This is a genomic window from Streptomyces hydrogenans (genome assembly GCF_014656075.1).
Lineage (GTDB): Bacteria > Actinomycetota > Actinomycetes > Streptomycetales > Streptomycetaceae > Streptomyces > Streptomyces hydrogenans.
Genome location: NZ_BNBS01000063.1, coordinates 2,863 through 48,675, shown reverse-complemented (window position 1 = coordinate 48,675; position 45,813 = coordinate 2,863). Strand labels below are relative to the sequence as shown.

Genomic DNA, 45,813 nt, shown 5'->3' with positions numbered 1-45,813 from the left:
GTGACGGTGGTCTGCCTGCCGCAGGGCGGCTGCGCGGGGACGGTGCGGCGGGGCACGGCGCCGGTGCGGCTGCTGCACCGCGCGGGGGTGCGGCTCGGGGCGGGCAGCGACGCGCTGCGGGACGCGGCGAACCCGGTGGGCCGCGGGGACCCGCTGGAGGCGGCCTTCCTGCTGGCCTCGCTGGAGGGCCTGGATCCGGCGGAGGCGTACGGGGCGGTGAGCGCCCGGGCGCGGGAGGCGATGGGCCTGCCGGAGGTGCGGGTGGAGGCGGGCTTCCCGGCGGAGCTGCTGGCGGTGCGGGGCGCGGGGCTCGCGGGCGTGCTGTCGCTGGCGTACAGCCGGATCGTGGTGCACCGGGGGCGGGTGGTGGCGCGGACGAGCGCGGTGCGGGAGTACTGCGACTCGGCGGCGGCGCTGGACCTGCCGCGCCAGGCCGGCCGGCCGGACCCGGGAGGCCCGGCGGCCCGCTGAGTCGTACGGTCGGGGTATGCGCATCGTCATCGCTGGAGGACACGGTCGGATCGCCCTGCGCCTGGAGCGGCTGCTCTCGGCGGGCGGACACGAGGCGGTCGGGCTGATCCGCCGCCCGGAGCAGGCGGAGGACCTGCGTGCGGCGGGCGCGGAGCCCGTCGTGCTGGATCTGGAGGCGGCGTCCGTGGAGGAGGTCGCGGAGGTCCTGCGGGGCGCGGACGCGGCCGTCTTCGCGGCGGGCGCGGGCCCGGACAGCGGGGCCGCCCGCAAGGACACGGTGGACCGCGGGGCGGCGGTCCTGTTCGCGGACGCGGCGGAACGGGCGGGGGTGCGCCGCTTCCTCGTCGTGTCCTCGATGGGCGCGGACTCGCGGCACGCGGGCGACGAGGTCTTCGACGTCTACCTGCGGGCGAAGGGCGCCGCGGACGACGCGGTCCGGTCCCGTCCGGGCCTGGAGTGGACGATCCTGCGCCCCGGCATGCTCACCGACGACGCCGGCACGGGCCTGGTCCGCCTGGAGGCCCGCACGGGCCGCGGCCCGGTCCCCCGGGACGACGTGGCGGCGGTCCTCGCCGAGCTGGTGGACTCCCCCGGCACGGCCGGCCTGACCCTGGAACTGGTCGGCGGCGGGACCCCGGTGATGGTCGCGGTGAAGGACGTGGCCGGCAACTGACCCCCGGACACGCAGAAGGCCCCCGGTGCAAGCACCGGGGGCCTTCATCACGTGGCGACGCCAGGATTCGAACCTGGGTAGGCTAAGCCGACGGATTTACAGTCCGCTCCCATTGGCCACTCGGGCACATCGCCATGGGTTGTCGCCTCGGTTCCCCGCTTTTCGGCGGTGTTCCCTGGCAACGACGTAAACAATACCTGATCCCGGGGGGTGGTTCGCCACCCGGTTGATCAGCGGTTCGGGCGCCGGGTCACCCCCTAGGCTTTGGGGGTACCCCACAGCATCCGAGCAAGGAGCCACGAGTCATGGCCGACTCCAGTTTCGACATCGTCTCCAAGGTCGAGCGGCAGGAGGTCGACAACGCCCTCAACCAGGCCGTGAAGGAGATCTCCCAGCGCTACGACTTCAAGGGAACCAACGCCTCGATCTCCTGGTCGGGCGAGAAGATCCTGATGCAGGCGAACGGCGAGGAGCGCGTGATGGCGATCCTCGACATCTTCCAGACCAAGCTGATCAAGCGGGGCATCTCGCTCAAGTCGCTGGACGTCGAGGGCGAGCCGCAGCTGTCCGGCAAGGAGTACAAGCTCTTCGCGTCGGTCACCGAGGGCATCTCGCAGGAGAACGCGAAGAAGGTCGCGAAGACGATCCGCGACGAGGGCCCGAAGGGCGTCAAGGCGCAGGTGCAGGGCGACGAGCTGCGGGTCAGCTCGAAGAGCCGTGACGACCTGCAGGCGGTGCAGGCGCTGCTCAAGGGCAAGGACTTCGACTTCGCGATCCAGTTCGTGAACTACCGCTGACCCTGCCGGGTCCGCGCAGGGTCGTGTCCGAAAGCCGCCGGTCCCCGGGCGGCGGGGCTCGCACACTGGAGTCATGGACGACATCACCGTGTACGCGTACGCCGACGGCCCCCTGGGCGAGATGCTGCTGACCGGGCGGCTCTCCGCGGGGGGCCGCGCCGTGCTGCGGTCGCTCTCGCTGCCGGAGCAGAAGGGGGCCGTCGTGGTCGGCGACGGGTGGGTGCGCGACCAGGGGGCCTTCGACGGGGTGGTCCGGCAGCTGGCGGAGTACTTCGGCGGGCGGCGGGAGCGGTTCGACGTGGAGCTGGACGCGGGCGCCGGGACGGAGTTCCAGCGGCGGGTCTGGGCGGCCCTGGAGGAGATCCCGTACGGGACGACCGTCAGCTACGGCGAGATCGGGCGGCGGGTCGGGACCGGCGGGGCCGGGGTGCGGGCGGTGGGGACGGCGATCGGGCGCAATCCGCTGCTCGTGGTGCGGCCCTGTCACCGGGTGATCGGCGCGGACGGGAGCCTGCGCGGGTACGCGGCCGGGCCGGCGCGCAAGCGGTCGCTGCTCGGCCTGGAGGGAGCCCTCGCGTGACCGAGGGGCTGTTCCCGCGCGAGCGGGCCGTGGTGGCGCCCGGCGCGGTGCACGTGCCGGGGTGGCTGACGGCCGCCCGGCAGCGGGAACTGGTGGCGGCCTGCCGGGAGTTCGGGCGCGGACCGCTGACGTACCGGCAGACCGTGCTGCCCGGCGGGGGCGTGATGTCGGTGCGGTCGCTGTGTCTGGGACGGCAGTGGGTGCCGTACCGCTATCTCGACTCCGTCGCCGTCGGACTGCCGGACTGGCTCGCCGCGTTGGGCCGGGAGGCGGTGGCCGAGGCGTACGGGGCGGACGGCGGCTTCGCGCCCGACACGGCGCTGGTGAACTTCTACGGGGACGGCGCCCGGATGGGCATGCACCAGGACAGGGAGGAGCGGTCCGGGGCGCCCGTGGTGTCGCTGAGCCTCGGCGACCGCTGCGTCTTCCGGCTGGGCAACTCCGCGGGGCGGGGGCGGCCCTGGACCGACGTGGAGCTCGCCTCCGGGGACCTGTTCGTCTTCGGCGGGGAGTCGCGGTGGGTGTACCACGGGGTGCCGAGGGTGTTTGCTGGGACCGCCGATCCGTCGCTCGGCCTGACCGGGCGGCTCAACATCACTCTGCGGGAGACAGGTCGCTCGTGACTGCCCGGTTGCGTCGTTCCCTCGGCGTCTTCGACGCCGTCGTCATCGGGTTGGGCGCCATGGTCGGCGCCGGGATCTTCGTGGCCCTCGGGCCGGCCACCGGTGCTGCCGGGACCTCGGCGGGGCTGCTGACGGCGCTGGGGATCGCCGCTGTGGTGGCGTACTGCAACGCGATGGCCTCGGCCCGGCTCGCCGCCCTGTACCCGGAGTCCGGCGGCACCTACGTGTACGGTCGCGAACGCCTGGGTCCCTTCTGGGGGTACCTGGCGGGGTGGGCCTTCACGGTGGGCAAGACGGCCTCCTGCGCGGCGATGGCGCTGACCGTCGGCACCTATCTGTGGCCGGAGCGGGCGCACGCGGTGGCGGTGGCCGCCGTGGTGGCCCTGACTGCCGTGAACTACCGGGGCGTACAGAAGTCCGCGCTGCTGGCGCGGGTGATCGTGGCGGGGGTCCTGGCGGTGCTCGCGGCCGTCGTCGCCGCCTCCTTCGCGGGTGCCCCCGGGGGACGGTCCGTGCTCGCCGGGGAGGTGTCCCCCGGCGGGGTGCTCCAGGCCGCGGGTTTGCTCTTCTTCGCGTTCGCGGGGTACGCGCGGATCGCCACGCTCGGCGAGGAGGTGCGCGATCCGGCGCGGACGATCCCCCGGGCGGTGCCGCTCGCGCTGGGCCTCGCGCTCGGGGTGTACGCGCTGGTCGCGGTGGCGGTCCTCGTCACGCTGGGGCCGCTCGCGCTCGCCCACTCCCCCGCGCCGCTCGCGGACGCCGTGCGGGCGGCGGACGCCTCCTGGCTGGTGCCGGTGGTGACCGTCGGCGCGGCGGTCGCGGCGCTGGGCTCGCTGCTCTCGCTGATCCTCGGGGTGTCCCGTACGACGCTGGCGATGGCCCGGGACGGGTACCTGCCCGGGGCCCTGGCCGTCGTGCACCCGCGGTTCGGGGTGCCGCACCGGGCCGAGCTGGCGGTGGGCGCGGTGGTGGCCGTGGCGGCGGCGACGGCGGACGTGCGGGGCGCGATCGGCTTCTCGTCCTTCGGCGTCCTCGCCTACTACGGGATCGCGAACGCCTCGGCGTGGACGCTGGGCCCGCGTCACCGGGCCCTGGCGGTGCTCGGGCTGGCCGGATGCGCGACGCTCGCGGCGGCGCTGCCGCTGGGATCGGTGCTGGCCGGCGCGGGGGTGCTGGCGGCGGGCGTGGTGGCGTACGCGGTCAGTCGAGGACGACCCGGACGCCCGCGGCCCTGAGGCCGTCGACCCATTCGCGGAAGGTGGCGGGGCGCGGGACGGCGAGGAGCGGGGTGACGCCGAGGCAGGCGCGGGCGACGGCGGCGTGGTGCCAGACCAGGGTGCAGCCGGACAGCTCCTCGCCGAGGGCGTGCGGGGTGGCGGAGGGGTAGGCCAGGCCGGGGCCGTGGACGGCCTCGGTGAGGGCGCAGACGAGGGCGTCCTCGTCGGTGATCCCCCGGCCGTCGAGGGTGTACGTGGTGCCGGGGACGGGTTCCGGCAGGTCGTACGAGCGGAGGGCCGCCTCGCGGCGCCACACCGTGCGGGCGGCGCCGGTGAAGCGGCGCCAGGTGCCGGGTTCGGCGGGTGTCCGGTGGTCGTGGAAGAGGTCCCAGACCTCGCGGGTCCGCGGCGGGACGAGGCCGGAGCGGGGGAAGGCGACGGTGAGGTCCAGCAGGCCGTGGTGGTCCCGGGCGGTGTCCCAGCCGGTGACGCGGCCGGCCGCGCCCTCGTGCTGGAGGTTCCCGCTGCGGCGGAGGACCTGGTAGCGGACCTCGTCGAAGCCCTCGGCGCCGGCGGCGAGGGCGTCGCGGAGGGTGCCGCGCGGGGAGCAGCCGAGGAAGGTGACCTCGGTGCGGGGCGGGTCCGTGCCGGGGAGCGGGATGAGGTGGGCGCAGGGGACGGCGTCGGTGGCGCCGTGGTGGCGGCGCGGTGGCCCCGCCGCCTCGATCGTGACGACGTCGCCGCGGGCGCCGAGGACGCGGACGGCCTCGAAGCGCCAGGTTCCGTCGGGGGTCTCGACGTCGAGGGTGCCGAGCGGGGCGGTGCCCTCGACGATGGCCTGGGTGACGGCCCGGGCCAGCCCCCCGCGCGGTTCGCAGCCGCGGAGTTCGTGCCGGGCGCGGGGGCGGGGGGCGGGGTCGCCGTAGAGGCCGTCGACGTCGTGGCAGAGGGCCAGGACGTGACGGCCGGAGAGCAGGGCGTAGCGCGGGTTCTGCACGGCGGTGGTCAGAAGCCCTGGCGGCCGTACGTCTGCGAGGAGTACGTCTGGCCGCCGTAGGCCTGGTCGGTGGGGACGATGTCCTTGCCGAGGGGGAGCAGCGAGACGGGGATGAGCTTGAAGTTCGCGAGGCCGAGCGGGATGCCGATGATCGTGATGCAGAGGGCGACGCCGGTGACGATGTGGCCGATGGCGAGCCACCAGCCCGCGAGGATCAGCCAGAGGACGTTGCCGACGCAGGAGGCGGCGCCGGCGCCGGGCTTGTCGACGACGGTGCGGCCGAAGGGCCAGAGGGCGTAGAGGCCGATGCGGAAGGCGGCCAGGCCGAAGGGGATGCCGATGATCGTGATGCAGAGCAGCACTCCGGCGAGGAGGTAGCCGAGGAACAGCCAGAAGCCGGAGAGCACGAGCCATATGACGTTGAGAACGGTCTTCACGGGCGGCGACCTGCCATCTCTTCGAGCCGGGCGATCCGCTCGGCCATGGGCGGGTGGGTCGAGAACATCTTGGAGAGTCCCTTACCCGGGCGGAAGGGGTTCGCGATCATCATGTGGCTCGCGGTCTCGATCCGCGGCTCGGGGGGCAGTGGGAGCTGCTTGGTGCCGGCTTCGAGTTTCCTGAGGGCGCTCGCGAGGGCGAGCGGGTCGCCGGTGAGCTGGGCTCCGGAGGCGTCGGCCTCGTACTCGCGGGAGCGGGAGATGGCGAGCTGGATGATGGAGGCGGCGATCGGGCCGAGGATCAGGACCATCAGGTAGCCGAGGAGGCCGGGGCCGTCGTCGTCGCTGGAGCGGCCGACGGGGATGAGCCAGGCGAAGTTGACCAGGAACATCACGACGGAGGCGAGCGCGCCGGCGACCGAGGAGATGAGGATGTCCCGGTTGTAGACGTGGCTGAGTTCGTGGCCGATGACGCCGCGGAGCTCGCGCTCGTCGAGGATCGCGAGGATGCCCTCGGTGCAGCAGACGGCCGCGTTGCGCGGGTTGCGGCCGGTGGCGAAGGCGTTGGGCGCCTGGGTCGGCGAGATGTAGAGGCGCGGCATCGGCTGGCGGGCCTGGGTGGAGAGCTCCCGGACCATCCGGTACAGGGCGGGGGCCTCGAATTCGCTGACGGGTCGGGCCCGCATGGCCCGCAGGGCGAGCTTGTCGCTGTTCCAGTACGCGTACGCGTTGGTGCCGATCGCGACGACGAGTCCGACGATCAGGCCCGTACGGCCGAAGAAGCTGCCGATGACGATGATGAGGGCGGAGAGCCCTCCGAGGAGTACGGCGGTCCTCAGCCCGTTGTGCCGGCGGTGCACGGTACGCCCTCCAAGTGGTGCGGCAGGGGAACCCTTTGCTTGGTGGTCCACGCGTCCCAGTGGACCCTCACGTACTGGTCAACGCCAGGCGAGAGGCTGCGGTTCCCCCGGCCGCACCGGGAGCGTGTTGAGCCGTTCGGGTGATTCCCGGCCGGGTCAGCGGGCGGCGGGGACGGAGAGCTTCTCCAGGTCGGCGGCGATCGGCTCGACCTCGCTGGTGCAGTGGGCGCAGCGGGAGGCGATGGCCGGGATCTCGGTGAAGCAGCGGGGGCAGTCGCGCTTCTCGGCCTTGGGGTCGGCGGCCTCCTCCTTCGCGAACCGCGCCTGGACCTTGGCGAGCGGGGCGACGATCAGGAAGTAGAGGACGGCGGCGGTGATGAGGAACGCGATGGTGGCGGAGATCGCCAGGCCGTAGGGGAAGACGGTCTTGCCGACGTGGAACTGCGCGTCGTTGAAGTTGCCCACGGAGCCGGTGGCGAGCCCGATGAGCGGGGTGATGAACGCCTTGCTGAAACCGGTGACGACGGCGGTGAACGCGGTGCCGACGGCCAGTCCGATGGCCATCGAGATGACGTTCCCGCGAAGTATGAAGTCCTTGAATCCGTTCAGCACGGGGTGTTGCTCCTAGGTCACGTGGGGGGGTCAGAACAGTGCGGTCGTCGCGAAGCGGAGGGCGAACTGCGGGTAGCCCGACAGGACGGCTCCGGCCGCGGCGGTCAGCACGATCGCCAGGGTGACGGGCGCGGGGGCCCGGCGCGGCTCGGTGGCGATCGCGTCCTGGGGCGTGCGGAACAGCAGGGCCGTCCACCGCAGGTAGTACGCGAGGCCGATGACGACGTTGACGCCCATGACCACGGCCAGCCAGCCGAGGCCCGCGTCGACGGCCGACGAGAACACGGTCACCTTGGCGAAGAGGCCGATGATACCCGGGGGCAAACCGGCCAGATTCAGGAGGAAGAAGGCGAGCGCGAGGGCGGCGGCGGGGCTGGCGGCGTAGAGCCCGGCGTGGTCGGCGATCCGCTTGCCCGGGTGGGTGCGGGCGACGAGGGCGACGACCGCGAAGGCGCCGAGGTTCACGACGGCGTACATGAGGGCGTACGCGACGGTGGCGCCGACCTGCTCGTCGCTGGAGTACGCGGCGGCTCCTATCGGCACCAGGAGGTAGCCGGCCTGGGCGACGGAGGACCAGGCGAGCAGCCGGACCGCGCTGCCGGGGCGGGCGGGGTCCTGGCGGAGGGCGGCGACGTTGCCCGCGGTCATGGTGAGGGCGGCGAGGACGGCGAGGGCGGGGCCCCAGACGTCGGCGTACGGGGGGAAGGCGACGACCGTCACCAGGATGAGGCCGGTGAAGCCGACGGCCTTGCCGACGACCGACAGGTAGGCGGCGACGGGCAGCGGCGCGCCGGTGTAGGTGTCGGGGACCCAGAAGTGGAAGGGGACGGCGGCGAGCTTGAAGGCGAAGCCGACGAGGGTGAGGGCCACGCCGGCCTCGGCGAGGGTCTGGAGCTGGCGGGGGACCTCGTCGAGCCGGGCGGCGATCTCCGTGAGGTGGAGGGTGCCGGTGGCGGCGTAGACGAAGCTCACGCCGAGGAGGGTGACGGCGGTGGCGGTCACCGAGGAGAGGAAGAACTTGAGGGCGGCCTCGCTGGAGCGGCGGTCGCCGCGCTTGAGGCCGACGAGCGCGAAGGCGGGCAGCGAGGCGACCTCCAGGGCGACCACCAGGGTGGCGAGGTCGCGGGAGGCGGGCAGCAGGGCGGCTCCGGCGGCGGAGGACAGCAGCAGGAACCAGTACTCGCCGGCCGGGAGCTTCTCGCGGGTGGCGGGCAGCGAGAGCAGGGCGGTGAGCAGGGCGCCGCCGAGCACGAGGAGCTGGATGACCAGGGTGAAGTGGTCGGCGGTGTAGCTGCACGCGGCGGTCTGGGCGGCGCTGTCGGTCTGGGCGGCGGGGGTGAGGCAGAAGGTGGCGCGGTCGCCGGCGCGCAGCGGCAGGAGCAGGACGAGGGCGGCGGCGAGGCCGGCGACCGAGACCCAGCCGAGGAACTGCTTGCGCGCGGCGGGCACGAACAGGTCGGCGACGAGGACGCCGAGGGCGACCAGGGCGGTGAGGGTCGGGGGCGCGATCGTCGCCCAGTCGACGGACTGGACGAGCGAGGTGGTGGCCGACATCACTGGGTGCCTCCCGCGAGGAGCTGCTGGACGGCCGGGTCGGTGAGGCCGAGGAGGACCGCGGGCCAGAGTCCGGCGAGGACGGTGAGGGCGACGAGCGGGGTCCAGGCGGCCAGCTCGTACGGCTGGACGTCGGCGAGCTCCGGTTCGCCGGCCGGGCGGGGGCCGCCCATGCAGACGCGGCGGACCACCATCAGCAGGTACGCGGCGGTCAGCAGGGTGCCGAGGCCGCCGAGGGCCATGAAGACGAGGTACGCGGCCCGGTTCAGCCCCTCGGCCGGGTCGAAGGCGGCGAAGAGGGCGAGCATCTCGCCCCAGAAGCCGGCCAGCCCGGGCAGGCCGAGGGAGGCGACGGCGGCGAAGGCGAGGAGGGCGCCGAGGCGGGGGGCGCGGCCGTAGAGGGCGGCGCCGGTGGCCCCGGCGAGGGTGTCGAGGTCGGCGGTGCCGTAGCGGTCCTTCAGGGCGCCGACGAGGAAGAAGAGCAGGCCGGTGATGAGGCCGTGGGCGATGTTGGCGAAGAGCGCGCCGTTGACGCCGGTGGGGGTCAGGGTGGCGATGCCGAGGAGGACGAAGCCCATGTGGCCGACGGAGGAGTACGCGATCAGCCGCTTGAGGTCGCCCTTGGCGCCGGGCCGCGCGAGCGCGAGGCAGGCCAGCGAGCCGTAGACGATGCCGGCGGCGGCGAAGGCGGCCAGGTAGGGGGCGAGGGTGTGCATGCCCTCGGGGGCGATGGGCAGCGCGATGCGGACGAAGCCGTACGTGCCCATCTTGAGGAGGACGCCGGCGAGGAGGACCGAGCCGACCGTGGGGGCGGCGGTGTGGGCGTCCGGCAGCCAGGAGTGCAGGGGCCACATCGGGGTCTTCACGGCGAGCCCGAGGCCGATCGCGAGGACGGCGGTGACCTGCACCGACGTGGTCAGTCCGCGGCCGTTGTCGGTGGCGAGCGCGACCATGTCGAAGGTGCCGGCCTTTATCCCGATGAGGAGCAGGCCGAGCAGCATGACCACGGAGCCGAGCAGCGTGTAGAGGATGAACTTCCCGGCGGCGGCCCGGCGGCCCCCGCCGCCCCAGCGGGCGATGAGGAAGTACATCGGGACCAGGACCATCTCGAAGGCGAGGAAGAAGAGGACCAGGTCGAGGACGGCGAAGGTGGCGAGGGTGCCGGCCTCCAGGACGAGCAGCAGCGCGACGAACGCCTTGGGGGACGGGCCCTGCGGCATCTTGAAGTAGGAGTACAGCGCGCAGAGGAAGGTCAGCAGCGCGGTCAGCACCAGGAGGGGCAGGGAGATGCCGTCGACGCCGAGGTGGATCCGCACGTCGAGCGCCTTGATCCAGCTGATGTCGGTGGTGGCCTGCATCCGCGACGGGTGGTCGTGGTCGAAGCCCGCGGCGAGGGCGATCGCCGCGAGGAGGATCACGCCGGTGACGGTGACGCCGTGGCGGAGGACCGCCTGGTCGGGCGACTTCCCCTTCAGTCCGGGCGGGGCGGGCAGGAGCGCGGCGGCGGCGCCGAGGAGCGGCGCCACGACGACGAACGCGAGGAGGAACTGCATCACGGATTCGCTGATATCGATCACGGCTCACGCTCCGGCGAAGGCGTTGGCGAGGGCGACGGCGGCGATCGCCAGGACGACGGAGCCGGCGAGCAGGGCGCTGAGGTAGGTCTGCACGTTGCCGGTCTGGGCGCGGCGGACGAGCCACCCGAGGCCCTTGGCGGTGCCGGCGGCGCCGCGCACGTAGGTGTCGACGACCTCGCGGTCCAGGAAGCGGACCAGGGAGGCGGCGCCGAGCACGGGGCGGACGAACGCCTTGGCGTAGAGGGCGTCCAGGCGGAAGCCGTCGGCGGCGGGGCCGTGCAGCGGGCCGAGGAGGGCGCGGCCGGGGTCGGCCGGGTCCTCGGCGGGGTGCGGCAGGTGCAGCGCCTCGGCCTCCACCAGGCCCGCTTCGGCGTCGGGGTGGGCGACGTGCGGGGGCGTCACGGCGGGTACGGCCCGGGCGGCGAGCGTGCGCCAGACGGCGTAGGTGACGGCGCCGCCGGCGACGGCGAGGCCGGTGCCGAGGACGGCGGTGGTGAGCGTCGGGGTGAGGGCCTCGCCGTCGAACCAGTCGTCCAGGTAGGCGGCGCCGAGGCCGAAGCCGAGCGACGGGATCGCGAGGACCCACAGGACGGAGGTCATGGCGATCGGCTGGCGACCGTGGTCGGGTGCCTGCGGGCCGCGGCCGCGGAAGGCGCGCAGCCAGAGGCGGAGCGCGTACGCGGCGGTGAGGAGGGCGGTCAGCAGGCCCGCGACGAGGACGGTCCAGCCGGCCCCGGCGGGGATGCCGGTCCGCTCGCCGAGCGCGGTGTGCTCGGCGGCGACCAGGACGGCCTCCTTGGAGAAGAAGCCGGCGAAGGGCGGGATCGCGGCGAGCGCGAGGAGGGCGACGGTCATCGTCCAGTACGCGTCGGGGATCCGCTTCGCCAGGCCGCCCGTCCGGGACATGGCGGTGAGCGAGTTGGTGCCGGCGGCGTGGATGACCGCGCCGGCGGCGAGGAAGAGCAGCGCCTTGAAGGCGGCGTGCGACAGCAGGTGGAAGACGGCGGCGCCCCGGTCGCCGACGGCGAGCGCGCCCGCCATGTAGCCGAGCTGGCCGATGGTCGAGTAGGCGAGGACCCGCTTGATGTCGTCCTGGGCGAGCGCGGCGAGCGCCGAGCCGACCATGGTGATCGCGGCCATCACGGCGAGCACGGTCATCGCGGCGGCGGAGGCGGCGAAGACCGGCAGCAGCCGGGCGACGAAGTAGATGCCGGCGGCGACCATGGTGGCCGCGTGGATGAGCGCCGATACCGGCGTCGGGCCGGCCATGGCGTCGGGGAGCCAGGTGTGCAGCGGGAACTGCGCGGACTTCCCGGCGACGCCGGCGAGGAGCAGCAGCGCCACCAGGGTGGGGTGGTCGAGGCCGCCGCTCGCGACGGTGGAGAGGATGCCGTCGATGCGGAAGGTGCCGGCGTCGGTGGCGAGCGCGAAGAGCCCGAAGAGGAAGGGGACGTCGCCGAGCTTGGTGACGAGGAACGCCTTCAGGGAGGCGGAGCGCGCCTCGGGGGTCTCCCAGTAGTGCCCGACGAGGAAGTACGAGCAGATGCCCATGATCTCCCAGCCGACCAGGAGCACCATCAGGTCGCCGGAGTAGACGACGAGGAGCATCGCGGCGGTGAAGAGGGAGACGAGCGCCGCGTACGAGGCGTAGCGGGGGTCCTCGCGGAGGTAGCCGGTCGAGTAGATCTGCACGCAGCTCGCGACCACGCCGACGAGGACGGCGACGAGGGCGGCGAAGCCGTCGATGTGGAGGCCCAGGGTGATCGGGACGGAGCCGGTGGGCGTGAGCTGGGTGCTCGCCTCGATCACCGTGTTCCCGCCCTGCCGGACGGCGACGAGGACGGCGAGGACGGCGGCGGCGAGCGTCGGGAGGACGGCGAGCGGCCGGACGAAGCCGGGCGCGGCGCGGCCGACGGCGAGACCGGCGGCGGCGCCGAGGAAGGGCAGGACGGGGACGAGGACGGCGAGGGTCGTGGTGGTCACGCGGCGGCCTCGGCCTTCTCGTCGGTGCTTTCCGGGGTCGCGCCGGACTCGGCGGGCTCCGCCGTGTCGCGGAGGCGGTCGACGTCGGAGGTGCCGCGGTTGCGGTACACCATCAGGACGATCGCGAGGCCGATGCCGATCTCGGCGGCCGCGATGGCGATGGTGAAGAGGGTGAGGGCCTGGCCGGCGTGGAGGGCGTCGCGGAGCCAGACGTCGAAGGCGACCAGGTTGAGGTTGACGGCGTTGAGCATCAGCTCGACCGACATCAGGACCAGGATCGCGTTGCGGCGGGCGAGGACGCCGTACAGGCCGACGCAGAAGAGGAGCGCGGCGAGGACGGCGGGGTAGGCGAGGTGCATCAGTCCCGCTCTCCTTCCGGCTTCTTGCGGGACAGGACGATGGCGCCGACCAGGGCGGCGAGCAGCAGCACGGAGAGCGCCTCGAAGGGCAGCACCCAGTGCCGGAAGAGCGTCTCGCCGGTCACGTCGGTGGAGCCCTGCGCGGGCCCGTCCAGCTCGATCCAGGTCTTGCGGAAGGCGTCCCAGACCACCCAGACGAGCGCCGCGGCGGCGGCCGCGGCGACGGCGAGGGCGACCGGCCGGTTGCCGGAGTCGGCGTCCGGGGAGCGGCCGATCGGTGCCTTGGTGAGCATCAGTCCGAAGAGGAGCAGGACGACGACCGAGCCGACGTAGATCAGGACCTGGACCCAGGCGATGAACTCGGCGGTCAGCAGGAGGTACTCGACGGCGAGGCCGCCGAGCGCGACCACGAGCCAGAGCGCGGCGTGCACGAGCTGCTTCGTGGTGACGGAGACGACGGCGGCGCCGAGGGTGACGAGGCCGACCAGGAGGAAGGCGATCTCGACGCCGGTGGGCGAGAGGAAGCCGGGGTGGGTCGGCGGGGCGGCGAGGATCACTGCGGGCCCTCCTGCTGCTGGGCCGCGGCCTCGGCGGCGGCCTGGGCGGCGGCGGCCTTCTCGGCGGCCTTGTGGGCGGCGGCGATCTCCTTGGGCTCCTCGGCCCTCGGGTCGAGCGCGGGCGGCTCGGGGACGGTCCACATCCACTCGCGGAGCTTGTCCCGCTCGTGGGTGAGCTCCAGGATGTCGGTCTCGGCGTACTCGAACTCCGGCGACCAGAAGAGGGCGTCGAAGGGGCACACCTCGATGCAGATCCCGCAGTACATGCAGAGGGAGAAGTCGATGGCGAAGCGGTCGAGGACGTTCCGGCTGCGCTCGCGGCCGCCGGGGGCGGCGGCCGGGACCGTCTCCTTGTGGGAGTCGATGTAGATGCACCAGTCGGGGCACTCGCGGGCGCACAGCATGCAGACCGTGCAGTTCTCCTCGAACAGCGCGATCACCCCGCGCGAGCGGGGCGGCAGCTCGGGCTGCGCGTCCGGGTACTGCGCGGTCACCGACCTGCGGGTCATCGTGCGGAGGGTGACGGCGAGGCCCTTGGCGAGGCCGGAGCCGGGGATCTTCGGGGACATTTAGCTGATCGCCACCTTCACGATGCCGGTGAGCGCGATCTGCGCGAGGGCGAGCGGGACGAGGGTCGTCCAGGCGAGCTTCTGGAGCTGGTCCTCGCGCAGGCGCGGGTAGCTCACCCGCAGCCAGATGACGACGAAGGCCAGGACGGCGGTCTTGAGCAGGGTCCACAGCCAGCCGAGGCCGTCGTCGCCCCAGGGGCCGTGCCAGCCGCCGAGGAAGAGGACGGTGGTGAGGCCGCAGAGGACGACGATGCCGGCGTACTCGGCGAGCAGGAAGAGCGCGAAGCGGAGGCCGGTGTACTCGGTGTACGCGCCGAAGATGATCTCCGAGTCGGCGACCGGCATGTCGAACGGCGGGCGCTGGAGCTCGGCGAGGCCCGCGACGAAGAAGACGAGCGCGCCGACGATCTGCCACGGCACCCACCACCACTCGAAGGCGTCGAGGACGCCGGTGAGGGAGACGGTGCCGGCGGCCATCGCGACGGACGCGGCGGCGAGCAGCATCGGCAGCTCGTACGCGAGCAGCTGGGCGGCCGTGCGCAGGCCGCCGAGCAGGGAGAACTTGTTGGCGGACGCCCAGCCGGCCATCAGGCTGCCGAGCACGCCGACGCCCATGACGGCGAGCGCGAAGAAGATGCCGGCGTCGACGACCGCGCCGACGGAGCCCGGTGCGACCGGGATCGCGACGAGGACGAGCAGGTACGGGAGGAGGGCGACGGCCGGCGCGAGCTGGAAGACCCGCCGGTCGGCGTCCTTCGGGACGACGTCCTCCTTCTGCGCGAACTTCACCCCGTCCGCGACGAGCTGGGCCCAGCCGTGGAAGCCACCGGCGTACATGGGTCCGAGGCGGCCCTGCATGTGGGCCATGACCTTGTGCTCGGTCTGCCCGACGACGAGCGGCAGCACGAGGAACGCGACGAAGACCAGCAGCAGCCGGACGGCGACGTCGAGTGCGTCGTTCACGCGGGATCGCCTCCGGCGGGGTCGGGGTGGGTGTCGTTGCGGTCGGCTTCGGCAGGGGGCTTGCCGTCGGCTTCGGTGGCGGGCTCGCCGTCGGCTTCGGCGGAAGGCTCGCCGTCGGTGGCGGGCCGGCCGTCATCGGCGGCCGTGCTTTCGCCTGCGGCGGGCTTCGGCTCGGGGGCGGGCTCGCCTGCGGCGGGCTTCGCCTCCGGGGCCGGCTCGCCTGCCGCGGACTTTGCGTCCGGTGCGGGCTCGTCCTTCGGTGCGGGCTCGCCTGGCGCGGGCTTCGTGTCGGGGGCGGGCTCGTCCTTCGGGGCGGGCTCGCCTGCCGCGGGCTCGTCCTTCGGTGGCTCGTCGAAGGCGGGGCGGGCGTGGTGCCAGGGGGCGTCGGAGCTGCGGGTGCGCGGGGGCGGCGAGGCGGCGGCCGGGGTGTCCCCGGTCGGCTCGGCCCCCTCCGGCGTCGCCGGCCGCTCCGGCTGCTGGCTCGCCGAGCCCTGGCTCGCGCTGCGCGTGCGGCGCGGGGCGGCCGGGGCCGCCTGGCTCGCCGAGCCCTCCGACGCGGAGCGCGTACGGCGGGGGGCCGGGGCGGCACCCGCGTCGGGTGCGGCCGGGGACTCCGGGGGCGGCTGGGTCGCCGAGCCGTCCGAGGCGGAGCGCGTGCGGCGGGTCGGGGGTTCCGTGGTCGGCTGGTTCGCCGAGCCCTCCGTGGTGGTGCGGGTGCGGCGGGGGCGGTCGGCGGCGGCGCCTCGGGCGGGGCGTTCGGGGGCCGGGGGGAGCTGGCCCTTGAGGGGGCCCCACTCGTTGGGGTCGGGGACGCCGGGCGGGAGCATCTGGCGGCGCTTGGGGCCGCCGTCGTGGGACTCGCCCGGCTCCTTCGCGCCCGGCCACGCCTTCGCCACGCGGGCGGCGAGGACGAAGTCCTTGCGGAGGGGGTGGCCCTCGAAGTTCTCGGGGAGGAGGAGGGGCGTGAGGTTCGGGTGGCCCTCGAAGACCACGCCGAACATCTCGTGGGTCTCGCGCTCGTGCCAGGCCGCGCCCGCGTAGACGCCGATCGCCGTGGGCAGCGACGGGGCGTCGTGCGGGACGGTGGTGCGGAGCAGGAGGCGGCGGGGGGCGCCGTCGCCGACGGCGACGACGTGGGCGCAGACCCGGAAGCCGGTGCCCGGCTCGTCCACCGCGCTCAGCCAGTCGAAGTAGGTGCAGCCCAGCTCGTCCCGGGCGGTCCGCAGCGCGTCGAGCCAGTCCGTGACGGGGACGTCGACGGTCAGCAGGTCGTACGCCCGCTCCGCCGCCGACTCGTCGCCGAACAGGTCCGTCACGGCTTCGGGAAGGGAGTCGTAGCGGTTCATCGGTCGTCGCCTCCCGGCGGCGGGGTGACCAGCGGGCTGGTGAGCTGGGACACCGAGGCCGGTGCCGTCGCGCCGTACCGCTCGGCGAGGTTCTCGCGGGCGATCTTCTCCTGGAGCTTGAGGATGCCCTGGAGGAGCGCCTCGGGGCGGGGCGGGCAGCCGGGGACGTACACGTCGACGGGGATGATCTGGTCGACGCCCTTGGTGACCGAGTACGAGTCCCAGTAGGGGCCGCCGCAGTTCGAGCAGGCGCCGAAGGAGATCACGTACTTCGGCTCGGGCATCTGCTCGTAGAGCCGCTTCACCGCCGGGGCCATCTTGTCCGTCACCGTGCCGGAGACGATCATCAGGTCGGCCTGGCGCGGGCCGGGCGCGAAGGGGATCACGCCGAGCCGGATGAAGTCGTGCCGGGCCATGGACGCGGCGATGAACTCGATCGCGCAGCAGGCGAGGCCGAAGTTGAAGACCCAGAGGCTGTAGCGGCGGCCCCAGTTCAGGACCACCTTCATGGGCTCGGGGGCGAGCCGGGAGAGCGTGCCCAGCTTGGGCGCGGGCAGGGGCACGGCGCTCCCCGCGGGTGTTACGTCCATGCCAGGACGCCCTTCTTGTACGCGTAGAGCAGTCCGACGGCCAGGAAGCCGAGGAAGACGAACATCTCGACGAGGGTGGTGGCGCCGTAGCCGGGCGCGGCGAAGACCGTCGCCCACGGGAAGAGGAAGATCGAGTCGACGGCGAAGATGACGTAGAGGAAGGCGTAGACGTAGTAGCGGACCTGGGTGTGGGCCCAGCCCTCCCCCACGGGGTCGACGCCGCACTCGTAGGTGAGGAGTTTCTCCGGGGTCGGCACGACGGGCCGCAGCAGCCGGCCGGCGCCGAAGGCGACCGCGACGAAGAGCACGCCGATCACGGCGAGCAGCCCGACGACGGAGTACGTATCGAAATAGTCCGCCGCGACTACGGTCGGTTCCCGCACGTCGGCCGCCCCTCTCGGTCCCTCGGCATTTTCACCGACGCGAGTCTAGGCCCTGCTAAAAGGAGCGTAAGCAGGTGCGGGTGGGGTTATCCCCCCGGGCCGACACCCACTCCCCCCATGGCCCCGGGCGGGCGGGGGACGGCAGGCTGGGGGCATGACCGCTGATCACCCGAGCACTCCCTCCCCGGCCGACACCGCGTCCGCCGCGTCCGCCGCGCCCGGGCGCGCCCCCGGCCGCGCGCCCGCCCGGCAGCGGACCGCGTACGGGAAGGAGACCTGGAAGGAGATCTCCTTCCTCCTCCTCAACCTGCCCGCCTCCCTCGTGGGCTTCGTCTACTCCGTCACCACGGTGCTCGTCGGGATCGCCCTGTCGGTCACCGTGATCGGCCTGCCGCTGCTCGCGGCCGGGCTGGCGGGGGCGCGCGGGATCGGGCGCTCGGCGCGGGCGCGGGCGATGCGGCTGCTCGACGCGGACGAGGCGGAGCCGGCGCCGCTGCCCCGCGCCGCCGTGACGCTGCCGTGGCTGTGGGCGCGGCTGAAGGACCCGGTGGCGTGGCGGAGCCAGCTGTACGGGCTGATCCGGCTGCCGTGGGGGGTCTTCACCTTCTCCGTGACGCTGGTGTCGCTGGTGGCGCTGTGGCCGGTGCTGCCGTTCCTCGCGCGGGGGCTGGCGGCGGCGGACCGGGGCATGGTGCGGGGGCTGCTCTCGCCCTCGGACGAGCTGGAGCGGCGGATCGCCGAGCTGGAGTCGGACCGGGGCGTGGTCGTGGACACGGCGGCGGCGGACCTGCGGCGGATCGAGCGGGACCTGCACGACGGGGCGCAGGCGCGGCTGGTGGCGCTGGCGATGGGGCTCGGGCTGGCCAAGGAGAAGCTGCACGAGGACCCGGAGGCGGCTGCGGAGATGGTCGCGGAGGCGCACGGCGAGGTGAAGCTGGCCCTCCAGGAGCTGCGGGACCTGGCGCGGGGCATCCACCCGGCGGTGCTGACCGACCGGGGGCTGGGGGCGGCGCTGTCGTCGCTGGCGGGGCGGTGCACGGTGCCGGCGACGGTGGCGGTGGAGCTGCCGCAGCGGCCGGCGGAGGCGATCGAGGGGATCGCGTACTTCACGGTCTCGGAGCTGCTGCAGAACGTGTCGAAGCACGCCCGGGCGCGGTCGGCCTCGGTGGAGGTGTGGCGGGCGGACGACCGGCTGCTGCTCCAGGTACGCGACGACGGGCGGGGCGGTGCGCGCTTCGACGGCGGCACCGGCCTGGCCGGGCTGGCGGAACGTCTCGGCGCGGTGGACGGCCTGCTGGTCGTGGACTCCCCCGAGGGCGGCCCGACGGTGATCACGGCGGAGCTGCCGTGGCGGGCCCGGCAGGGCTGAGACGCCCGGTACGGGGGCGGGGCCGCGGGGGCGGGCCTCCGAGTGCGGGCCTCCCGGGGCGGACCCTCGGGCCGGCCCCCCGGAGGCAAGGTCTCCGAGCCGGACCCCCGAGGCCGGACCTCCCAGGCCCGGCATCCGAGGCCGACCTCCGAGGTCGGCTCCCCAAGCGATCTCCGAGGCCGGGCCTCCCGGCCCGGTAGGGATAACCCCCCTCGGGAGACGCCGACCCGCCTCATGGTGGCGAGGGGGTCCCGGACGGAACCCTGGAGTCGTACCCGGGAAAACCCCCAGAGAGCCAGAGAGAAGGACGTCCGATGGATTCGCCCCTCGTCCCCGCCGCGCTTCGGGCCCCCTTCCAGGCACGGACCTGGAAGGCATTCCTCTTCACGCTGGTGGGTCTGCCGCTGAGCGTGCTGTGGTTCTCGCTGGCGGTCTCGCTGACCTCGGCGGGGGTGGGGCTGCTGATCACCTTCCTCGGGATCCCGGTGCTGGCCGCCTCGCTGGCCGTCTGCCGGGGGCTGGGCGCGGTGGAGCGGGCCCGGGTGCGGGGGCTGCTCGGGGCGGACGTGGCGGCGCCGGAGCCGGTGCGGGGCCGGACGGGCGGGGCGTTCTCGTGGATGGCGGCGATGCTGCGGTCCGGGGCCTCGTGGCGGCACCTGCTGTACGCGCTGGTGCACTTCCCGTGGGCGGTGTTCTCGTTCTCCGTGTCGCTGGTCTTCTTCACGTGGGGCTGGGCCCTGTTCACCTACCCGGTGTGGCGGTGGGTCTTCCCCGCCTACCTGGGCCAGGACGGGATCCAGCTGTACGGCGACGAGACCCACGCCCTGTACCTGGACTCGCCCTTCGAGGTGGGCGTGGCCTGCCTGGTCGGGCTGCTGTTCGTGCTGGCGTGGCCGCCGGTGGTGCGCGGGCTGACGGCGGTGGACCGCGTGCTGGTGGCGGGACTGCTGGGCCCGGGGCGGCTGGCGGAGCGGGTGACCGAGCTGGAGTCGGACCGGGGCGCGGTCGTGGACACGGCGGCGGCGGACCTGCGGCGGATCGAGCGGGACCTGCACGACGGGCCGCAGGCGCGGCTGGCGTCGCTGGCGATGGACCTGGGGCTGGCGCGGGAGACCCTGGCCAGCGACCCGAAGGCGGCGGCGGTGCTGGTGGACGAGGCGCACGGCGAGGTGAAGCTGGCGCTGAAGGAGCTGCGGGACCTGGCGCGGGGCATCCATCCGGCGGTGCTGACCGACCGGGGCCTGGACGCGGCGCTGTCGTCGGTGGCGGCCCGCTGCGCGGTGCCGGTGGCGGTGACGGTGGACCTGCCGGGCCGGCCGGTGGCGGCGATCGAGGGCCTGGCCTACTTCACGGTCACGGAGCTGCTCCAGAACGTGACGCGGCACGCGCGGGCCCGGCGGGCCTCGGTGGACGTGTGGCGTTCGGAGGAGCGGCTGATGCTCCAGGTGCGGGACGACGGCGTGGGCGGCGCGGACCCGGCGCGCGGGCAGGGTCTGGCCGGGCTCGCGGAGCGGCTGCGGTCGGTGGACGGCGTGCTGGCGGTGGACTCGCCGGCGGGCGGGCCGACGACGGTGACGGCCGAGCTGCCCTGGCGGGCCTGAGGCGTCCCGTGTCCCCGGCGGGGGCTTTCCTGCGATGCTGATCACGCGGCGCCGACCGGGCCGCGTGATCGGCACGACAGGGACATGGGGGCGGCGGACGTGGGCGTGGCAGAGGTGGCGGACCGGGTGCGGGTGGTGATCGCCGAGGACTCGGTGCTGTTGCGCGAGGGGCTGACGCGGCTGCTCACGGACCGTGGGCACGAGGTCGTCGCGGGTGTCGGCGACGGCGAGGCGCTGGTGAAGACGGTGGCGGAGCTCGCGGAGGCGGGGGCGCTGCCGGACGTGGTGGTGGCCGACGTGCGGATGCCGCCGACCCACACGGACGAGGGGGTGCGGGCGGCGGTGCGGCTGCGCGCGGAGTATCCGGACCTCGGGGTGCTGGTGCTGTCGCAGTACGTGGAGGAGCAGTACGCCACCGAGCTGCTGGCCGGGTCGACGCGGGGCGTGGGCTATCTGCTGAAGGACCGGGTCGCGGAGGTGCGCGAGTTCACCGAGGCGGTGGTGCGGGTGGCCGGGGGCGGTACGGCCCTGGACCCGGAGGTGGTCCAGCAGCTGCTCGGCCGGAGCCGGCAGCAGGACGTGCTGGCCCATCTGACGCCGCGCGAGCGGGAGGTCCTCGGTCTGATGGCCGAGGGGCGGACGAATTCGGCCATCGCGAAGCAGCTGGTGGTGAGCGACGGCGCGGTGGAGAAGCACATCGGCAACATCTTCCTGAAGCTGGGCCTGTCACCGAGCGAGGGCGACCACCGCCGGGTGCTCGCGGTGCTGACGTACCTCAGGTCCTGAGCCGTTTTCCCCGTACGGAAGCCTTGATCTTCTGACACTCTGTCAGATACGGGCCCGGACGCCTGGACGGCACCTGGACCGGCCCTGGACGCCCCGGGAGGAGCCTGGGGTGGTCCTAGGACGGAAGAACGAGGCGGAATACGGCGTTCCGGAGCAATCCGGGTAGGCGCAGAACAGGACAATGCACAACGAAAGGGCGTCTCAAACAGAGGCCCATCATGCGAGAAGTCCCGGGAAGGCCCACCCCACCGTCGTAGGGTGGGCCGAGAGTCCCGCTTGCCGCTAGGGAGGTCCAGTAAGTGACCAGCCAGGTCAGTAGCGAGGCCGGCGAGGCCCTGCTCGGGGAGCAGCGCAGCGCCCCGGCGGAGGCCCGGAACGGCGCCGAGAAGGAAGTCCGACGGCTGGACCGGGTGATCATCCGGTTCGCGGGGGACTCCGGTGACGGCATGCAGCTCACGGGTGACCGTTTCACCTCGGAGACGGCGTCCTTCGGGAACGACCTGTCCACGCTGCCGAACTTCCCGGCCGAGATCCGCGCCCCCGCAGGGACCCTGCCCGGCGTCTCGTCCTTCCAGCTCCACTTCGCCGACCACGACATCCTGACCCCCGGCGACGCGCCGAACGTGCTGGTCGCGATGAACCCGGCCGCCCTCAAGGCGAACATCGCGGACGTGCCGCGCGGCGGCGAGATCATCGTGAACACCGACGAGTTCGCCAAGCGGGCCATGGCCAAGGTCGGGTACGCGCAGAGTCCGCTGGAGGACGGCTCGCTGGACGGCTACCGCGTCCACCCGGTGCCGCTGACGACGCTGACCATCGAGGCGCTCAAGGAGTTCGGCCTGTCCAGGAAGGAGGCCGAGCGCAGCAAGAACATGTTCGCGCTCGGACTGCTGTCCTGGATGTACCACCGGCCGACCGAGGGCACGGAAGCCTTCCTGCGGTCCAAGTTCGCGAAGAAGCCGCAGATCGCCGAGGCGAACGTGGCCGCCTTCCGGGCCGGCTGGAACTTCGGCGAGACCACCGAGGACTTCGCCGTCTCCTACGAGGTCGCCCCCGCGACCCGCGCCTTCCCCACCGGCACCTACCGCAACATCTCCGGGAACCTGGCCCTCTCCTACGGCCTCATCGCCGCGGCGAAGCAGGCGGAGCTGCCGCTCTACCTGGGCTCGTACCCGATCACCCCGGCCTCGGACATCCTGCACGAGCTCAGCCGGCACAAGAACTTCGGCGTCCGGACCTTCCAGGCGGAGGACGAGATCGCCGGCATCGGCGCCGCGCTCGGCGCCGCCTTCGGCGGCTCGCTGGCCGTGACGACCACCTCCGGCCCCGGCGTGGCCCTCAAGTCCGAGACCATCGGCCTCGCGGTCTCCCTGGAACTGCCGCTCCTGATCGTCGACATCCAGCGCGGCGGCCCGTCCACCGGCCTGCCGACCAAGACCGAGCAGGCCGACCTCCTCCAGGCCATGTACGGGCGCAACGGCGAGGCGCCGGTCCCCGTCGTCGCCCCGAAGACCCCGGCCGACTGCTTCGACGCGGCCCTGGAGGCCGCCCGGATCGCGCTCGCCTACCGCACCCCCGTCTTCCTGCTCTCCGACGGCTACCTCGCCAACGGCTCCGAGCCCTGGCGGATCCCCGAGGTCGCGGACCTGCCCGACCTGCGCACCCCCTTCGCGACCGGCCCGAACCACACCCAGGCCGACGGCACCGAGGTCTTCTGGCCCTACAAGCGCGACCCGGAGACCCTGGCCCGCCCCTGGGCCGTCCCCGGCACGCCCGGCCTGGAGCACCGCATCGGCGGCATCGAGAAGCAGGACGGCACGGGCAACATCTCCTACGACCCCGCCAACCACGAGTTCATGGTCCGCACCCGGCAGGCCAAGATCGACGGCATCGACGTCCCCGACATCGAGACGGACGACCCGGACGGCGCCCGGACCCTGGTCCTCGGCTGGGGCTCCACCTACGGCCCCATCACCGCCGCCGTACGCCGCATCCGCCGCGAGGGCGGCCACATCGCGCAGGCCCACCTGCGCCACCTCAACCCCTTCCCGAAGAACCTCGGCGAGGTCCTGAAGCGGTACGAGAAGGTCGTGATCCCCGAGATGAACCTCGGCCAGCTCGCCACCCTCGTCCGGGCCGAGTTCCTCGTCGACGCCCGCAGCCACACCCAGGTCAACGGCATGCCGTTCAAGGCCGAGCAGCTCGCCGCCGCCCTCAAGGAGGCCATCGATGCCTGAGACCTCTGAGCCCCTGCTCCACCTGGTGCCCAAGGCCCAGGCCCAGCAGACCATGAAGGACTTCAAGTCCGACCAGGAGGTCCGCTGGTGCCCCGGCTGCGGCGACTACGCCGTCCTCGCCGCCGTCCAGGGCTTCATGCCCGAGCTGGGCCTGGCGAAGGAGAACATCGTCTTCGTCTCCGGCATCGGCTGCTCGTCCCGCTTCCCGTACTACATGAACACCTACGGGATGCACTCCATCCACGGCCGCGCCCCGGCCATCGCCACCGGCCTGGCGACCTCCCGCCGCGACCTGTCCGTCTGGGTCGTCACCGGCGACGGCGACGCGCTCTCCATCGGCGGCAACCACCTGATCCACGCGCTGCGCCGCAACGTGAACCTCAAGATCCTGCTCTTCAACAACCGGATCTACGGCCTCACCAAGGGCCAGTACTCCCCCACCTCCGAGGTCGGCAAGATCACCAAGTCGACCCCGATGGGCTCCCTCGACGCACCCTTCAACCCGGTCTCCCTCGCGATCGGCGCCGAGGCCACCTTCGTCGCCCGCACGGTCGACTCCGACCGCAAGCACCTCACCGAGGTGCTGCGCCAGGCCGCCGACCACAACGGCACCGCGCTGGTGGAGATCTACCAGAACTGCAACATCTTCAACGACGGCGCCTTCGAGGTCCTCAAGGACAAGGACCAGGCCCAGGAGGCCGTCATCCGCCTCGAACACGGGCAGCCGATCCGCTTTGGCGCCGACCTCGGCAAGGGCGTCGTCCGCGACCCCGCCACCGGCGACCTGGAGGTCGTCGAGGTCACCCCGGAGAACGAGTCCCGGATCCTCGTCCACGACGCGCACGCCGCCTCCCCGACGACCGCCTTCGCCCTCTCCCGCCTCGCCGACCCCGACACCCTCCACCGGACCCCCATCGGCGTCCTCCGCTCGGTCGAACGCCCGGTCTACGACACCCTGATGGCCGACCAGCTCGACCGCGCCGTCGCCCAGCAGGGCGAGGGCGACCTGGCCGGCCTCCTCTCGGGCAACGACACCTGGACGGTGGTGGGCTGACCGGCCACCGGACCTGACGGAACGCCGAGGGGCGCGGCCGCGGTGGTCGTGCCCCTCAGGGCTTCCGGGAGGCCTCGCGGCGCTCCTTCTCCTTCCGGTTGACCTCCAGGGAGCGTCCGAGGCAGCGCGGGACGCCCTTCTCGACCCGGTACGCGAACACCTCGTCGATGAAGCGGTAGCTGCGCGCGGAGCCGAAGGCGTAGCTCTTCACGGCCCCGGTGTACGCACGCTCCGCGAAGCGGTGGGCGACCCCGTCGCGCTGGACGGCGAGCCCGTCCTCCAGCAGGTCCCCGACGGCCCCGGCGAAGGCGTGGACGGTGTCGTACGCCTCGACCGCGTACCGCTCGACGGGGCTCGCGGCGGGCACTCCCCAGCGCTTCCGGTAGGCGGCGGCGAAGGCCCTGGCGGTCGGGATCACGTCCGGGTCGGCGTAGCTGGTGCCGAAGTACCAGCCCTCGGCCGCGGAGCCGGCGGTGGCGAGGAACTCCCGCTCCAGGACGGGTTCGATCCCGCCGCACAGACCGTCGAAGCCCTCCCGGGCGAGCGCCCGGGCGCAGAGCCCGGCTCGGCGCGGCGACGCCCCCGCGTAGAGGACGGCGCCGACGCCGTCGGCGACGAGGGGCCGGACGGCGGCGGCGAAGTCCTCGCTGTCCGTGGCGACCGGTCGGCGGACGACGGTGGCGTACGCGGCGAGGGTGCTCTCGGCGTCGTTGCTCATGTGCCAGGAGAACCGGCCGGCGGCCCGGTCCTCGACGACCGCGAACCGCTTGATGTCGCGGGCGAGGGCCGCGGTCGAGAAGGCGAGCTGGAGCGTGGTGCCCACCGGCCGGGCCTCGAAGTAGCAGCCGGTCAGCAGGGTCTGGGAGAGCTGCCCCTGGTCGAGGCCGGTGGCGACGGCCGTGTAGAGGAGCCCGGTGCGCTGGTGGACCGGGACGGCGGCGAGGACCACCTCCTGGGTCGTGGGGCCGAGGACGGCGACGACGGAGCGGTCGGCGCCGAGCGCTTCGGCGGCGGCGACGGCCCGGCGCGGGTCGCCCGCGTCGTCGCGGACCCGCACGGCGAGGTCGAAGGGGCGGTCGGGGCGGGCGTTGAACTGCTCGACGGCGAGCCGGGCGCCCCGTTCCTGGGCGCGGCCGTCGGCCTTGCGGGGCCCGCTGAGGTCGGTCTGGACGCCGATCGTGTACGTGGCGAGGGCCCGGGTACCGGTGCCGGGGCCGGTGCCGGTGGGGCGGGTGGCGAGCCAGGCGGTGAGGCCGCCGGCGCCGGCGACGAGGGCGGCCGAGCCGCCGATGATCAGACGCCGCCGGGAGGGCCCGCGCGGAGGGTCGGCGGACACCAGGGCCGTCGGCTCGGGAACGGGCAGGTCGAGGACGCGGGCGGAGCGTTCGGCGATGAGGGAGGGCAGGCCGGGCGGCAGGAGTTCCCCGGCCTGGCCCCCGGTGCCGCCGAGCGCGTCGCGCACGGCCCCGGCGGTGGGCCGGGCGGCCGGGTCCTTGGCGAGACAGGAAGCCACCAGGGGCCTCAAGGAGGCGGGGACGGAGTCGAGTTCCGGCTCCTCGTGCACGGTGCGGTAGACCACGGCGGCGACCGTGCCCGTGCCGAAGGGGCGTTCGCCGGTGAGGACGTAGGAGAGGACGCAGCCCAGGGCGAACACGTCGGCGGGCGGGCCCACTTCGCCCGCCCCGGCGGCGCGGGCCTGTTCGGGGGCGAGGAAGCCGGGCGTGCCGATCATGGCGTCGGTGGCGGTGAGCGCGGTGGCACCGGCGGTGCGGGCGATGCCGAAGTCGATGAGCCGGGGCCCGTCGAGGGCGAGGAGGACGTTGGCGGGCTTGACGTCCCGGTGGACGAGCCCGGCCGCGTGGAGGTCGGCGAGGGCGTCGGCGAGCCGGGCGCCGAAGGCCCGGACGGCCGGTTCGGGCAGGGGGCCGGACAGGGCGACGGCCTCGGCGAGCGAGGGGCCGGGGACGTACTCGGTGGCGAGCCAGGGTTCGCGGGCCTCCGGGTCGGCGCCGAGGACGCGGACCACCCACCGGCCGGTGATCCGTTCCGCGGTGCGGGCCTCGCGGCGGAAGCGCTCGCGGAAGGCGGGGTCGGCGGCGTGCTCGGCGCGGATCAGCTTGACCGCGGCGAGCCCGCCGCCGGGGGTGCGGGCGAGGTAGACGACGCCCATGCCGCCGGAGCCGAGCCGGCCGAGCAGGCGGTGGCCGGCGATCGTGGAGGGGTCGGACCGGTGGAGCGGGCGCACGGATCAGCCGCCCGCCCGCTTCGTCGGGGTCGCGGGCGCGGCGCCGAGGGACTGGTACCGCCCGTCCTTCACCCGGTAGAGGAAGGTGCCGACGCCGTTGAGGTTGCCGTCCTTGTCGAAGGAGTAGCCGCCCATGACGCCCTGGTGGACGTCCTTGCGCAGGAGGGGCGCGAGCGTCGTGCGGTCGGGTCGCTTCCCGCCCTTCTCGTACGCCTGCTCCACGTGCTTCGCGAGGAGCAGCGTGACGTCGTACGCCTCGCCCGCGTACCAGCGGGGCGCGGTGCCGTAGCGGGCGCGGTGGGCGGCGGTGAAGGCGGCGGCCTCCTTGCGGGTGGTGGGGTCGGCGACCGGGGCGCCGAGGGTCCAGCCCTCGGCGGAACGGCCCGCGTCGCGGAGGAAGCGGTCGCCGAAGACGTGCTGGCCTGCGAGGCGGGGGCCGGTGAAGCCGAGGGCGTCGAGGGCCTTGGCGGCGCGGATGGCGGAGGGCAGGAGTCCGGCGTGGACGTAGGCGTCGATGCCGGCGTCCACCATCTCGCCGACGACCCGCTCCAGGCCCTTGGCTCCGGCGGGGATCACCCGGGGGCGGGGCGGGATCCCGCCCTGTTTGAAGCCGAAGTCGGTACCGACGACGAACTGCCAGGAGTACGGGTCGTCGGTGCGTTCCTGGAGGAGGCCGGGGCGCTTCGGGTGGTGGACGGCCTGCGCGTGGTAGGCGAGGTGCATGCCGTTGAAGGCGTGGATGGGGCAGGCGCGGACGACGCTGCGGCCCTGGTTCTGGGCGGGGTTGATGAGGAGGTTGAGTCCGGCGGAGACGGTGACGACCGGGAGCCGGGCCTCGTCGTAGGCGGGCAGTGACTCCTGGCCGGTGTAGTCGTGGCTGGGGCCGATGATGCCGAGGACGTCGGGGTCGGAGGTGAGGGCGCGGGCGGCGGCGAGCGCGCGGGTGGTGTCGCCCCGGTCGTCGGAGACCTTGACGTCGAGCGTGAACGGCTTGTCCTCGCGGGAGTTGAACGCCTCGACGGCGAGCCGGACGCCGGCCTCCTGGGCCTGTCCGATCTCCTTGCCGGGGCCGCTGAGGTCGGCCTGGACGCCGATGGTCCACCTGCGGGCCTTCGGCGGGGGCGTGCCCTTGGCGTCCGGGCGGTCGTCGCGGAGGGCCAGCCAGGTGCCCGCGCCTCCGGCGGCGAGGACGGCGGCGGAGGAGGCGAGGAGGAAGCGGCGGCGGCTGCGGGAGGGGGTTCCGGGCGGGGCCGTACCGGCCGCGGTGGCGTCGATGTCCGGGAGGGCGAGCATCCGGGCGGAGCGCTCGGCGATGGTGTGGACGACGGGGGCGGGCAGCCAGTCGGAGGCGGTGCCGGGGGTGTCGACGACGAGCCGCCCGGCGAGTTCCACGGCGGTGGGCCGGTCGGCCGGGTCCTTGGCGAGGCAGTCGCGCAGCAGGGGCAGCAGCCCGGGCGGTACGCCGTCGAGGTCGGGCTCGTCGTGCACGGTGCGGTACATGAGGGCGTCGACGGCGCCGGTGCCGAAGGGCGGGCGGCCGGTGGCGGCGTAGGCGAGGAGGCAGCCGAAGGCGAAGACGTCGGAGGCGGGTCCGATGTCTCCGGTACGGGCCTCCGCCTGCTCGGGCGCGAGGAAGCCTGGGGTGCCGACGACCAGGTCGGTGCCGGTGAGGGCGGTCTCGCCTGCGGGGTCGGCGGCGCGGGCGATGCCGAAGTCGATGAGCCGGGGGCCGTCGACGGCGAGGAGGACGTTGCCGGGCTTGACGTCCCGGTGGACGAGCCCGGCGGCGTGCACGGCGGCGAGTGCCCGGGCGACGGCTCCGCCGAGGACGCGGAGGCTGCGGCCGGGCAGCGGCCCGTGCGCGACGACCGCCTCGCCGAGGGAGGGTCCGGGGACGAAGGCGGTGGCGAGCCAGGGCTCGGGCGCGTCGGGGTCGGCGCCGAGCACCGGGACGGCCCAGGGCGACACGACCCGCCGGGCCGCCTCGACCTCGCGCCGGAACCGGGCCCGGAAGTCCGCCCGCTCGGCCCGGTCGGCCAGCGTGACCTTGACGGCCGCCAGCTCTCCCGCGTCCGTGCGCCCCAGGTACACGACCCCCATCCCGCCGGCCCCGAGCCGCCCGAGCAGCCGGTACCCGGCGATGCCGGACGGGTCGGCGGGGAGCAAGGGCGCGAGGTCCCCGGGACCGGACGCCGCCGGGGCCGGGACCGGCGCGGGCGGGGCGGGCGCCGGGGGCGGCACCGCCGGAGCCGCGTCCTGGGCGCCGGCCGGGGTGTCGGTGGGACCTGCGGAGCGGCCGTGGTCCGGGGTGTCGGGCGTGCCCGGGGCGTCCGGGGTGTCGTCCGGGGCGGTCACTGTTCTGCCTCCAGCGCTGTCTCGGCACGGGTGAGCATGGCCACCGAGGCCTGGGCCATCGCCGTGCCCAGTTCCTGCTCGTCGTGGCCGGGGGCGCCCTTGGCGGAGACGGCGATGGTGACCTGCCCGAGCCGGGACTGGGACCAGCCGTAGTACTGCTCGCCGGGCACGCCTTCCTTGAGGTATTTCCCGCGCTCGTTGACGGTGTCGTCGGCGGTGTAGTTGTCGCCGACGCCGTAGGCGTTGCCGAGGGACATCAGGCCGGAGATCCGCTCGCCGTCGCGGAGGAGCTGGTCGGGGCAGCGCAGCGCCTCCTCCAGCGTCTCGGCCATCTCCCAGTCGGCAGCGTCCTCCGTGCGGTGGACGGTGACGGTGGAGGAGACGCGGACGGTGCCCTTGCCGCCGGCGCCGGGGAGCTCCATGTAGGCGGTGACGCTGTGGAGGACGGTGGAGGGCACGGCGCCGGTCTCCCAAGCGCAGCCTTCGGCGAGGACCGGCCAGTAGCCCTCGGCGCTGAGGTACGGCGTCCGAGCGACGTAGCCGGGCCCCCAGGAGTCCGGTCCGCCGGACAGGATCGTGCGCGCGAGGCGGGCCGCTTCGGCGGCGTTCTTCGGGGCGCGGGCCGGATCGGGGACGAAGTCGAGAGCGGTGGGTGTGGCGCCGGGGACGGGGGCGACCCGGGGCGCGGAGGTGCTGGGCGCCGGGGCGGCGCCTGAACTCGCGCGCGTCGGCGCCCCCGTGCTCGTCGCGGGCTCTCCCCCGCCCCCTCCCGAGCACCCCACCAGCAGCAGTCCGCCCGTCAGGGCGGCGCAGCAGGCATGCGTCAGCCGTACGTAGGACACGATTCCCCCATCCCCCGCTCACACGATTCCCCCAGGGGTCACGATCGTATGCGCGGAGGGGGCAACTCCGTGGCGCTACAAGGTCATTGCCCGCGGGCTTCGTCGTAGCGGGCGCGGGCGGCCTCGACGGCGGGGACGCGTTCGTCGGTCCAGAGGGCGAGGGCCTTGACGCGGTGGGCGGCGTCCTCGCCGAGGGGGGTGAGGGTGTAGTCGACGCGGGGCGGGATGACGGGCTTGGCGTCGCGGTGGACGAAGCCGTCGCGTTCCAGTGTCTGGAGCGTCTGGGTGAGCATCTTCTCGCTGACGCCGCCGACGCGTCGCCGCAGTTCGCCGAAGCGGTACGAGCGTTCCAGGAGGGCGATCAGGACGAGTACGCCCCAGCGGCTGGTGACGTGCTCCAGGACGAGCCGGGACGGGCACATGGTGCCGTCGACGTCGGCGAACAGGGGCTGGATCTCGGGCGCTGGGTTGCTTACCTCCATGCCAGTACCTTACTTCAAAGTGGGTACTTTCCTCTGGTTAGTGCCCGTCGTACGGTGAGTGTGCACCCCGAAAGCCACCGCACCCCCGAAGGAACCCCCCATGAGCATCGTCGTCACCGGAGCCACCGGACAGCTCGGCCGTCTCGTCGTCGACGCCCTCCTCGCGGACCCGTCCGTCCCCGCCGGGTCCGTCGCCGCCGTCGTGCGGAACAAGGAGAAGGCCGCGGACCTCGCGGACCGGGGCGTCGAGCTGCGGATCGCCGACTACAGCCGGCCGGAGACGCTGGCCGGGGCCTTCGAGGCGGGCGACCGGGTGCTGCTGATCTCCGGCAGCGAGGTGGGGCAGCGGGTCCCGCAGCACGCCGCCGTGATCGACGCGGCCAAGGCGGCGGGCGTGGCCCAGCTGGCGTACACCGGCGTCCTGGGCGGGCCCGACGCCGACTTCGACCTGGCGGCGGAGCACAAGGAGACCGAGGCGCTGATCCTGGCCTCCGGCCTGCCGTACACCTTCCTCCGGAACGGCTGGTACAGCGAGAACTACACGGCGAACCTCGCCCCGGTCCTCGCGCACGGCGCCGTCGTCGCCAACGCGGGCGAGGGCCGGATCGCCTCCGCCACCCGCGCCGACTACGCGGCCGCCGCGGCGGCGGTGCTGACCGGTCCGGCCGCGGAGCACCTGGGCAGGGCGTACGAGCTGAGCGGCGACGAGGCGTGGTCGCTCGCGGAGTACGCGGCGGAGATCGGCGCCCGCAGCGGGCGGGAGATCGCGTACACGAACGTGCCGGCCGAGGCGCACCTGGAGATCCTGACGGGCGCGGGGGTGCCGGAGTTCTTCGCGGCGATCCTCGTCGACGTCGACCGGGCGATCGAGCGGGGCGCGCTGGCGGTCCGGACCGGCGACCTGGCGCGGCTGATCGGCCGCCCGACCACCCCGATCGGCACGACGGTCGCGGAGGCGCTGGCCGCGGCCTCCTGACCCCCTCCAAGGTCATGACCGTATAGCGGTACACACATGACAGCCTGCCCTGTGCGGCGCTACCTTCGTCGGAACAGCGCGCGCAGGGCGGGAGGCTTTCATGGGCGGCCGAAGAGGCACGGTCACAGGGACCGGCACGACGGGCACGGGAACGGGCGCGGGGACCGAGAACCGCGCCGGTCTGCTGTACGGCATCGTCGCGTACGCGATCTGGGGCCTGGTCCCGCTCTACTGGCCGCTCCTGAAGCCGGCGAGCGCGGGCGAGATCCTGGCCCACCGGATGGTGTGGTCCTTCGTCTTCGTCGGCCTCGCCCTGCTGGCGCTGCGGCGCTGGGGCTGGGTGAAGGAGCTGCTGGCCCACCCGCGCAAGCTGGCCCTGCTGACGCTCGCGGCGACCGTCATCACGGTGAACTGGGGCCTCTACATCTGGTCGGTCAACAACGGCCACGTCGTCGAGGCGTCCCTCGGGTACTTCATCAACCCGCTGATGACGATCGCGCTCGGCGTCCTCGTCCTGAAGGAACGGCTCCGCCCGGCCCAGTGGGCGGCGGTCGGCATCGGCTTCGCGGCGGTGCTGGTCCTGGCGGTGGGCTACGGCCGCCCGCCGTGGATCTCCCTCACGCTCGCCGTCTCCTTCGCCGTCTACGGCCTGGTGAAGAAGCAGGTGAACCTCGGCGGCCTGGAGTCGCTGGCGGCGGAGACGGCCGTCCTCTTCCTGCCCGCCCTGGGCTATCTGGTCCTCCTCGGCTCGCGGTCCGAACTCGCCTTCGGCACGGAGGGCGCGGGCCACATGGCGCTGCTCGCCTCGACCGGCATCGTCACGGCGATCCCGCTGGTCTGCTTCGGCGCGGCGGCGATCCGGGTGCCGCTCTCCACCCTGGGGCTCCTGCAGTACCTCGCCCCGACCTTCCAGTTCCTGCTGGGCGTCGCGTACTTCCACGAGGCGATGCCGCCGGAGCGCTGGGCCGGCTTCTCCCTGGTCTGGCTCGCCCTGACGCTGCTCACCTGGGACGCCCTGCGCACCGCCCGCCGCAGCCGCGCGGAGGTCGCCCGGGCGGCGAGGGAGGCCGCCGAGCGCCTCGCGGACCAGCCCGACGACCTCCCGGCGGCGGCTCCGGCCGTGACTCCCGTTCCGACCGCGGCCCCCGCCGCGACGGCGGCACCGGCCTCGACCCCGACCCAGGCCCAGGGCGACGTCCGCGCCTAGCCGTTCCGCCGCAGCACGCCGAAGGCCCCGCCCGATCCCGGGCGGGGCCTTCGGCGTGCTCAGGAGGTCGCGCGGGCGCGGTGGGCGCGGGCCTTGTGGCGGTTGCCGCAGCGGGTCATGGAGCACCAGCGGCGGGCGCCGGGGCGGGAGGTGTCGACGAAGAGGAGGGCGCAGTCGTCGGCGGCGCAGACGCGGACGCGGTCGGCGTGCGGGCCGGTGAAGAGGTCGACGGCGTCGCGGGCGACGGTGGCCAGGAGGGCCGTGGCGGTGGCCCCGGCGCCCCACGCGCGCGTGCCGTCGGGCGCGAGCAGGGTGACGAGGGGCGGGGCGGCGGCGGCCTCGTTGAGGACGGCCAGGTCGGCGGGGGCGTACGGCGCCCGTTCCGCGCGGGCGAGGGCGAGGCGCCAGAGGGCGTCCCGGACGGCGCGGAAGCGGGCCGGCGCGTCGTCGGCGACCACGAGGTCCGCGTCGAGGCCGGCGGGCAGGCGGCACTCCCGTACCCAGGCCAGCAGCCCGTCCGGGTGGTCCAGCGACTCGTAGCGGCTCGCGACCGGCCCGGGCCCGCCGGTGAGGAGGAGCTCCAGGCAGAGCGCGCCCGCGTCGAAGCGGAAGCGCTGCCCGTCGCGGGGGACGAGGGTCATTCCAGGGGATCCGGCGGTTCCGGTGGCGGACTCGTTCACGTAACCAGTATAAGTGGTTACATGAACGCACTGCATTGGAAGCTCGTCATCGACGCCGCCGACCCGCACGCCCAGGCCACGTTCTGGGCGGCCGCCCTCGGGTACGCGGAGGAGGACCACAGCGGGCTCGTGGGGAAGCTGCTCGCCGCCGGTGCCGTGCCGGCCGAGGCGACCGTGACCGTGCGCGCGGGGAAGCCGGACGAGCGGCTGGGGTGGCACGACCTGGCCGCCGTGCGGCACCCGGACGACCCGGTGTCGGAGGAGAACGGCGCGGGGCTGGGGCGGCGGATCCTCTTCCAGCGGGTGCCCGAGGCGAAGACCGTGAAGAACCGCCTCCACCTCGACGTGCACGCCCCGTCCGGCACCCGGGACGCCGAGGTGGAGCGGCTGGAGGAGCTGGGCGCGTCCGTGCTGCGGCGGGTCGCCGAGCAGGGCGGCGCGTGGGTGGTGATGACCGACCCCGAGGGGAACGAGTTCTGCGTGCAGTGATCCGTGCGTACGCACGTCCTCGCGTACGTACGCACGCACGCCCTCCCGGGCCGGCGCTCGGCGGGCGGGCGCCGGTCCGGGAGGGACGGGGACGGCCGGGTCACGGACGTCAGGGGCGCCGCACCTCGAAGAGGAAGCAGCCGTACTCGACCGCCCGCACGTGCACCAGGGCGACGTCCGGGTCGGCGAAGGCGTCGGCGAACGCCTCCTCCAGGCCGGGGAGTTCGACGAGGCGGCCGCCGAGGATGCGGCCGTCCGCGCCGTACCGGCGGACCGTCCGCAGCACCCCCGCCCGCTCGAAGGGGTACGCCTCCGAGGGCTGCCGCTCCTGCGGCCCCCCGCACTCCTCCGCGTGCACGAAGACCGGCCCCACCTCGTCGTACGCCCCCGGCGCCGCGCCCGTGTCCGCCGCCCAGCGCCGCAGCGGGGCGTACGCGACGAGACCGACGCGCTCGCCCGGGACGGCCCGGCGCAGGCAGCAGCGCAGCGGCTCGCCGCCCTCCTCGGCGGTGTACGGGGCGAAGGGGCGTCCGGCGTCATCGGCGGAGCGCAGCGCGGTGAGGGCGGCGGGCTCGACGGCCCGCGGCGTGAAGGTGTCCATGGGTCCAGCGTCGGCCGGGACGGGCCGGACCGCTGGCGACATTCGGACGCGGCGCTCGGCCCGTCCGGCGCGCGCCGGAGGCAGGCCGGCGGCACCGGGCCGACGCGCCGGGGTCAGGCCGGCGGCACCGGGTCGACGCGCCGCCGCAGGAGGCAGAACGCGTTGCCCTCCGGGTCGGCGAGGACGTGCCAGTTCTCCTCGCCGGTCTGCCCGACGTCCGCCGGGCGGGCGCCGAGGGCGAGGAGCCGGGCCAGCTCGGCGTCCTGGTCGCGGTCGGTCGGGCTGACGTCGATGTGGAGCGGGAGCTTGCCGGGCCGGGGGTCGTCGCTCGGGCTGAGGACCAGCGTCGGCTGCGGTCCGCCGAAGCCGGTGCCGGGCGGTCCGATCTCGATGCTCCCGTCGTCCTCCCGGTCGAGTTCCACGTACCCGAGGACCTCGCACCAGAAGGCGGCGAGCCGTTCGGGATCGGCGCAGTCGAGGACCAGTTCACTGATGCGGCATGCCATGCGGGCCAGCGTACGGGCCCCTCCGTCGGACCCGGGCCCTACCGTGCGACACGAACGGGCGTACGGACGTCCGGAGTCGTGGAGGGGTGGAACCGTGGGTGGCGACTGCTGGTGGCAGACCGGACCGTACGACAGCGACCTGCCGGCCGCCTTCCGGCGGGCGCAGGAGGCGGAACTGGCCGAGGACGACCGGGGGTTCACCGGCCGGACGGTCGGAGAGCTGTGGAAGAGCTCCGACTGGGCCGAGTTCATCTTCACCGGCGGCACCGCGACCGTCCTGGACCAGATCCACACGGTGGCCGCCACGGAGCCCGAAGAGGGCCCGTACATGCGCCCGCTGACGGAGGACGAGGTCCGCGCCTGGTGCCCCCGCGGCAGGCCCACCGCCGCCGAGTGGGAGGCCGCCCTCCGCGCCGACCTCGACCTCTTCCCCCGCCGCGGCCTCGGCCGCTGCACGGTCCTGTACGAGAACGACGCGCCCTCGGAGATCGGCTACTGGGGCGTGACCGCCGACTGAGCCGCCGGCGGGCAGGCGTCCGCCAGGGCGCGGGCGAACGCGCGCGGGCGGGTGAACATCGGCCAGTGGCCGGAGTCGAGGTCCGTGTACGTGACGTGCCGGGCGCGGGCGAGTTCGGGGCTGTCCCCCGCGGCGATCCACTCCTTGGCCCGGGCGGGCGTGAACTCGGGGCAGACGAGGGCGACGGGCACGCCGAAGCGGCGCTCGTCGGTCAGCCGGACCACGCCCTTGGCGACCCCCTCGGGGACGGGGACGGCGCGGGCCGCGAACCGCTCGCGGGCCGGCCCGTCCAGGTCGGCCGCGTCCGGGCCCTCGAAGGGCTCCCAGCCGGGGAAGGCCACGACGCCGTCCGCCACGGGGAAGAAGTCGGCGTACGCCTTCCCGTCCTCGCCGGGGAAGCCGCCGACCAGCGCGACCCCGGCCACTCCCCCCGGCCGCGCGTCGGCCGCCAGCCAGGCCAGGCTCGCCGCCGCCGAGTGCCCCACCACCAGCGGCTTCCCCTCCGCCGCGTCGACCGCCGCGAGCACCGCCCGCACCTGGTCCTCCAGCGTCGCGGACGCGTCCCCGTCACCCTGCCCGGGAAGGGCGACCGGCACCGGCCGGTGCCCCAGAGCGGTCAGCTCGGGCACGACCTCGTCCCAGGCGGACGCGTCGAGCCACAAGCCGGCGATGAGCAGGATGTCCATGGTGGTGCCCCCAAGTGCGCGACGGACAAGGTCCCTTCCGGACGCTAGCGGACGGGACTGACAACGCCCCCGAACCGCCGCCGCCGACCGGGGCCCGGCCCGGCCCGCGCCCGGGCTACGGGTGCGGCTTCTCGCCCTTCGCCAGCATGGCGACGAACTGCTCGATGCGGCGGGCGCGGGTCTCGGGGCGCTTGGCGTCCTGGACGCGGTAGAGGATCGCGAAGCGGTTGGCGCTGTCGAGGGTTCCGAAGAAGGCGGCCGCGGCCGGGTCGGCGGCCAGGGCGGCGGCGAGGTCGTCCGGCACGGTGATCGTCCGCGCGCTGTCGTAGGCCGCCTCCCAGCGGCCGTCCGCCTTGGCCCGGTCGACCTCGGCCTGTCCCGGGGGACGCATCCGCCCCTGCGCGGTCAGGGCGGCCACCTTCTCCCGGTTGATCTTGGACCACCGGCTGGCGCGCCTGCGCGGGGTGAACCGCTGGAGCCACCACAGGTCGTCGAACTTCGCCTTCTGGCCGTCGATCCAGCCGTAGCAGAGCGCCACGTCGAGCGCCTGGGCGTAGTCGAGCGCGACGACCCCGGGCCCCTTCTTCCGCAGCTTGAGCCAGATGCCGGCCGAGTCGGCGTGGTGCTCCCCGAGCCACTCCTCGAACGCCTCGGCCGAGTCGAAGGTGACGGTCTCCAAGTCCTGGGTCATCCCGGCAGCGAACCACAACCGACGGACATTCGGGGCCGGAAGAGGGCCGGGCTTGACCCTCACGCCGCGGGAGGCCCCTGACCACGACACCTCCGAGATCCGCACCGGAGTCGAGCCGGGTCACGCCGCGGTGCCCCGGTCGGGCGTCCCGCCGGAGGTGTGGCGCGGGCCGATGTCCGCACGCCGCCGCTGCCTCCGCAAGGAGAGCGCCATCCAGACCCCCGGCACCAGGAAGAACAGCGCGCACGCTCCCGACAGCACCGCAAGCACCAAGGCGCCGCCGCCTCCGGTGTCCTCCTCACGGGCCACCATCAGCGGATCGTCGGCCTGGTACCTCACCGCCCACCGGGTCCCGACCCCGAACTTCCCGCCACCGCTGCCCACCGGCAGATCCGCCACGACGGTCCGACCGTTCGCCTCGAAGGTCACCTGGCAGTTCCCCGCCATGCACGAGCCACTTCTGGTCAACGTCGCCTGAGCCCGTTCACCGTCCTGGAGCGAGCGAAGATGCCGAGCCGCCGGAGCCATCACCAGGACCGACAGCGCTCCGAGCAGTACCGCGAGCACCAGCGACATCATCGCTCCCGCACGCGGCGACAGACTCTTCGGCGCCACGGCCTGCTCGTAGACAGAGGGGGGGTTCGTGCCGGATCCGCCGCCTTCGTTTCCTGCCATCGGGTTCCGTTCGTCCGGAAGGGCTTCTCGCGTCACACGCGAGAAGTTCGTCGCCCACCAACGTAGGTACCGCGAGAAGCCCCCGAAATGCCGGGACGCGCACACAGCCGGCCGGGCCTGGCTGCCTGGCACCGGCAGTCAGGCCCCTGCGTCCCCCCACGGCACCTCTCGTCCGCAGCGAGGCCGCCGCGCGAAGGACGGGGGCGATACTCACCCGGCCGACGGCAGCACTCGAAGCGCGCCGAGCGCCCCGCCCCGACCGTCCGTGGTCAACGGCCCGTTCGTCCCTGCGCCGCCACGAAGCCGGCCCACGCGGCGGGGCCGAAGGCGAGCCGGGGGCCGGTGACGTTCTTGGAGTCGCGGACGTGGACGGTGCCGGGGGTGGTGGCGACCTCGACACACGTCTCGCCGCCACCGTTGCTGTAGCTGCTCTTGAACCAGTGCAGCTCGGGAGTACGGTTCACGTCCGCTCCTCAGGTCGGTTACGTGGCTACTCCCCCACGGCTGCACTCCACGAACCCCGCCCGCCGTGCGGGTCACGTCGCTGCCAGCAGGTCCTGGATGAAGTCGCGTGACGCCGCCGGTGTGAACGCCTGGCTGCGGATGATGCCGTACCGCAGCTCCAGGGACCTGAGCACCTTGAGTTCGGTCGTCGGCATGCCCCCGTTGAGGTCCTCGGAGCGGCCCGCCGCCGAGCCGTCGGGGAACTTCAGGAGGCTGACCGACCCGGACAGCCCCGGGTGCTGCGCGTGCGCCGTCGGCATCACCTGGATCTCGACGTTCGGCATGTCCCCGACCTCCAGCAGGTGCTCCAGCTGCCGGGCCATCACCTCCCTCCCGCCGACGGGCCGTCGTAGCGCCCACTCCTCCATCACGAAGCTGAACTCCGGTGCGGGGAGCCGCCGCAGCACTCGCTGCCGCCCGACCCGGATGGCCACGTAACGCTCCAGCTCCTTCGGCTGGTACAGCGGGCGGAAGGTCCGCATGATCGCTCGCGCGTAGTCCTCGGTCTGGAGCAGACCGTGCAGGCAGAAGATCGTGTACATGGAGAACTCGACCGCCTGACCCTCCAGCTTCGACAGACTCTGCGGCTTCTTGGGGTAACGGGCTTTCAGGACATCTGGCTTCATGGCTGAGATGAGGCCGTTGGCCCCCAGCGCCTCGTCCACCTTGTCCAAGAACTCAGGACGCGGGATACGGGCTCCGCGCTCGACTTTGCGAACGATGTCCTCGCCGTACCCGATCAACCGCCCCAGCTCGCCCGCCCGCAGACCCTTCGCTTCCCGCCACACCTTGATCTGGCGCCCGATCATGACCACGATCGCCGCGCCGGAGTCGTCACCGGGAGCCAGATCCCAGGTCGGCCCTTCCGTCCTCGCACCACGAGAGGCCGTCGGACTCCCGGTCTCACTCGTCTCCGCCCTCGCGTCCACCTTCGTGTTCGCGTCCATGCGCACCCGCCTCTCCACATCACCCGGGACAACGGTGGACAGTCCCGGACAGCCGCAGGACAGTAACCGTACGTAAGGGCGTTTCTGGTGGGCAGCGTAGGCAGAGGTCGCCACGCTGGGTTCCATGAACCCGGAAACCAGCCAACTCATGGCGACCGCACGCCACTTCACCCTCCAGCTCTCCTCGACGCCCCGGGGGGCCCGGCTGGCGCGGCTGCTCGCCGTCGAGCAGCTGCGTTCCTGGGGGCTGGAGGACTCGATCGGCGCGGCGGAGCAGATCGTGGCCGAGTTGGCGAACAACGCCGTGACGCACGGGCACGTGCCGGGGCGCGACTTCCGGCTCCGGACGATCGTCACGGGGTCGGCGCTCCGGATCGAGGTGACGGACACGCGGGGTGACCGCGTACCGCTCGCCGGCGGCCGCTCCCCCGCCGCCGAGACCGGGCGCGGGCTGCTGATCGTGGAGGCGCTGGCCCGTACCTGGGGAGTGAGCTCGGGGCCCGCCCCGCAGAAGACCGTCTGGGCCGAGATGCCGCTGTCGTGACGGCCCTCACCGCGTCGCGGGGGTCCGCGACGCGGTGGCCCGCGACACAAAAGAATCAAGAACCGGGGGAAATACCCTCCCCAACCCCACCAGCCTCCCCGCCGGGGTCCGTCACTCACACGGGTGATCTGCGCCAACTGGGCTGGATTCGTGACGGGTTGCCTGGCATATGCTCCGGCCAGACCCATGAAACGCGACGGCCCCCGGCGGGACTGCAATCCCGACCGAGGGCCTGACCATCGAGGAAGTAGGAGCTTCCCGTGGCTTCCCAGCACCCTAACGTGCCCTCGCCTGCCTACGGGCTCGTTCACCACAACGTCCGGCTCACCACCCGGTACGTCGTCATCAGCAACGCCCTCGCCCAGCACCGGGAGCTCTCGCTGCTGGCGATCGGGCTCGCCACCCACCTCCAGTCGCTGCCCGCGGGCTCGTGCGTCGGGATCAAGGCGATCGCCTCACGGTTCCCGGAGAGCGAGTTCAGGATCGCCGCGGCCATGCGGGAGCTGGAGGCGCACGGCTACCTCGCCCGGACACGGCGACGGCTGCCGGACGGGCGGATCCTGCCGCTCACGATCTCGTACAACAGCCCGGGGGCTGACCCCGCCGCCGTACGGGAGACCCGGGCGGCCCCGAAGCCCCGGGAGCCGCGCCCCGAGCCCGAGACGCCCCGCGCACCCGCGCCCGCCCCCGCCCCGAGGCCGCCCGCGCCGCCTCAGCTCACCGCCCGGCACGCCCGTGCCGCCGAGCTGCTCTGCGGCCTCCGCGCTCACGCGCCGCGGCTGCTGCTGTCGGAGCGGGACGTGCGGCGGCTGGCGCCCGGGGTGACGGCCTGGCTGGAGCGCGGCGCTCAGCCCGACGCCGTGCGCCGCACGCTCTGCGCGGACCTGCCCCACGACCTGGCGTACCCGGCGGGCCTGCTGGCGCACCGCCTGGCCGCCCTCATGCCCCCGCCCCTTCCGGCCGCACCCGCCTCCCCGCCCGCCCTCGGCCCCCTCCAGAACTGCGACGACTGCGACCGGGCCTACCGCGCGCCGGAACCGGGCCGGTGCAGAGGGTGCGAGGCGGCGGCCGCAGAGGCCGCCTGAGCCCTACGAGTTGAGGAGCGTCTCGATCTTCGCGGCCACCTGCTCGGCCTGGAGGTCTCGGCCCTTCTCGTTGGGGTGGGCGTACCAGGGGATCGTCGCGCCGATGAGGTCCAGCTTGGAGTTCTCCAGCAGGCCGCCGATGCCCCGGTCGGCGCCGTCGCAGGCCGTGTTGCCGCCGGTGTGGGCGTAGAGGTCCACGAATTCGGCGCCGTCGTCCGTGGCGACCTTCTTCATGATGTCGTTCAGGCGCTTCTGGGCCTGGTCCAGGACGGGCAGGGCGTCCTGGGGGACGTCGGCGAACGGCAGCTCGGTCTGGCCGGGGGCCGCGGTCTGGCACTTGGTGGCGTCCTGGGGCACGAGCCGGGGGTAGCCGACCAGGACGCGCCGGGCGTCCGGGGAGAAGTAGCTCATGCGCTGGAGCGCCTGATCCAACTCCTCCTCGACCTGCTCGTACTTGTAGTCCAGCCATTCCTTGCCGTCGCCCGACTCGAAGAACTCCTTGCACTCGCGGGCCGGCTTGTCCGCGTCCACCGGCTCCCCCGGCAGGAGGGAGGGCTCCCGGAGCTTGTCGGAGCACTGCTTGAGGATGTTGACGAAGCCCAGCGTGTTACCACCCAGGCCGCCCACGACCAGCTGGGTGTTCTCCTTGAGCGCGTCCTGCTGCGCCGGGACCGTCCCGGCGCCGAAGGGCAGTTCCTGCTTCTCCCAGAAGTGGTGGACCAGCGCGCCTCCGCAGGAGACGTCGGCCTGGACGTCGAGCGTGATGCCCTTGGCGGCCAGGGTCCGGGTGGCGACGGCGGGGTAGTCGTCCGTGGCCTGGAAGCACCAGCCCTTCTCGTTGCCCAGGTTGTTCACGGGAGCGATGCCGAAGTTGGCGGTGTACGAGTCGCCGAAGAAGACGGTCGGCACCGGGTCCGCGGGGGCCGCGCCGGCGGAGCCCGCCGGGACGGCGAGCGCCAGGCAGCCGCCCAGCGCGACGGCGGCGGCGGCCAACCGCCGCGCCTTCGGAGTGATCGAGATCGTGCGCGTGGCCATGGGCATGGCTGTTCCCTTTCATCGAAAACAAGGGGGAGAAACGAACAGAATCTAACGCTCCGTATTCATTCACAAGCGGAACGTGATGACCCAAGGGGCCACGCGACGCAAGCAGGCGGTCTTGGACCTCGCCGTCGCCCAGCCCTGTTTCAGCAGGTCAAACGGGATGCCAAGGGGAGCTCGCGACAAGGCGCCGCACGATCTCAACCCGAACGGAGGGGCGCACGCCCCTCCAATCGAGCAGAAGAGCGATCGACGGACACATGTAGGGCGACCGCCACCGGCCTCCCCGCCCGGGTCGGCCGGAAACCGGCCTAGCATCGCCGCATGGCGACCTTCGTGCACCTCACTCCCGCCGCCGGTGCGGCGGGCATCCGGCGGAGCGGGATCAAGGCGCGGGGGGAGCGGCGGGGGGTCTACCTGTTCCCCGTGCTGCCCTCGTACCCGCTGACGCACCAGTGGCTCCGGGAGCTGGGGCGGCGGCAGGGGTCCCGGGGAATGGTCGCCGCGCACGTGCGGCTGCCGGACGGGGAGCCGGTGTTCGTGGGGCGGTACGGGCAGAGCGACCAGGAGGTCACCGCAGCCGAAGCGGTGCGGCGGATACGGGAGTTGGGGGACGGCGCGCTCGGCTGGGAGGTGTTCCTGCCCCGGGCGGTCGCGCGGGCCGAGGTGCGGCAGGTGCGGGCGGTGCGGCAGGTCGCCGGATGGCGGTACTTCCCCGGCGCGCACGGGGTCACGCCCTGCGTCTGCGCGGGGTGCGTGCAGCCCGGCACGTACGGCTCGCGGCGGCTCCGGGAGCGCCGGCCGCACCCGATGGACGGGCCCGCGCCGGCCTCGCGCGTCCTGCTCGCGCGGCTCGCACGGGCCGAGGAGCGGGCGGACACGGCCGCGCTGGTCGACACCCTCCGGTGGTACGGGCTCCGCCGGCGCGGTCCCGTGGAGCGGCTCGCCCCGCTCGCGGCCCACCCGGACGACCGGGTCCGGCGGGAGGTCGCCCGGGCGGTGGCCGAGTGGTCGACGCCCGGGGCGGACGGGCTGCTGCGGGAGCTGGCGGAGGACGCCGTGACCGAGGTGCGGCAGACCGTCGCCGTGGCCCTCTCCTTCCGGCGCACCGAGGCCGCCGCCGCCCTCCTCGCGGTGCTCGGCCGCGACTCCTCGGCCGCCGTCCGGGACGCGTCCGTCGACGGCCTCGTCGAGTGCGGGACGCCCGAGGCGGCGGCCGTGCTGGCGCTGCTCGCCGACGACCCGGTCGCCTCGGTGCGCGCGACCGTGGCCCTGCTCACGGAGGAGTGAGCAGGGCCGGGTTCCGGACGGGTCGGCGTCAGCCGTTGACGATCTTGTCGTAGCGCAGGGCGACGTAGCCGGAGGCGGCGTGGCCGGCGATCCGGCCGTCGGTCCCGCCGTTCAGGTAGTCCTGGCCGCGCATCATGTCGTCGTTCGGGTTGGACTCGTGGATGTAGGAGAACTTGCCCGCCGCCTTGTCGATCCACTTCTCGAAGAGGACGACGTGGCCGGACTGGGTGTTCAGCGCGTCGCCGGGCTGGAGGTCGGACTTGGCGATGGTGGCGCTCGCGCTCGGGAGGCTGCCGGTGTTGTAGCTGGTGCTCGCGTGCCAGGCCATGGAGACGAAGCCGGAGCAGTCGGTGCGGTAGGTGTGGTCGCCGTCGGGGTCGGAGGCGTAGGCGCTCTGGCTGTAGGGGATGTCGCGGGCGAGCCAGTTGAGGGCGCGGCTGATGACCTCGCTGCGGGCGATCGTGCCGCCCTTGGTGGACGGGGTGGCCGGCGGGGTCGTCGGCGCCTGGTAGGTGCAGTCGTTGGCGAAGGCGGAGAGCAGGGTCTGGGTCCAGCCGCTCGCGTCGACCGGGTCCGAGGGGTGGTAGGCGATGTCGTCGCCCTTGCCGTCGGTGGGGTCCGCGTCGTGGTACCAGTACATGCCGCCGTTGGTGCGGCCGTAGTAGAGGCCGCCGCCGGGCGAGACCAGGCTGTCGACGCCGGACCAGCCGGAGGCCTTGAGGTCCGAACGCTCCCAGTCCCCGACGCCGTTGATCTGGTACGAGAGCAGCTTGCCGTCGGAGGTGGTGGCCACCAGGACGTCGTCGCCCGCCGCGGCGAGGGTCCGCAGCACGAAGCCCTCGTCGATCACCACGTGCTTGGCGATGTGCTCCGGCCCCGCGGGCTTCGCCTGGGAGACGTTGTAGCGGTGGAGCTGGCCGGCGACCGTGCCGTAGAGGTGGCCCGCGCCGTCGTAGGTCATCTTGTCGAAGGTCCAGCCGCTGTCCCACAGCTTGGTGATCCCCGCCAGGCCGAGGGAGGTGTTGTTCGTCTGGACGTCGACGCGGTACAGCGCTCCGGAGGTGGACGTCACCAGCACCGTGTTGAAGTTGAGGGTGGCCATCGCCTTGGGCTCGAAGCCGAGGTCGGGGCCGATGAGGGTCTTCACCCGGTCGCCGGTGTTGGGCGATATCGCCGTGTAGGTGAGGCGGCCGTCGGCCAGGACGCCGTAGACCGAGACGTCTCCGCCGCAGATGGCGGCGGCCTGGGCCGGGGCGGCCGTGCCGAGCGTGACGAGGCTGAGGGTCGAGGCGGTCAGGGCGAGACCGGCGGCGAAGCGGAGGGCGCGGGACGACGATCGCATGGGGTTCTCCAGGTCTGGGGCAGCCCTGACGTACGCGCGTCGGGCCGGGGAGGGAGAAAGCGGAAGAGGAAGAACGGGGGCGGGTGTGGCCGCGCTCAGTACCAGTTGTTGGCCAGGAAGTGGTTCCAGGCCGCGCAGGGCGTGCCGTACCGCCCGTCGATGTAGGAGAGGCCCCACTTGATCTGGGTGATCGGGTTGGTGCGCCAGTCGTCGCCGAAGGCGTCCATCTTGGAGCCGGGCAGGGCCTGGGGGATGCCGTAGGCGGTGGAGCTCGGGTTGTCGGCCCAGTAGCGCCAGCCGCTCTCCTTGGTCCACAGCTGGTCCAGGCAGTTCCACTGGGCGGTGCTGTTCCAGGCCCCGCCGTCGTACGCGTTCATCAGCTCGCGGCCGGCCGCCTTCACCGCGGGGATGTCGGTGCCGTCGAGCGGGTCGGAGCTGGTGGCGCAGGTGAACGTGCCCGGCTGGGCCGAGAGCAACTGCTGCGTCCAGCCGCCCGTGTTGACGGGCGTGTCGTTGTGGTACGCGATGTCGCCGCCGGAACCGTCGGCCGGATTCGCGTCCTTGTACCAGTACATGGCGCCCGTGGTGGGGATCCGGCCGTAGTAGAGACCGCCGCCCGGCGACACGAGCTGGTCGAAGGCCGACCAGCCGGAGGTCTTGAGGTCGTCGCGCGCCCAGCCGCCGGCGCCGTCGATCGTGTACGAGTAGAGCGCGCCCGCCGCGGTGGTGGCGAGCAGCCGGTCGTCCCCGGCCGCGGTGAGGGTCTTGAGGACGAAGCCGCCGCCGATCTCCCTGCGCTGGCCGATGTGGGCCGAGCCCGTCGGCTTGGGCTGGGAGACCAGGTACTGGATGAGGACGCCCCCGGCCGTGCCGTACAGGTGGCCGTGCCCGTCGTAGGTGAGCTTGTCGTGGGTCCAGCCGCTGTCGAAGAGCTTGACGGGCGGGCGCTCCAGGACGAGCGACGTGTTGTTGGTGAGCACGTCCAGGCGGTAGAGCGCGCCGGTGGTCGACGTGACGAGGACGGTGTTGAAGTTGAGGGTGGCCATCGCCTTGGGCTCGAAGCCCAGGTCCGCCCCGACCAGCACCTTCTTCAGCTCCCCCGTGGCGGGCGTGATGGTGCTGAAGGTGAGGCGGCCGTCGGGCAGGACGCCGTAGAGCGAGGCGGTCCCGGCGCACGTGGTCGCGGCCGTCGCGGCGGGGGCGGCACCGACGGCCGCGACGGTGAGGAGCCCGGCCCCGAGGGCGCCGGACAGGGCGGCGACGGTGGCCTTGCGGGCGGCCTGGCGGAGGGTGGTCGGCACGGGCGTTCCTTCCGGGGTCGTGTCGTCTGAGCAGGTCGTCTGCGTACGGAGGCATGGGGGTGCCGTGGGTACGGGTGCGGGTGGGCGTGCGGGGTGGTGCGCCGGTCGCCGTCAGCGGCGGAGCGCGGCGGTGCTGTAGCCGTGGACGCGCAGGGAGGCGCGGGCGCCGTCGAGGAGGGCGCGGGCCTGGTCGAGGGCGGCCGCGTCCGAGACGGCGCGCAGGAAGAGGTAGAGGTCCACGCCGTCGTCCGAGGCGGTGGCCCGGACGTGTTCCAGTCCGTTCGCGGTGGCCGCGTGGGCCCAGACGAGGTCCGAGAGGAGGGCGAGGACGCCGGGGGGAGCCGGGTCGCGGTGCGGGCCTTCGAGGGAGGCGAGGACGAGGCGCACGTCCCTCAGTCCCAGCTGATGCTGTCGTCGCCGGAGGACGCCGGGGCCGCGTCCCAGCTGATGCTCCCGTCACCGTCCGCCGCCGGAACCGCATCCCAGCTGATGCTGCCGTCACCGTCCGCCGCCGGGGCCGCGTCCCAGCTGATGCTCCCGTCGCCGTCCGCCGCCGGAACCGCGTCCCAGCTGATGCTGCCGTCACCGTCCGCCGCCGGGGCCGCGTCCCAGCTG

General features: G+C 73.8%; 47 protein-coding genes, 1 tRNA gene and 2 pseudogenes. 18 read left to right on the top strand and 32 right to left on the bottom strand.

The window, feature by feature from the left end; all coding sequences use genetic code 11:
- Together IE321_RS24720 and IE321_RS24715 are read left to right on the top strand one after the other, a co-directional pair.
- Positions 1-471: pseudogene (locus IE321_RS24720) on the top strand (hydrolase); the annotation flags it as partial.
- Between the two features lie 16 nt (positions 472-487).
- The gene (locus IE321_RS24715; protein ID WP_043228850.1) at positions 488-1,144 is read left to right on the top strand and encodes an SDR family oxidoreductase; all 657 of its coding nucleotides are present in this window, start codon (positions 488-490) and stop codon (positions 1,142-1,144) included.
- Between the two features lie 52 nt (positions 1,145-1,196).
- Here the strand turns inward: IE321_RS24715 and IE321_RS24710 are convergent.
- Positions 1,197-1,278 (bottom strand) — tRNA-Tyr (locus IE321_RS24710).
- 171 nt (positions 1,279-1,449) lie between these two features.
- On the opposite strand from IE321_RS24710, the gene IE321_RS24705 reads away from it, so the two are divergent.
- The 4 genes from IE321_RS24705 (at position 1,450) to IE321_RS24690 (ending at position 4,379) form a co-directional block, all read left to right on the top strand.
- The gene (locus IE321_RS24705) at positions 1,450-1,941 is read left to right on the top strand and encodes a YajQ family cyclic di-GMP-binding protein (RefSeq protein ID WP_043228851.1); all 492 of its coding nucleotides are present in this window, start codon (positions 1,450-1,452) and stop codon (positions 1,939-1,941) included.
- A gap of 73 nt (positions 1,942-2,014) precedes the next feature.
- A complete protein-coding gene (locus IE321_RS24700) occupies positions 2,015-2,521 on the top strand; it encodes a methylated-DNA--[protein]-cysteine S-methyltransferase (RefSeq protein ID WP_190224560.1) in 507 nt (168 codons plus the stop codon).
- Complete coding sequence (locus IE321_RS24695) at positions 2,518-3,144, top strand: alpha-ketoglutarate-dependent dioxygenase AlkB family protein (protein WP_190224559.1); 627 nt, start codon at positions 2,518-2,520, stop codon at positions 3,142-3,144. The genes IE321_RS24700 and IE321_RS24695 overlap by 4 nt, the downstream gene beginning before the upstream one ends.
- Positions 3,141-4,379: an APC family permease gene (locus IE321_RS24690; RefSeq protein WP_190224558.1), complete on the top strand. Its 1,239-nt coding sequence runs from the start codon at positions 3,141-3,143 to the stop codon at positions 4,377-4,379. The genes IE321_RS24695 and IE321_RS24690 overlap by 4 nt, the downstream gene beginning before the upstream one ends.
- On the opposite strand, the gene IE321_RS24685 is transcribed toward IE321_RS24690, so the two are convergent.
- From IE321_RS24685 to IE321_RS24620, 14 genes are all read right to left on the bottom strand, one after another.
- Positions 4,345-5,358, bottom strand: coding sequence for a barstar family protein (locus IE321_RS24685; protein WP_190224557.1), 1,014 nt, complete (start codon positions 5,356-5,358; stop codon positions 4,345-4,347). The two genes, IE321_RS24690 and IE321_RS24685, sit on opposite strands and share 35 nt — an antisense overlap.
- Before the next feature lie 8 nt (positions 5,359-5,366).
- The gene (locus tag IE321_RS24680) at positions 5,367-5,795 is read right to left on the bottom strand and encodes a YccF domain-containing protein (protein WP_043228859.1); all 429 of its coding nucleotides are present in this window, start codon (positions 5,793-5,795) and stop codon (positions 5,367-5,369) included.
- Positions 5,792-6,655, bottom strand: a complete 864-nt coding sequence (gene htpX, locus IE321_RS24675; RefSeq protein ID WP_043228860.1) for a zinc metalloprotease HtpX — start codon at positions 6,653-6,655, stop codon at positions 5,792-5,794. The genes IE321_RS24680 and htpX overlap by 4 nt, the downstream gene beginning before the upstream one ends.
- Before the next feature lie 156 nt (positions 6,656-6,811).
- Entirely contained in the window at positions 6,812-7,267 is a 456-nt protein-coding gene (gene mscL, locus IE321_RS24670) for a large conductance mechanosensitive channel protein MscL (protein WP_043228861.1), read from the bottom strand.
- Between the two features lie 30 nt (positions 7,268-7,297).
- The gene (locus IE321_RS24665) at positions 7,298-8,821 is read right to left on the bottom strand and encodes an NADH-quinone oxidoreductase subunit N (protein ID WP_190224556.1); all 1,524 of its coding nucleotides are present in this window, start codon (positions 8,819-8,821) and stop codon (positions 7,298-7,300) included.
- Positions 8,821-10,374, bottom strand: coding sequence for a complex I subunit 4 family protein (locus IE321_RS24660; RefSeq protein WP_043228864.1), 1,554 nt, complete (start codon positions 10,372-10,374; stop codon positions 8,821-8,823). Before IE321_RS24660 ends, IE321_RS24665 begins: the two co-directional genes overlap by 1 nt.
- A 27-nt stretch (positions 10,375-10,401) precedes the next feature.
- On the bottom strand, positions 10,402-12,381 hold the full coding sequence (locus IE321_RS24655) for an NADH-quinone oxidoreductase subunit 5 family protein (protein WP_043228866.1): 1,980 nt from the start codon (positions 12,379-12,381) through the stop codon (positions 10,402-10,404).
- Complete coding sequence (gene nuoK, locus IE321_RS24650) at positions 12,378-12,740, bottom strand: NADH-quinone oxidoreductase subunit NuoK (RefSeq protein ID WP_190224555.1); 363 nt, start codon at positions 12,738-12,740, stop codon at positions 12,378-12,380. The genes IE321_RS24655 and nuoK overlap by 4 nt, the downstream gene beginning before the upstream one ends.
- On the bottom strand, positions 12,740-13,297 hold the full coding sequence (locus IE321_RS24645; protein WP_043228870.1) for an NADH-quinone oxidoreductase subunit J family protein: 558 nt from the start codon (positions 13,295-13,297) through the stop codon (positions 12,740-12,742). Before IE321_RS24645 ends, nuoK begins: the two co-directional genes overlap by 1 nt.
- Positions 13,294-13,866: a NuoI/complex I 23 kDa subunit family protein gene (locus tag IE321_RS24640; protein WP_043228872.1), complete on the bottom strand. Its 573-nt coding sequence runs from the start codon at positions 13,864-13,866 to the stop codon at positions 13,294-13,296. Before IE321_RS24640 ends, IE321_RS24645 begins: the two co-directional genes overlap by 4 nt.
- Entirely contained in the window at positions 13,867-14,829 is a 963-nt protein-coding gene (locus IE321_RS24635) for a complex I subunit 1/NuoH family protein (protein ID WP_190224554.1), read from the bottom strand.
- A complete protein-coding gene (locus IE321_RS24630; RefSeq protein ID WP_190224553.1) occupies positions 14,826-16,175 on the bottom strand; it encodes an NADH-quinone oxidoreductase subunit C in 1,350 nt (449 codons plus the stop codon). Before IE321_RS24630 ends, IE321_RS24635 begins: the two co-directional genes overlap by 4 nt.
- A complete protein-coding gene (locus IE321_RS24625) occupies positions 16,172-16,765 on the bottom strand; it encodes an NADH-quinone oxidoreductase subunit B (protein ID WP_190224552.1) in 594 nt (197 codons plus the stop codon). Before IE321_RS24625 ends, IE321_RS24630 begins: the two co-directional genes overlap by 4 nt.
- Complete coding sequence (locus IE321_RS24620) at positions 16,756-17,148, bottom strand: NADH-quinone oxidoreductase subunit A (RefSeq protein ID WP_043227720.1); 393 nt, start codon at positions 17,146-17,148, stop codon at positions 16,756-16,758. Before IE321_RS24620 ends, IE321_RS24625 begins: the two co-directional genes overlap by 10 nt.
- 154 nt (positions 17,149-17,302) lie before the next feature.
- On the opposite strand from IE321_RS24620, the gene IE321_RS24615 reads away from it, so the two are divergent.
- The 5 genes from IE321_RS24615 (at position 17,303) to IE321_RS24595 (ending at position 24,195) form a co-directional block, all read left to right on the top strand.
- Entirely contained in the window at positions 17,303-18,517 is a 1,215-nt protein-coding gene (locus IE321_RS24615) for a sensor histidine kinase (protein ID WP_190224551.1), read from the top strand.
- Positions 18,518-18,831: 314 nt separating this feature from the next.
- Complete coding sequence (locus tag IE321_RS24610; protein ID WP_190224550.1) at positions 18,832-20,118, top strand: sensor histidine kinase; 1,287 nt, start codon at positions 18,832-18,834, stop codon at positions 20,116-20,118.
- Between the two features lie 126 nt (positions 20,119-20,244).
- Positions 20,245-20,904 carry a response regulator transcription factor gene (locus tag IE321_RS24605; RefSeq protein WP_043227818.1) on the top strand — a complete coding sequence of 220 codons (660 nt, stop codon included), beginning with the start codon at positions 20,245-20,247 and terminating at the stop codon, positions 20,902-20,904.
- 299 nt (positions 20,905-21,203) lie between these two features.
- Positions 21,204-23,141 (top strand): 2-oxoacid:acceptor oxidoreductase subunit alpha, encoded by a 1,938-nt coding sequence (locus IE321_RS24600; protein ID WP_043227725.1) that lies wholly within the window; start codon positions 21,204-21,206, stop codon positions 23,139-23,141.
- Positions 23,134-24,195: a 2-oxoacid:ferredoxin oxidoreductase subunit beta gene (locus tag IE321_RS24595; protein WP_190224549.1), complete on the top strand. Its 1,062-nt coding sequence runs from the start codon at positions 23,134-23,136 to the stop codon at positions 24,193-24,195. Before IE321_RS24600 ends, IE321_RS24595 begins: the two co-directional genes overlap by 8 nt.
- A 55-nt stretch (positions 24,196-24,250) precedes the next feature.
- Here the strand turns inward: IE321_RS24595 and IE321_RS24590 are convergent, their stop codons facing one another.
- The 4 genes from IE321_RS24590 to IE321_RS24575 form a co-directional block, all read right to left on the bottom strand.
- On the bottom strand, positions 24,251-26,440 hold the full coding sequence (locus tag IE321_RS24590; RefSeq protein WP_190224548.1) for a bifunctional serine/threonine-protein kinase/ABC transporter substrate-binding protein: 2,190 nt from the start codon (positions 26,438-26,440) through the stop codon (positions 24,251-24,253).
- A 3-nt stretch (positions 26,441-26,443) separates the two neighbouring features.
- The gene (locus IE321_RS24585) at positions 26,444-28,606 is read right to left on the bottom strand and encodes a bifunctional serine/threonine-protein kinase/ABC transporter substrate-binding protein (protein ID WP_226651467.1); all 2,163 of its coding nucleotides are present in this window, start codon (positions 28,604-28,606) and stop codon (positions 26,444-26,446) included.
- Positions 28,607-28,791: 185 nt separating this feature from the next.
- Positions 28,792-29,637 (bottom strand): hypothetical protein, encoded by an 846-nt coding sequence (locus IE321_RS24580; RefSeq protein WP_190224547.1) that lies wholly within the window; start codon positions 29,635-29,637, stop codon positions 28,792-28,794.
- A gap of 83 nt (positions 29,638-29,720) precedes the next feature.
- Positions 29,721-30,119, bottom strand: coding sequence for a winged helix-turn-helix transcriptional regulator (locus IE321_RS24575; RefSeq protein WP_226651282.1), 399 nt, complete (start codon positions 30,117-30,119; stop codon positions 29,721-29,723).
- A gap of 100 nt (positions 30,120-30,219) precedes the next feature.
- On the opposite strand from IE321_RS24575, the gene IE321_RS24570 reads away from it, so the two are divergent.
- The gene (locus IE321_RS24570) at positions 30,220-31,095 is read left to right on the top strand and encodes an SDR family oxidoreductase (protein WP_190224546.1); all 876 of its coding nucleotides are present in this window, start codon (positions 30,220-30,222) and stop codon (positions 31,093-31,095) included.
- Between the two features lie 100 nt (positions 31,096-31,195).
- Positions 31,196-32,302 carry an EamA family transporter RarD gene (gene rarD / locus IE321_RS24565; protein WP_190224545.1) on the top strand — a complete coding sequence of 369 codons (1,107 nt, stop codon included), beginning with the start codon at positions 31,196-31,198 and terminating at the stop codon, positions 32,300-32,302.
- A 59-nt stretch (positions 32,303-32,361) separates the two neighbouring features.
- Here the strand turns inward: rarD and IE321_RS24560 are convergent, their stop codons facing one another.
- Positions 32,362-32,943 (bottom strand): CGNR zinc finger domain-containing protein, encoded by a 582-nt coding sequence (locus tag IE321_RS24560; protein WP_190224563.1) that lies wholly within the window; start codon positions 32,941-32,943, stop codon positions 32,362-32,364.
- Between the two features lie 60 nt (positions 32,944-33,003).
- Between IE321_RS24560 and IE321_RS24555 the strand changes: the two genes are divergently transcribed.
- Positions 33,004-33,471 carry a VOC family protein gene (locus IE321_RS24555; protein WP_043227732.1) on the top strand — a complete coding sequence of 156 codons (468 nt, stop codon included), beginning with the start codon at positions 33,004-33,006 and terminating at the stop codon, positions 33,469-33,471.
- 109 nt (positions 33,472-33,580) lie between these two features.
- On the opposite strand, the gene IE321_RS24550 is transcribed toward IE321_RS24555, so the two are convergent.
- Entirely contained in the window at positions 33,581-34,072 is a 492-nt protein-coding gene (locus IE321_RS24550) for a DUF1203 domain-containing protein (protein ID WP_190224544.1), read from the bottom strand.
- 113 nt (positions 34,073-34,185) lie between these two features.
- Positions 34,186-34,578 carry a VOC family protein gene (locus IE321_RS24545; protein ID WP_190224543.1) on the bottom strand — a complete coding sequence of 131 codons (393 nt, stop codon included), beginning with the start codon at positions 34,576-34,578 and terminating at the stop codon, positions 34,186-34,188.
- Between the two features lie 94 nt (positions 34,579-34,672).
- On the opposite strand from IE321_RS24545, the gene IE321_RS24540 reads away from it, so the two are divergent.
- The gene (locus IE321_RS24540) at positions 34,673-35,095 is read left to right on the top strand and encodes a hypothetical protein (RefSeq protein WP_043227735.1); all 423 of its coding nucleotides are present in this window, start codon (positions 34,673-34,675) and stop codon (positions 35,093-35,095) included.
- Here IE321_RS24540 and IE321_RS24535 read toward each other — a convergent pair.
- From IE321_RS24535 to IE321_RS24515, 5 genes are all read right to left on the bottom strand, one after another.
- Positions 35,071-35,781 carry an alpha/beta fold hydrolase gene (locus tag IE321_RS24535; RefSeq protein WP_190224542.1) on the bottom strand — a complete coding sequence of 237 codons (711 nt, stop codon included), beginning with the start codon at positions 35,779-35,781 and terminating at the stop codon, positions 35,071-35,073. The genes IE321_RS24540 and IE321_RS24535 overlap by 25 nt on opposite strands.
- Before the next feature lie 115 nt (positions 35,782-35,896).
- Positions 35,897-36,472, bottom strand: coding sequence for a YdeI/OmpD-associated family protein (locus IE321_RS24530; RefSeq protein ID WP_190224541.1), 576 nt, complete (start codon positions 36,470-36,472; stop codon positions 35,897-35,899).
- 120 nt (positions 36,473-36,592) lie between these two features.
- The gene (locus tag IE321_RS24525; protein WP_308076515.1) at positions 36,593-37,147 is read right to left on the bottom strand and encodes a DUF3592 domain-containing protein; all 555 of its coding nucleotides are present in this window, start codon (positions 37,145-37,147) and stop codon (positions 36,593-36,595) included.
- Positions 37,148-37,416: 269 nt separating this feature from the next.
- Complete coding sequence (locus IE321_RS24520; RefSeq protein ID WP_190224540.1) at positions 37,417-37,611, bottom strand: DUF397 domain-containing protein; 195 nt, start codon at positions 37,609-37,611, stop codon at positions 37,417-37,419.
- Between the two features lie 72 nt (positions 37,612-37,683).
- Entirely contained in the window at positions 37,684-38,598 is a 915-nt protein-coding gene (locus IE321_RS24515) for a helix-turn-helix domain-containing protein (protein WP_190224561.1), read from the bottom strand.
- Positions 38,599-38,722: 124 nt separating this feature from the next.
- On the opposite strand from IE321_RS24515, the gene IE321_RS24510 reads away from it, so the two are divergent.
- Together IE321_RS24510 and IE321_RS24505 are read left to right on the top strand one after the other, a co-directional pair.
- Positions 38,723-39,142 carry an ATP-binding protein gene (locus tag IE321_RS24510; RefSeq protein ID WP_190224539.1) on the top strand — a complete coding sequence of 140 codons (420 nt, stop codon included), beginning with the start codon at positions 38,723-38,725 and terminating at the stop codon, positions 39,140-39,142.
- Between the two features lie 260 nt (positions 39,143-39,402).
- The gene (locus IE321_RS24505; protein ID WP_190224538.1) at positions 39,403-40,227 is read left to right on the top strand and encodes a helix-turn-helix domain-containing protein; all 825 of its coding nucleotides are present in this window, start codon (positions 39,403-39,405) and stop codon (positions 40,225-40,227) included.
- A gap of 3 nt (positions 40,228-40,230) precedes the next feature.
- Here IE321_RS24505 and IE321_RS24500 read toward each other — a convergent pair whose 3' ends face one another.
- Positions 40,231-41,262: an SGNH/GDSL hydrolase family protein gene (locus IE321_RS24500; protein ID WP_308439714.1), complete on the bottom strand. Its 1,032-nt coding sequence runs from the start codon at positions 41,260-41,262 to the stop codon at positions 40,231-40,233.
- A 327-nt stretch (positions 41,263-41,589) separates the two neighbouring features.
- Here IE321_RS24500 and IE321_RS24495 point away from each other — a divergent pair, with 327 nt between their 5' ends.
- Positions 41,590-42,555 carry a HEAT repeat domain-containing protein gene (locus IE321_RS24495; protein WP_190224536.1) on the top strand — a complete coding sequence of 322 codons (966 nt, stop codon included), beginning with the start codon at positions 41,590-41,592 and terminating at the stop codon, positions 42,553-42,555.
- A gap of 28 nt (positions 42,556-42,583) precedes the next feature.
- On the opposite strand, the gene IE321_RS24490 is transcribed toward IE321_RS24495, so the two are convergent.
- The 4 genes and pseudogenes from IE321_RS24490 to IE321_RS24475 all read right to left on the bottom strand — a co-directional run.
- Entirely contained in the window at positions 42,584-43,897 is a 1,314-nt protein-coding gene (locus tag IE321_RS24490; protein ID WP_043227749.1) for an NlpC/P60 family protein, read from the bottom strand.
- A gap of 95 nt (positions 43,898-43,992) precedes the next feature.
- Positions 43,993-45,198, bottom strand: a complete 1,206-nt coding sequence (locus tag IE321_RS24485) for an aggregation-promoting factor C-terminal-like domain-containing protein (protein WP_190224535.1) — start codon at positions 45,196-45,198, stop codon at positions 43,993-43,995.
- Positions 45,199-45,309: 111 nt separating this feature from the next.
- Positions 45,310-45,585 (bottom strand): hypothetical protein, encoded by a 276-nt coding sequence (locus IE321_RS24480; RefSeq protein WP_043227752.1) that lies wholly within the window; start codon positions 45,583-45,585, stop codon positions 45,310-45,312.
- Between the two features lie 5 nt (positions 45,586-45,590).
- Positions 45,591-45,813, bottom strand: a pseudogene (locus IE321_RS24475) (CDK5RAP3 family protein); the annotation flags it as partial.

Coding starts and splice junctions, on each gene's coding strand:
- IE321_RS24715 (WP_043228850.1), top strand. CDS start 488: ATGCGCATCGTCATCGCTGGAGGACACGGTCGGATCGCCCTGCGCCTG.
- IE321_RS24705 (WP_043228851.1), top strand. CDS start 1,450: ATGGCCGACTCCAGTTTCGACATCGTCTCCAAGGTCGAGCGGCAGGAG.
- IE321_RS24700 (WP_190224560.1), top strand. CDS start 2,015: ATGGACGACATCACCGTGTACGCGTACGCCGACGGCCCCCTGGGCGAG.
- IE321_RS24665 (WP_190224556.1), bottom strand. CDS start 8,821: ATGTCGGCCACCACCTCGCTCGTCCAGTCCGTCGACTGGGCGACGATC.
- IE321_RS24660 (WP_043228864.1), bottom strand. CDS start 10,374: ATGCAGTTCCTCCTCGCGTTCGTCGTCGTGGCGCCGCTCCTCGGCGCC.
- nuoK (WP_190224555.1), bottom strand. CDS start 12,740: ATGCACCTCGCCTACCCCGCCGTCCTCGCCGCGCTCCTCTTCTGCGTC.
- IE321_RS24640 (WP_043228872.1), bottom strand. CDS start 13,866: ATGTCCCCGAAGATCCCCGGCTCCGGCCTCGCCAAGGGCCTCGCCGTC.
- IE321_RS24630 (WP_190224553.1), bottom strand. CDS start 16,175: ATGAACCGCTACGACTCCCTTCCCGAAGCCGTGACGGACCTGTTCGGC.
- IE321_RS24625 (WP_190224552.1), bottom strand. CDS start 16,765: ATGGACGTAACACCCGCGGGGAGCGCCGTGCCCCTGCCCGCGCCCAAG.
- IE321_RS24615 (WP_190224551.1), top strand. CDS start 17,303: ATGACCGCTGATCACCCGAGCACTCCCTCCCCGGCCGACACCGCGTCC.
- IE321_RS24610 (WP_190224550.1), top strand. CDS start 18,832: ATGGATTCGCCCCTCGTCCCCGCCGCGCTTCGGGCCCCCTTCCAGGCA.
- IE321_RS24595 (WP_190224549.1), top strand. CDS start 23,134: ATGCCTGAGACCTCTGAGCCCCTGCTCCACCTGGTGCCCAAGGCCCAG.
- IE321_RS24575 (WP_226651282.1), bottom strand. CDS start 30,119: ATGGAGGTAAGCAACCCAGCGCCCGAGATCCAGCCCCTGTTCGCCGAC.
- IE321_RS24570 (WP_190224546.1), top strand. CDS start 30,220: ATGAGCATCGTCGTCACCGGAGCCACCGGACAGCTCGGCCGTCTCGTC.
- rarD (WP_190224545.1), top strand. CDS start 31,196: ATGGGCGGCCGAAGAGGCACGGTCACAGGGACCGGCACGACGGGCACG.
- IE321_RS24560 (WP_190224563.1), bottom strand. CDS start 32,943: ATGACCCTCGTCCCCCGCGACGGGCAGCGCTTCCGCTTCGACGCGGGC.
- IE321_RS24555 (WP_043227732.1), top strand. CDS start 33,004: ATGAACGCACTGCATTGGAAGCTCGTCATCGACGCCGCCGACCCGCAC.
- IE321_RS24550 (WP_190224544.1), bottom strand. CDS start 34,072: ATGGACACCTTCACGCCGCGGGCCGTCGAGCCCGCCGCCCTCACCGCG.
- IE321_RS24545 (WP_190224543.1), bottom strand. CDS start 34,578: ATGGCATGCCGCATCAGTGAACTGGTCCTCGACTGCGCCGATCCCGAA.
- IE321_RS24535 (WP_190224542.1), bottom strand. CDS start 35,781: ATGGACATCCTGCTCATCGCCGGCTTGTGGCTCGACGCGTCCGCCTGG.
- IE321_RS24530 (WP_190224541.1), bottom strand. CDS start 36,472: ATGACCCAGGACTTGGAGACCGTCACCTTCGACTCGGCCGAGGCGTTC.
- IE321_RS24525 (WP_308076515.1), bottom strand. CDS start 37,147: ATGGCAGGAAACGAAGGCGGCGGATCCGGCACGAACCCCCCCTCTGTC.
- IE321_RS24515 (WP_190224561.1), bottom strand. CDS start 38,598: ATGGACGCGAACACGAAGGTGGACGCGAGGGCGGAGACGAGTGAGACC.
- IE321_RS24510 (WP_190224539.1), top strand. CDS start 38,723: ATGAACCCGGAAACCAGCCAACTCATGGCGACCGCACGCCACTTCACC.
- IE321_RS24500 (WP_308439714.1), bottom strand. CDS start 41,262: ATGGCCACGCGCACGATCTCGATCACTCCGAAGGCGCGGCGGTTGGCC.
- IE321_RS24495 (WP_190224536.1), top strand. CDS start 41,590: ATGGCGACCTTCGTGCACCTCACTCCCGCCGCCGGTGCGGCGGGCATC.
- IE321_RS24490 (WP_043227749.1), bottom strand. CDS start 43,897: ATGCGATCGTCGTCCCGCGCCCTCCGCTTCGCCGCCGGTCTCGCCCTG.